This window comes from Streptococcus cristatus (assembly GCF_003943815.1).
Taxonomy (GTDB): domain Bacteria; phylum Bacillota; class Bacilli; order Lactobacillales; family Streptococcaceae; genus Streptococcus; species Streptococcus cristatus_F.
The window spans coordinates 1-56,567 of the sequence record NZ_RJNA01000014.1 but is presented as its reverse complement, the minus strand read 5'-3'; the positions used below and the strand labels follow the sequence as shown (position 1 = coordinate 56,567).

53 protein-coding genes, 1 pseudogene and 1 riboswitch are annotated in these 56,567 nt (G+C 42.2%); of the genes and pseudogenes, 48 read left to right on the top strand and 6 right to left on the bottom strand.

Translation table 11 applies throughout. From position 1 onward, the window contains the following. The first annotated feature begins 583 nt into the window (after positions 1-583). From relB to D8872_RS08935, 5 genes are all read left to right on the top strand, one after another. Positions 584-805, top strand: a complete 222-nt coding sequence (gene relB, locus D8872_RS08960) for a type II toxin-antitoxin system RelB family anti-toxin (RefSeq protein ID WP_016397755.1) — start codon at positions 584-586, stop codon at positions 803-805. A gap of 307 nt (positions 806-1,112) precedes the next feature. Continuing rightward, a complete protein-coding gene (locus D8872_RS08950; protein ID WP_000450956.1) occupies positions 1,113-1,382 on the top strand; it encodes a DUF3173 family protein in 270 nt (89 codons plus the stop codon). Next, on the top strand, positions 1,354-2,541 hold the full coding sequence (locus D8872_RS08945; RefSeq protein WP_037612959.1) for a tyrosine-type recombinase/integrase: 1,188 nt from the start codon (positions 1,354-1,356) through the stop codon (positions 2,539-2,541). The genes D8872_RS08950 and D8872_RS08945 overlap by 29 nt, the downstream gene beginning before the upstream one ends. Before the next feature lie 317 nt (positions 2,542-2,858). Further along, a complete protein-coding gene (locus D8872_RS08940; protein WP_125390693.1) occupies positions 2,859-4,595 on the top strand; it encodes an ABC transporter ATP-binding protein in 1,737 nt (578 codons plus the stop codon). Positions 4,596-4,604: 9 nt separating this feature from the next. After that, a complete protein-coding gene (locus D8872_RS08935; protein ID WP_125390692.1) occupies positions 4,605-6,377 on the top strand; it encodes an ABC transporter ATP-binding protein in 1,773 nt (590 codons plus the stop codon). A gap of 90 nt (positions 6,378-6,467) precedes the next feature. Here D8872_RS08935 and D8872_RS08930 read toward each other — a convergent pair whose 3' ends face one another. Continuing rightward, positions 6,468-7,151 carry a B3/B4 domain-containing protein gene (locus tag D8872_RS08930; RefSeq protein WP_125390691.1) on the bottom strand — a complete coding sequence of 228 codons (684 nt, stop codon included), beginning with the start codon at positions 7,149-7,151 and terminating at the stop codon, positions 6,468-6,470. Positions 7,152-7,206: 55 nt separating this feature from the next. Continuing rightward, the gene (locus D8872_RS08925) at positions 7,207-8,220 is read right to left on the bottom strand and encodes a YdcF family protein (protein ID WP_125390690.1); all 1,014 of its coding nucleotides are present in this window, start codon (positions 8,218-8,220) and stop codon (positions 7,207-7,209) included. Between the two features lie 229 nt (positions 8,221-8,449). On the opposite strand from D8872_RS08925, the gene brnQ reads away from it, so the two are divergent. From brnQ to sdbB, 12 genes are all read left to right on the top strand, one after another. Then, positions 8,450-9,781 carry a branched-chain amino acid transport system II carrier protein gene (gene brnQ / locus D8872_RS08920; RefSeq protein WP_125390689.1) on the top strand — a complete coding sequence of 444 codons (1,332 nt, stop codon included), beginning with the start codon at positions 8,450-8,452 and terminating at the stop codon, positions 9,779-9,781. Between the two features lie 239 nt (positions 9,782-10,020). Further along, complete coding sequence (locus D8872_RS08915) at positions 10,021-13,497, top strand: SSURE domain-containing protein (protein ID WP_125390688.1); 3,477 nt, start codon at positions 10,021-10,023, stop codon at positions 13,495-13,497. Between the two features lie 80 nt (positions 13,498-13,577). Beyond that, positions 13,578-14,276: a response regulator transcription factor gene (locus tag D8872_RS08910; RefSeq protein WP_125390687.1), complete on the top strand. Its 699-nt coding sequence runs from the start codon at positions 13,578-13,580 to the stop codon at positions 14,274-14,276. After that, entirely contained in the window at positions 14,273-15,307 is a 1,035-nt protein-coding gene (locus D8872_RS08905) for a HAMP domain-containing sensor histidine kinase (protein ID WP_125390686.1), read from the top strand. The genes D8872_RS08910 and D8872_RS08905 overlap by 4 nt, the downstream gene beginning before the upstream one ends. 143 nt (positions 15,308-15,450) lie before the next feature. Then, positions 15,451-16,161, top strand: coding sequence for a thiol-disulfide oxidoreductase-associated membrane protein CcdA2 (ccdA2, locus tag D8872_RS08900; protein ID WP_125390685.1), 711 nt, complete (start codon positions 15,451-15,453; stop codon positions 16,159-16,161). 27 nt (positions 16,162-16,188) lie between these two features. After that, the gene (locus tag D8872_RS08895; RefSeq protein WP_125390684.1) at positions 16,189-16,509 is read left to right on the top strand and encodes a hypothetical protein; all 321 of its coding nucleotides are present in this window, start codon (positions 16,189-16,191) and stop codon (positions 16,507-16,509) included. A 68-nt stretch (positions 16,510-16,577) separates the two neighbouring features. Beyond that, a complete protein-coding gene (locus D8872_RS08890) occupies positions 16,578-17,141 on the top strand; it encodes a redoxin family protein (RefSeq protein WP_125390683.1) in 564 nt (187 codons plus the stop codon). A 15-nt stretch (positions 17,142-17,156) separates the two neighbouring features. After that, positions 17,157-18,275 (top strand): peptide-methionine (R)-S-oxide reductase MsrB, encoded by a 1,119-nt coding sequence (gene msrB, locus D8872_RS08885; protein WP_125390682.1) that lies wholly within the window; start codon positions 17,157-17,159, stop codon positions 18,273-18,275. Between the two features lie 59 nt (positions 18,276-18,334). After that, positions 18,335-19,069: a response regulator transcription factor gene (locus D8872_RS08880; protein WP_125390681.1), complete on the top strand. Its 735-nt coding sequence runs from the start codon at positions 18,335-18,337 to the stop codon at positions 19,067-19,069. Then, a complete protein-coding gene (locus D8872_RS08875; protein WP_125390680.1) occupies positions 19,066-20,769 on the top strand; it encodes a cache domain-containing sensor histidine kinase in 1,704 nt (567 codons plus the stop codon). Before D8872_RS08880 ends, D8872_RS08875 begins: the two co-directional genes overlap by 4 nt. 186 nt (positions 20,770-20,955) lie before the next feature. Then, positions 20,956-21,663 (top strand): thiol-disulfide oxidoreductase-associated membrane protein CcdA2, encoded by a 708-nt coding sequence (gene ccdA2 / locus D8872_RS08870; protein WP_125390679.1) that lies wholly within the window; start codon positions 20,956-20,958, stop codon positions 21,661-21,663. A 12-nt stretch (positions 21,664-21,675) separates the two neighbouring features. Further along, the gene (gene sdbB, locus D8872_RS08865; protein WP_125390678.1) at positions 21,676-22,227 is read left to right on the top strand and encodes a thiol-disulfide oxidoreductase-associated lipoprotein SdbB; all 552 of its coding nucleotides are present in this window, start codon (positions 21,676-21,678) and stop codon (positions 22,225-22,227) included. A 43-nt stretch (positions 22,228-22,270) separates the two neighbouring features. Here sdbB and D8872_RS08860 read toward each other — a convergent pair whose 3' ends face one another. Genes D8872_RS08860 through D8872_RS08850 form a run of 3 tightly spaced genes read right to left on the bottom strand, consistent with a single transcriptional unit; the run spans position 22,271 to position 25,083 of the window. Then, a complete protein-coding gene (locus D8872_RS08860) occupies positions 22,271-23,503 on the bottom strand; it encodes an NAD(P)H-dependent oxidoreductase (protein ID WP_125390677.1) in 1,233 nt (410 codons plus the stop codon). 22 nt (positions 23,504-23,525) lie between these two features. After that, positions 23,526-24,134: an NADPH-dependent FMN reductase gene (locus D8872_RS08855; protein WP_125372965.1), complete on the bottom strand. Its 609-nt coding sequence runs from the start codon at positions 24,132-24,134 to the stop codon at positions 23,526-23,528. A 19-nt stretch (positions 24,135-24,153) separates the two neighbouring features. Next, entirely contained in the window at positions 24,154-25,083 is a 930-nt protein-coding gene (locus D8872_RS08850; protein ID WP_185761410.1) for an FAD:protein FMN transferase, read from the bottom strand. A gap of 230 nt (positions 25,084-25,313) precedes the next feature. Between D8872_RS08850 and nox the strand changes: the two genes are divergently transcribed. From nox to D8872_RS08785, 12 genes are all read left to right on the top strand, one after another. Beyond that, a complete protein-coding gene (gene nox, locus D8872_RS08845; RefSeq protein ID WP_000036764.1) occupies positions 25,314-26,693 on the top strand; it encodes a H2O-forming NADH oxidase in 1,380 nt (459 codons plus the stop codon). Positions 26,694-26,898: 205 nt separating this feature from the next. Beyond that, positions 26,899-27,717: a PrsW family intramembrane metalloprotease gene (locus tag D8872_RS08840; RefSeq protein ID WP_125390675.1), complete on the top strand. Its 819-nt coding sequence runs from the start codon at positions 26,899-26,901 to the stop codon at positions 27,715-27,717. Between the two features lie 182 nt (positions 27,718-27,899). Beyond that, complete coding sequence (locus D8872_RS08835) at positions 27,900-29,453, top strand: H(+)/Cl(-) exchange transporter ClcA (protein ID WP_125390674.1); 1,554 nt, start codon at positions 27,900-27,902, stop codon at positions 29,451-29,453. A gap of 126 nt (positions 29,454-29,579) precedes the next feature. Further along, positions 29,580-30,452, top strand: coding sequence for an iron uptake system protein EfeO (efeO, locus tag D8872_RS08830; protein WP_005589812.1), 873 nt, complete (start codon positions 29,580-29,582; stop codon positions 30,450-30,452). A gap of 4 nt (positions 30,453-30,456) precedes the next feature. Next, positions 30,457-31,665 carry an iron uptake transporter deferrochelatase/peroxidase subunit gene (gene efeB, locus D8872_RS08825; protein WP_125390673.1) on the top strand — a complete coding sequence of 403 codons (1,209 nt, stop codon included), beginning with the start codon at positions 30,457-30,459 and terminating at the stop codon, positions 31,663-31,665. Continuing rightward, positions 31,643-33,343 carry an FTR1 family iron permease gene (locus D8872_RS08820; RefSeq protein WP_125390672.1) on the top strand — a complete coding sequence of 567 codons (1,701 nt, stop codon included), beginning with the start codon at positions 31,643-31,645 and terminating at the stop codon, positions 33,341-33,343. The genes efeB and D8872_RS08820 overlap by 23 nt, the downstream gene beginning before the upstream one ends. Continuing rightward, positions 33,333-34,040, top strand: coding sequence for a twin-arginine translocase subunit TatC (gene tatC, locus D8872_RS08815; protein ID WP_125390671.1), 708 nt, complete (start codon positions 33,333-33,335; stop codon positions 34,038-34,040). The genes D8872_RS08820 and tatC overlap by 11 nt, the downstream gene beginning before the upstream one ends. Further along, positions 34,040-34,225: a twin-arginine translocase TatA/TatE family subunit gene (locus D8872_RS08810; protein ID WP_125388235.1), complete on the top strand. Its 186-nt coding sequence runs from the start codon at positions 34,040-34,042 to the stop codon at positions 34,223-34,225. The genes tatC and D8872_RS08810 overlap by 1 nt, the downstream gene beginning before the upstream one ends. A gap of 170 nt (positions 34,226-34,395) precedes the next feature. After that, positions 34,396-35,379, top strand: coding sequence for a GMP reductase (gene guaC / locus D8872_RS08805; protein WP_125390670.1), 984 nt, complete (start codon positions 34,396-34,398; stop codon positions 35,377-35,379). Further along, a riboswitch (purine riboswitch) is annotated at positions 35,374-35,471 on the top strand. (Overlaps the previous gene by 6 nt.) A 101-nt stretch (positions 35,472-35,572) precedes the next feature. Then, on the top strand, positions 35,573-36,154 hold the full coding sequence (locus D8872_RS08800) for a xanthine phosphoribosyltransferase (RefSeq protein WP_125390669.1): 582 nt from the start codon (positions 35,573-35,575) through the stop codon (positions 36,152-36,154). Between the two features lies 1 nt (position 36,155). After that, complete coding sequence (locus D8872_RS08795) at positions 36,156-37,421, top strand: nucleobase:cation symporter-2 family protein (RefSeq protein ID WP_005592204.1); 1,266 nt, start codon at positions 36,156-36,158, stop codon at positions 37,419-37,421. 241 nt (positions 37,422-37,662) lie between these two features. Continuing rightward, positions 37,663-39,003 (top strand): MATE family efflux transporter, encoded by a 1,341-nt coding sequence (locus D8872_RS08785; protein ID WP_005589821.1) that lies wholly within the window; start codon positions 37,663-37,665, stop codon positions 39,001-39,003. A 54-nt stretch (positions 39,004-39,057) separates the two neighbouring features. On the opposite strand, the pseudogene D8872_RS08780 reads toward D8872_RS08785, so the two are convergent. Next, positions 39,058-39,246: pseudogene (locus tag D8872_RS08780) on the bottom strand (4-oxalocrotonate tautomerase); the annotation flags it as partial. A gap of 160 nt (positions 39,247-39,406) precedes the next feature. On the opposite strand from D8872_RS08780, the gene D8872_RS08775 reads away from it, so the two are divergent. The 19 genes from D8872_RS08775 to D8872_RS08685 all read left to right on the top strand — a co-directional run. Then, on the top strand, positions 39,407-39,979 hold the full coding sequence (locus tag D8872_RS08775) for a thymidine kinase (protein WP_005589825.1): 573 nt from the start codon (positions 39,407-39,409) through the stop codon (positions 39,977-39,979). 35 nt (positions 39,980-40,014) lie between these two features. Beyond that, a complete protein-coding gene (prfA, locus tag D8872_RS08770) occupies positions 40,015-41,094 on the top strand; it encodes a peptide chain release factor 1 (protein ID WP_005589827.1) in 1,080 nt (359 codons plus the stop codon). Then, a complete protein-coding gene (gene prmC, locus D8872_RS08765) occupies positions 41,094-41,924 on the top strand; it encodes a peptide chain release factor N(5)-glutamine methyltransferase (RefSeq protein ID WP_125390668.1) in 831 nt (276 codons plus the stop codon). Before prfA ends, prmC begins: the two co-directional genes overlap by 1 nt. After that, a complete protein-coding gene (locus D8872_RS08760) occupies positions 41,917-42,507 on the top strand; it encodes an L-threonylcarbamoyladenylate synthase (RefSeq protein WP_125390667.1) in 591 nt (196 codons plus the stop codon). The genes prmC and D8872_RS08760 overlap by 8 nt, the downstream gene beginning before the upstream one ends. 47 nt (positions 42,508-42,554) lie before the next feature. Beyond that, on the top strand, positions 42,555-43,817 hold the full coding sequence (gene glyA / locus D8872_RS08755; protein WP_125390666.1) for a serine hydroxymethyltransferase: 1,263 nt from the start codon (positions 42,555-42,557) through the stop codon (positions 43,815-43,817). Position 43,818: 1 nt separating this feature from the next. Continuing rightward, the gene (locus tag D8872_RS08750; RefSeq protein WP_125390665.1) at positions 43,819-44,793 is read left to right on the top strand and encodes a nucleoid-associated protein; all 975 of its coding nucleotides are present in this window, start codon (positions 43,819-43,821) and stop codon (positions 44,791-44,793) included. Continuing rightward, complete coding sequence (locus tag D8872_RS08745; protein ID WP_125390664.1) at positions 44,793-45,395, top strand: lysozyme family protein; 603 nt, start codon at positions 44,793-44,795, stop codon at positions 45,393-45,395. The genes D8872_RS08750 and D8872_RS08745 overlap by 1 nt, the downstream gene beginning before the upstream one ends. Positions 45,396-45,481: 86 nt before the next feature. Beyond that, on the top strand, positions 45,482-46,315 hold the full coding sequence (locus tag D8872_RS08740) for an alpha/beta fold hydrolase (RefSeq protein ID WP_125390663.1): 834 nt from the start codon (positions 45,482-45,484) through the stop codon (positions 46,313-46,315). Between the two features lie 29 nt (positions 46,316-46,344). After that, positions 46,345-46,842, top strand: coding sequence for a free L-methionine (R)-S-oxide reductase MsrC (gene msrC / locus D8872_RS08735; protein ID WP_125390662.1), 498 nt, complete (start codon positions 46,345-46,347; stop codon positions 46,840-46,842). Continuing rightward, positions 46,842-48,506 (top strand): DNA polymerase III subunit gamma/tau, encoded by a 1,665-nt coding sequence (dnaX, locus tag D8872_RS08730; protein WP_125390661.1) that lies wholly within the window; start codon positions 46,842-46,844, stop codon positions 48,504-48,506. The genes msrC and dnaX overlap by 1 nt, the downstream gene beginning before the upstream one ends. A gap of 38 nt (positions 48,507-48,544) precedes the next feature. After that, positions 48,545-48,736, top strand: coding sequence for a DUF3272 family protein (locus D8872_RS08725; protein ID WP_125390660.1), 192 nt, complete (start codon positions 48,545-48,547; stop codon positions 48,734-48,736). A 212-nt stretch (positions 48,737-48,948) separates the two neighbouring features. After that, positions 48,949-50,232, top strand: a complete 1,284-nt coding sequence (gene aroA, locus D8872_RS08720; protein ID WP_125390659.1) for a 3-phosphoshikimate 1-carboxyvinyltransferase — start codon at positions 48,949-48,951, stop codon at positions 50,230-50,232. Further along, positions 50,225-50,701 carry a shikimate kinase gene (locus tag D8872_RS08715; RefSeq protein WP_125390658.1) on the top strand — a complete coding sequence of 159 codons (477 nt, stop codon included), beginning with the start codon at positions 50,225-50,227 and terminating at the stop codon, positions 50,699-50,701. The genes aroA and D8872_RS08715 overlap by 8 nt, the downstream gene beginning before the upstream one ends. After that, positions 50,698-51,546 (top strand): prephenate dehydratase, encoded by an 849-nt coding sequence (pheA, locus tag D8872_RS08710; protein ID WP_125390657.1) that lies wholly within the window; start codon positions 50,698-50,700, stop codon positions 51,544-51,546. The genes D8872_RS08715 and pheA overlap by 4 nt, the downstream gene beginning before the upstream one ends. Next, positions 51,543-52,892 carry an LCP family protein gene (locus D8872_RS08705; RefSeq protein WP_125390656.1) on the top strand — a complete coding sequence of 450 codons (1,350 nt, stop codon included), beginning with the start codon at positions 51,543-51,545 and terminating at the stop codon, positions 52,890-52,892. Before pheA ends, D8872_RS08705 begins: the two co-directional genes overlap by 4 nt. Positions 52,893-53,074: 182 nt before the next feature. Next, a complete protein-coding gene (rlmD, locus tag D8872_RS08700) occupies positions 53,075-54,445 on the top strand; it encodes a 23S rRNA (uracil(1939)-C(5))-methyltransferase RlmD (protein ID WP_125390655.1) in 1,371 nt (456 codons plus the stop codon). Between the two features lie 508 nt (positions 54,446-54,953). Beyond that, positions 54,954-55,187, top strand: coding sequence for a site-specific recombinase resolvase (locus tag D8872_RS11245; RefSeq protein WP_446677433.1), 234 nt, complete (start codon positions 54,954-54,956; stop codon positions 55,185-55,187). Positions 55,188-55,283: 96 nt separating this feature from the next. Next, positions 55,284-55,883 (top strand): hypothetical protein, encoded by a 600-nt coding sequence (locus D8872_RS08690; RefSeq protein WP_015604753.1) that lies wholly within the window; start codon positions 55,284-55,286, stop codon positions 55,881-55,883. Positions 55,884-56,088: 205 nt separating this feature from the next. Continuing rightward, on the top strand, positions 56,089-56,567 hold a 479-nt coding region (locus tag D8872_RS08685), incomplete at its 3' end, for a hypothetical protein (RefSeq protein WP_125390654.1).

Below are 56,567 nucleotides of genomic sequence, written 5' to 3'. Positions count from 1 at the left end.
GTTTTATAAGAATACAATCAAGATATCATTATGCTATTTTTTTAGTTCAGTTAAAATATTGAGAAGTATTACTTTTATTTAAAAAGCATCATAAAGGACTCCAATTAATTACTAATGATTTTTCTAATTTAATTTTGTGGTTATTGACAAATAAAGTCTAGTTAATTGCTTTGAAATCCATGGATTGGTTTATATACATCTGTTAATGCAACGGATAATTTTATTGATAAGTAGGGAGTGGCTATTATTCAACTTTTAGGTTCTGAAAGTAAGAGATTCATCTTAGAAATATCATGTTGAGCATTTTTCAATTTGCTGGTTAGTAGTAATCTGGACATCATTAATCCCTTCCTTAACAAAATTATGTGACTTTTGTTACCGGATTACTGCTGATTTTTTAATAGCTTATNACATTTTTAGACGGTTAATAGATTTTGACCGTCTTTCTTAATATTGTCTTACCTATAATAGATATGCTTATGAGATATGTTTAATAGATTAATTTTAGTTCAAAATGTCCAGTTAGGACACTTTGAATGATTTCTTAGTTTTATATATTATACTTTTCTCAGGAGAAAGCTAGATGTACAGACGTTTGAGAGATTTGAGGGAAGATCACGATTTGACCCAAAAACAAATAGCTAAAATACTTTCGTTTACAAACTCAGCTTATGCTAAAATTGAACGGGGTGAGCATACGTTAACAGCAGATGTATTGGTAACTCTCTCAAACTTTTACGATGTCAGTACAGACTACCTATTGGGATTGACAGATTTTCCTGATAAAATTCGCTTTAGAAAATAATCTCCTCAATTTCATAGAGTGTGAAAATGAGGAGATTATTTTATTTGGTTCTTTGACAATTAAATAGTCCAAAATGGTACTTTCCTCATTTGTGGAGCAGTTTTGAATGGCTCGCCATGATAAGAGCGATATAAAAACCATCAATAAAATAGAGCGATACTTTATATGCCATGATACAAATGATATACAATGATACTTCTGACCGTTCAGGCTGCCACCGTAAAAGAGCAGCAAGTGAAATTCTTATGATGACTTCATCAGTCATGCCATGGAGGTGAAAAAATCTAAGAAAGGAAGTAGTAAAATCATGGAAACAGTAAACTATAAAGATTTAGTTGCGATTGGTTTTCCAGAGCACACATCGAGGAATATTATTAGACAAGCAAAAAAGATTGCTGTAAAAAAGTTTGAAGAAGCTAGAAAAAATGATAAGAATGCGGTACAATTAGGATGTTCACCTTTCGATAATAAAAGGTTAGGCATTGCTCCTAAAAATATTGTAGAAAATTTAATTGGTATTTCTTTTTCAGATATAGAAGGTGAGAAAAATGGTTATATCAAAGACAAAGAAATATAAAGGTGTATACAAAGATTCAAAAGGAAAAATATATTTTCAAATTGAATTAGGAGTTGATCCAATAACTGGGAAAAGAATTCAAAAGAAAGGAAGGAAAAATCAACAGGGACTACCGTTTAATTCTTTTAAGGAAGCATATGAAGAGATACTTCGTTTAAAACATGAATTTGTGAACTCTACTATTAATAATAGTTTTCTAACTTTTAGAGAGTTTATGGAAGAGATTTATTTAAAATATTATCAACAAAAAGTTCAATTTGTAACTTATCAGACCGCTTTACCACATCATCAGTTATTTATTAAGCAATTTGGTAGTAAAAAATTATCAGATATTAGTACTATTGACTGTGAAAGATTTCGCTTAGCTATTATAGACAAGTATTCTAGTAACTATGCTAAAAATATGTGGTCTAGATTTAAAGCATGTCTGGGCTATGCAGAAAGATTGGGTTATATTGATAGAGTTCCTTTTAAAGGATTAGATAATCCTAGAGGAAAGCACCCTGATACAAAATTTTGGACATTTGATGAATTTAAGAAGGTAATAAACTCTTTTGATATTAGTGAGTATGAGGGACTCCATAATTACATGACGATCTGGCTATATTTTATGACTGGCTTAAGAGTTAGTGAGGGTATTGCTCTTAAATGGGAAGATATTGATTTTGAACGTAAATGGATTCATGTTCATTCGACAATTGAGAAAGACAAAAACGGTGTATGGTATGCTAAACAACAAACAAAGACAGTAGCAGGGAATCGTAAAATTGATTTAGATGATTTTACGATTACAATACTTAAAAAATGGCGAGAAGTTCAAATCAAGAATGATGATAAAGATTATGTAATATCACGTTTTGGTGCCCCCTTGTGTAAGTCTACAATTTCTAGGATAATAAAAAGGCATGCTAAGATTACTGGTGTACCAGAAATTACAGGTAAAGGTTTAAGACATAGCCATGCCTCTTATCTTATAAATGTGTTACATAAGGATACTTTATACGTTTCATATCGATTAGGACATGCTGATAAGTCAACCACGTTGAATACATATAGTCATTGGTATTATTCAGGTGATTCAACAATTTCAGAAGAGATTACAAGCAGTTTAGATAATCTTGGATTATCAATTTACCTACCAAATTCCTGCCAGAGTTGAAAATTGAGGAATTAACCCACTAATACTGGGAGAAAATAGGATTTGCAAATTGTTACTCTTAAGTAATATAGTATCCAATTTTAAAAAAGCCAAGTCTTTTGACTTGGCTTTTTTGTAATTATTTAAGTTTTAACAAATCGGAGTAAGTAATGCTTTTTAAAATAAAATATAAACTCGAAGAAAAGATATGCTGATAAGTCTTTACGCTCTTTCATATTTCTGCTATAATATTTTTAATAAGGCGTGCATTTGCGCGCTCTTTTCTGTCTAAAAGTACTCTTCAGTGCTTTTTTATTGTTATATAAAATGGAGGGATTATGCTTTACATTTGGTCTTATTTGAAACGCTACCCCAAGTGGTTGGTGCTAGACTTTGTGTCGGCCATCTTTTTTGTAGTGGTCAATCTAGGTCTGCCAACGGTTTTGGCGCGCATGATTGACGAAGGGATTAACCAAGGCGATCAGGAACGCCTGTATTTCTGGGGCTTTATCATGCTGCTGGTTATTATCCTTGGGATTTTGGGGCGGATCGTCCTTTCCTATGCTGCTGGAAAATTAACGACCAGCATGGTGCGAGATATGCGGAATGATCTCTATGACAAGCTGCAGGAGTATTCCCATCATGAGTATGAGCAGATTGGCGTTTCTTCGCTGGTAACGCGGATTACCAGTGATGCCTTTGTCCTCATGCAGTTTGCTGAGCAAACGCTCAAGATGGGAGCTATCACGCCTATCATGATGTTGTCGTCTATCCTCATGATTTTCCTGACCAGTCCGTCCATGGCTTGGATTGTAGCGATTTCAGTGCCTTTTTTGGCAATCGTAGTTTGGTATGTTGCGGTCAAGACGCGTCCCCTGTCTGAAAAGCAGCAGAAGACGCTGGACAAGATCAACCAGTATGCTCGGGAAAATCTAACCGGTCTGCGGGTCATTCGAGCCTTTGCCCGTGAGGAATTTCAGGAAGAGCGCTTTGCTAATGAGAATGAAATCTATGCGGAGAATTCCAACCGTCTCTTTAAGCTGACGGGTTTGACGGAGCCTCTCTTTGTGCAGATTATCATTGCTATGATTGTGGCCATTGTCTGGTTTGCTCTTAAGCCACTGGGCAGCGGCGAGCTGAAAATCGGGGATTTGGTGGCCTTTATCGAATACAGTTTCCATGCCCTTCTGTCCTTCCTGCTCCTGTCCAGTCTCTTTACCATGTATCCACGGACGGCGGTTTCTAGTGAGCGTCTGAAGGAAGTCATGGATATGCCGATTTCCATCGATCCAAATGAGAATGGGATCACGGAAACTTCGACTCGTGGCTATCTGGAATTTGACAATGTAACCTTTGCCTATCCAGGTGAGACGGAAAATCCTGTCCTCCATAATATTTCTTTTAAGGCCAAGCCGGGGGAAACGATCGCCTTTATCGGCTCAACAGGCTCTGGTAAATCTTCCTTGGTTCAGCTGATTCCGCGTTTCTATGATGTGACCTTGGGCAAAATTTTGGTGGATGGTGTGGATGTCCGCGCCTATAATCTAAAGGCCCTCCGTCAGAAGATTGGCTTTATTCCGCAGAAAGCTCTGCTATTTACCGGGACGATCGCTGAAAATATCCGCTATGGTAAGGAAGATGCTAGCTCTGAGGAGCTCAATCAAGCAGCGGATGTGGCTCAAGCTCGCGACTTTATCGAGAGCAGAGAAGAGCGCTACGAGACGCATTTGGCTGAAGGCGGCAGCAATCTATCTGGTGGTCAAAAGCAGCGTCTATCCATTGCGCGTGCGGTCGTCAAGGAGCCAGACATTTATATCTTTGATGATTCCTTCTCGGCTCTGGATTACAAAACGGATGCGACTTTGCGCCGCCGACTTAAGGAAGTGACGCAGGATGCAACGGTTCTCATTGTGGCTCAGCGGGTCGGAACTATTATGGACGCGGATCAAATCATTGTCTTAGACAAGGGTGAGATCGTGGGTCGAGGCCGGCATGAGGAACTGATGGAAAATAATGCTATCTATCGCGAAATTGCCAATTCCCAGCTCAATAGCCAATCACTAACAGAAGAATAGGAGGAAGAGATGAAAGAAAATAGTTTTGTCCGTTTATGGGGCTATCTAAAAGTCTATAAAGCCGCCGTGCTTCTTGCAGTCTTCCTCAAGATTGTCAGTGTGGTCATGAGTGTCCTAGAGCCTTTTGTCCTAGGGCTTGCCATCACTGAGCTGACGCAAAATCTGCTGGATATGGCCAAGGGACTACCCGGTGCAGCCATCAATAGCAGCTACGTGGCTTGGATTATGCTGCTTTACTTTATTCGTGCCCTCTTTTATGAGATTGGTGCCTATTTCTCTAACTATTTCATGACCAATGCAGTGCAGAGCACCGTTCGCGATATGCGCAATGAGCTCAGTCGTAAAATCAATCGAATTCCTGTTTCGTATTTTGATAAGCACCAGTTCGGTGATTTGATTGGACGCTTTACCAGCGATGTAGAGACTGTCTCAAATGCTCTCCAACAAAGCTTTTTGCAGGTGGTCAATGCCGTCATGACCCTTATTTTGGTCATCGGGATGGTTCTTTATCTGAATATCCAGCTGGCCTTGATCGTTATTGTCAGCATTCCTCTGACCTATTTGGGAGCGAGATTCATCCTCAAAAAATCCCAGCCTTACTTTAAGCAGCAGGCGGATGTTTTGGGTGCTATGAATGGCTTCGTCCAGGAAAATCTGTCAGGTTTCAATGTTCTAAAGCTTTATGGTCGGGAAGAGACTTCGGCTGAGGATTTTCGAGCTATTACTCAAAATTTGCAGGAAGTCGGATTTAAAGCCAGCTTTATCTCAGGGCTTATGATGCCCGTTCTTAATGCGATTTCTGATTTGACTTATCTCATCGTCGCTCTGGTAGGCGGTTTGCAGGTTATTGCTGGTCAGCTGACTATCGGGAATATGCAGGCCTTTGTCCAGTACGTCTGGCAGGTCAATCAACCCATCCAAAACCTCACCCAGCTGGCTGGTCAGCTCCAGAGTGCCAAGTCTTCGCTGGATCGGATTTTCCAGATTTTGGATGAGCCAGATGAAGTCATGGATAATACTATCCAGCTAGACAAGGACTTGACTGGTCAAGTCAGCTTCAAAGATGTAGACTTCCAATATGTGGCAGACAAGCCGCTGATTCGCAACTTTAATCTGGAAGTCCAGCCGGGTGAAATGGTGGCTATTGTCGGGCCGACTGGAGCTGGTAAGACGACCCTGATCAACCTTCTCATGCGTTTCTACGATGTGACCAAGGGCTCTATCAGCGTAGACGGCCACGATATTCGTCAGCTATCCCGTCAAGACTATCGTAAGCAATTTGGTATGGTTCTGCAGGACGCTTGGCTTTATGAAGGAACTATCAAGGAAAATCTTCGCTTTGGTAACCTTGAAGCTACCGATGAGGAGATTGTGGAAGCAGCCAAATCAGCCAACGTGGACCACTTTATCCGTACCTTGCCAGGTGGCTACAATATGGAAATGAATCAGGAGTCTAGCAATATTTCGCTAGGTCAAAAGCAACTCCTGACGATTGCACGGGCTCTCTTGGCAGATCCTAAGATTCTGATTTTAGATGAGGCGACTTCCTCAGTTGACACTCGTTTGGAGCTCTTGATTCAGAAAGCCATGAAAACTCTTATGCAGGGGCGGACGAGCTTTGTCATTGCGCACCGTTTGTCTACTATCCAAGAAGCAGACAAGATTTTGGTGCTCAAGGATGGACAAATCATTGAGCAGGGCAATCACAAGTCGCTGCTGGCCGACAAGGGATTCTATCATGACTTGTATATGAGCCAATTTTCAGACAAGAAAGAAGCCTAGACATACAAAAAAGGAAGCTCGCTTGAGTTTCCTTTTTGATTTATAATTTGATGGAGTTTTACTTCAAAAGCTTGTCGATTGGAAAGTTGCTTAAAGATCCTCTACTTGAACGACATAGGTTTCAAATTCGAGATTTGGCATGGCTGCTGCTAAATCCTGGTGAATGCGTTCAAGGGCTTCTAGTCGCATTTGGACAGACGTATGGGCATTTCCTTGGATAATGAAAATGGCATTCTTGGTGCTATCATCAAATTTATAAAGGTCGCTGTCACGAACGTCAAGCCAGGCAAGGATGCCTTTTTCATCTCGGTAGACATAGTCAGTAGGAGCTACGTGCTTTTCCTTGGATAAGATAGGGAGGAAAATATCGTCCTTCTGACTGACAGTAAATTCAATCTCATCACCGATTTTATCAAGGTCGTGCCCGCCAATAGCTAGAAGAGAATGCAAGGATTCCACGTTATAAATATCAATGATGCTGTTGATCCTTGGAATGGAGCCTCGGTGTTGGATATTGCGGATCAGAGCTGGTACAGTTGGCGGATTCTTTTTAACACTGCGCCCCACTTTCTGTAGCAAATCACAGTAGCCTTGGATGGTCGGATGGTCAATGATCTCTGCTAGATTGCAATTCAAAGCCCAGTTTTCTGCTTTCTTCTGTTTTTGGAGAAAGGCTTGAGATAAAGGTGCTTGAGGATCAACGTTTCTAGCAATAGCAAGGACCACACTCCTAATTCCAAGTTCTGCTAAACTTTTATCAATGGTAAATTTCATCTTAGACGGACCTCCATTTTTTTCTTACCTTCATTATACCTTTTTCTAGGGCTTTTTACAATGAAAAATATGTGTGGAATAAGGAGAAAAGGAAGGGAAGCAGTAGAATTCCGATGATAAACGCATGCCATTTCCAGTAGATACGGATCAAGCCAGCGGTTTCTCGGATCCATGCAGAAGGAAGGAAATAGAAGGCCGTGCGAGAACCAATGCTGCGGCCTTTGAGACCAACTTGTTTCATATAGATGCCAGCACGTAGTGCATGGAAAGAATTTGTGACAAGGACAACCCGATCCTGCTCCAGTCCATGTGCTAGCATAAGCAGTTTACTGAATATGAGATTTTCAAGCGTAGTGCGAGATTTATTTTCGAGGAAAATACTGTCAGCTGGGACTCCTTTATCTATCAAATATCCTGTCATGGCCTCTGCTTCGGAAATCCACTCGTCGTCTCCCTGACCGCCAGAGACAATGATGACTGGCTTCTGATTAAATTTTTCATAGATGGCTAGGCCTTTATCTAATCGTTGAGCCAGTAGGGGAGGCACCTTGTCTCCAAACAATCCTGCACCGAGGATAATGATCGTCTGAGGCTCTTTCTTAACTGGAAAGAGATTTAAAAAGAATGCGTAGATGATATAGGAAAGATAGAGAAAGGTACCGTAAAAGAGCAGCAAATCAGCGAGGGAAATCAAAATTGCAAGAAATGACCGTGGAGCGAGAAAATGCAGTAAACTAAGCCCTATGATTGCTAGACCGTAGAGAAGCGATAGTAGATTGGCTAGTCTGAGCCCCTCTAGCTGTAGCATTTGGCGACCATTAAAAATCAAATAAGCAGTAGAAGCAAAAATACTAAAGGGGACTGCTAAAAGCAGGATATAAAAGCTAATAATAGCTGGTTTATAACCAATAAATCGCTCAAGGCTAACAATCGTAAGCCCAGCTAAAACAATTCCCATCATCATAAGAGTGAAGGTCAGGAGATAGGCGTTGAATAAACTTCTAGGTTCCCGATAGACTAAAAAAGTAAATATAGCAGCAGGGATAAGCCAGACTAGATGAAGTACCATAATAAAACCTCGCAAATGAACTTATAACTAGTATAGCATAAGTCCATCTAATAAAAAAGGAATCACTAACATGATATAAATCGAAATTAAATAAAAAAATTCGTAATAAATCGTATTATGTTTAGCGGTTTTCTTAGGGTTGAGAAAAGGCAATTTTTATTTCAAAATTCTTGCAATGAGTGGTGTTTATCGGTATAATGGAAAAATCTTAAAAAGACTGGAGATGACGATGATAAAAAAAGGATCCCTGACCGGTTTACTTTTGTTTGGAATGTTTTTCGGAGCCGGTAACCTGATTTTCCCACCTCAATTGGGTTTGGAATCTGGTCAAAATTTCTGGCCAGCTATTGGAGGCTTTGTCCTATCGGGCGTCGGTATTGCTATTCTAACCTTGATTATAGGTACTTTGAATCCCAAGGGCTATATTGATGAAATTTCGAAAAAGATTGCCCCTTGGTTTGCGGTTGCTTACTTGGTAGCCCTCTATCTTTCAATTGGTCCCTTCTTTGCCATTCCTCGGACGGCGACCACTGCCTTTTCTGTCGGGATTGAGCCCATGTTGCCTGCAGGTTCTCATACTATTTGGCTTTTCGGCTTCACGCTGATCTATTTTGCTTTGGCCTATCTGATTGCCCTCAATCCCTCAAAAATCCTTGATAGTATCGGTCGTTATCTAACACCAATTTTTGCCCTCTTGATTGTAGTTTTAGTTGTGTTAGGCGCTGCCAAATATGGTTCCACTGCCCCTCAAGGAGCAACAGGGGGATATGCTGCTTCAGCTTTCGGGGCAGGCTTTCTTCAAGGCTACAATACTCTGGATGCCTTGGCTTCAGTTGCTTTTAGTGTGGTTGCTGTGACGACACTCAACCAACTCGGTTTCAAGAATAAAAAAGAATATATTTCTACTATTTGGATCGTGGGTATCCTTGTGGCGCTGGGCTTTAGCGTTCTTTATATCGGTTTGGCCTTCCTTGGAAATCACTTCCCACTTGATCTAGCGAATTTACCGAAAGGTGCAAACGTAGGGGCTTCTGTTTTATCTTCTGCAACTCAGGCTATCTTTGGTCCAATGGCTCAAATTTTCCTAGCAATTATGGTAACGGTGACCTGTTTTACAACAACAGCTGGACTCATCGTCTCAACTGGCGAATTTTTCCACAATACCTTCCCGAAAGTATCTTATAAGGTTTATGCGACCATTTTTACGCTAGTTGGTTTCGCTATTGCAAATCTTGGTTTGAATGCTATTATCCAGTATTCAGTTCCAGTTTTGGAAATTCTTTATCCTATTACAATCACAATTGTCATGATTGTCATGGTCAATCGCTTTTTACCACTTTCTAAACCAGGAATGCAGTTGACCATAGCAGTGGTGACGCTGATTGCTTTTGCTAGCATTTTGGGACGACAATTCCAGCTAACTGCCATTCTCAATCTGGTTAATGCTCTACCATTTGCTCAAGCTTCTCTGCCTTGGTTGCTACCGGCTCTGGTTGGCATCCTGCTTTCTCTCCTTTTGCCAAACAAGCAAAAAAGTGAAGTATTTGAATTTGAAGCATAAGAAGAAAATTCACCACAGTGTGGTGGATTTTTTTGACTCATTGTCAATTGTAGTAGGTGATTTAAGTTTAAGACTGGGAATGTTTGGTGAAGAAACTCAAGTTGTTTCTTATGAATAATAAGACAATATAAGGATTTTATAAGATAGATTTAAGAAAAATTTTAACTCTTTCTTATCCCCATTTAATCTTAGGAGATTATACTAAAGTCATCAAAAAAACAAACCTAAAGGAGAATCTTATGAAATTCAATCCAAATCAAAAGTATACTCGCTGGTCAATCCGCCGTTTAAGCGTAGGTGTGGCTTCCGTCGTAGTTGCCAGTGGTTTCTTTTTGCTAGTTGGTCAACCGAACACTGTACACGCAGATGTTCTCACTTCAACCCCTGCTCAAGTTCTTCAAGTAGATTCATCATCAGTAGAAAAGAATGAGTTGCCAGAGACAGTTCTGAAAGAAGCTGTAGATTCAGCTCTTACTGCAAATCAGACGACTCCAACTCCAAAGGAAGTAGTCGATGAGACTAATTCTACAGACAAGTCTAGCTCAGATCCTAATGAAGAAGCTGCAAAACCAAAAGAAGAAGAGGTTATGCCAGAAGTTAGCAAACCCAAAGAAGAAGTTAAGCCAGTGGCAACTCCTGATGTAGTTTCAAAACAGGACACTGAAGCGACTACTCCTCAATCAGTAACGACTCAAGATGAAGTTAAAAAAGGAGTTGAAGAAAATACTAAGGACTCAGTAGACGTCCCAGCTAGCTACTTAGAAAAAGCGAACGTTCCTGGTCCATTCTTGGCTGGTGTCAATCAAGTCATTCCGTATGAAGCTTTCGGTGGAGATGGTATGTTGACGCGTCTCTTGCTCAAATCTTCTGACAAGGCTCCTTGGTCAGATAATGGAACAGCGAACAATCCAGCTCTCTTGCCACTTGAAGGCTTAGCNAAAGGTCAATACTTCTACGAAGTGGATTTGAATGGCAATACTACAGGTAAAGACGGACAAGCCCTTCTCGACCAACTTCGCACTAATGGAACAAATGCTTACCAAGCGATTGTAAAAGTCTATGGTGCTAAAGATGGAAAAGCAGATTTAACCAATCTCGTAGCTACAAAAAATGTAACTGTTAACCTGAACGGCCTTGTTTCAAAAGAAGCAGTCAAAGACTCAGTCACTAAAAATATTAAAGACCATATCGACGTTCCAGCCAGCTACCTAGAAAAAGCAAATGTTCCTGGTCCATTCTTGGCTGGTGTCAACCAAGTCATCCCGTATGAAGCTTTCGGTGGCGACGGCATGTTGACGCGCCTCTTGCTCAAATCTTCTGACAAGGCTCCTTGGTCAGATAATGGAACAGCTAAAAATCCAGCTCTCTTGCCACTTGAAGGCTTAGCGAAAGGTCAATACTTCTACGAAGTGGATTTGAATGGCAATACTACAGGAAAAGACGGACAAGCCCTTCTTGACCAACTTCGTACTAACGGAACTCGCACTTACCAAGCTACTGTCAAGGTCTATGGTGCCAAAGACGGCAAACCAGGTTTAAGCAATCTTGTTGCGACAAAAAATGTTACGGTTGACATGAATGGCCTTATTTCAAAAGAAGCAGTCAAAGATTCAGTCACTAAAAATATTAAAGACCATATCGACGTTCCAGCCAGCTACCTAGAAAAAGCAAATGTTCCTGGTCCATTCTTGGCGGGTGTTAACCAAGTCATCCCTTATGAAGCTTTCGGTGGAGATGGCATGTTGACGCGTCTCTTGCTCAAATCTTCTGACAAGGCTCCTTGGTCCGACAATGGTACAGCTAACAATCCAGCCCTCTTGCCACTTGAAGGCTTAGCGAAGGGTCAATACTTCTACGAAGTGGATTTGAACGGCAATACTACCGGTAAAGACGGGCAAGCCCTTCTCGATCAACTTCGCACTAACGGAACTCGCACTTACCAAGCTACTGTCAAGGTCTATGGTGCTAAAGATGGAAAAGCAGATTTAAGCAATCTTGTTGCGACAAAAAATGTGACGGTTGACATGAATGGCCTTATTTCAAAAGAAGCAGTCAAAGATTCAGTCACTAAAAATATTAAAGACCATATCGACGTTCCAGCCAGCTACCTAGAAAAAGCAAATGTTCCTGGTCCATTCTTGGCTGGTGTCAACCAAGTCATTCCGTATGAAGCTTTCGGTGGAGATGGTATGTTGACGCGTCTCTTGCTCAAATCTTCTGACAAGGCACCTTGGTCAGATAATGGAACAGCTAACAATCCAGCCCTCTTGCCGCTTGAAGGCTTGGCCAAAGGTCAATACTTCTATGAAGTAGACTTGAACGGCAACACTACGGGTAAAGATGGGCAAGCCCTTCTCGACCAACTTCGCTCTAATGGAACATATGCTTACCAAGCGACTGTCAAAGTCTATGGTGCCAAAGACGGCAAGCCAGATTTAAGCAATCTTGTTGCGACAAAAAATGTGACGGTTGACATGAACGGCCTTGTTTCAAAAGAAGCAGTCAAAGATTCAGTCACCAAAAATATTAAAGACCATATCGACGTTCCAGCCAGCTACCTAGAAAAAGCGAACGTTCCCGGTCCATTCTTGGCTGGTGTTAATCAAGTCATTCCGTATGAAGCTTTCGGTGGAGATGGTATGTTGACGCGTCTCTTGCTCAAATCTTCTGATAAGGCACCTTGGTCAGATAATGGAACAGCCAACAATCCAGCCCTCTTACCGCTTGAAGGCTTGACCAAAGGTCAATACTTCTACGAAGTAGATTTGAATGGCAACACGATAGGTAAAGACGGACAAGCCCTTCTCGACCAACTTCGTTCTAATGGCACTCACAGTTACCAAGCTACTGTCAAAGTTTATGGTGCCAAAGATGGTAAACCAGATTTAAGCAATCTTGTTGCGACAAAAAATGTGACGGTTGACATGAATGGCCTTATTTCAAAAGAAGCAGTCAAAGATTCAGTCACTAAAAATATCAAAGACCATATCGACGTTCCAGCCAGCTACCTAGAAAAAGCAAATGTTCCTGGTCCATTCTTGGCGGGTGTTAACCAAGTCATCCCGTATGAAGCTTTCGGTGGCGACGGCATGTTGACGCGCCTCTTGCTCAAATCTTCTGATAAGGCACCTTGGTCAGACAATGGAACAGCTAAAAATCCAGCTCTCTTGCCACTTGAAGGCTTAGCGAAGGGTCAATACTTCTACGAAGTGGATTTGAACGGCAATACTACAGGTAAAGACGGGCAAGCCCTTCTCGACCAGCTTCGTGCTAATGGAACATATGCTTACCAAGCAACTGTCAAAGTCTATGGTGCTAAAGATGGCAAACCAGATTTGACAAATCTTATCGCGACTCGTCAAGTAACGATTCAGCTTCGTGGAAAAGAAATGGCTACAATACCATCTCAAGAAGGTCAAATGAATATGAAACCTTCTACAACACCATCTCAAGAAGGTCAGATGAATAAGAAGCCTTCTGCAACAGATTCTATGAGTACAGCTGAGGGTACGAAGGAAGTAGATCATCGCATGACTGATGTGAAGGGGGAACACCCAACTTCTAAGCCGATGGCAGATACGATGAAAAAAAATGATAAGCCTACGTTACCAAAAACTGGTGAGGCTCAAACAGCTACAGCTACCATTGGTTTCTTAGGACTAGCTTTGGCAGGAATTCTTAGCCTTCTAGGTTTGAAAGAAAAACAAAAAGATTAAGGTTCAAATCATTTAAAAATTACTAAAAATAGTGTTATACTAAAGCCAGTATAACACTGTTTTTATCAGGAGATTGGCAAATGGGAAAGACAATTTTACTCGTTGATGATGAGATGGATATTCTAGATATTCAAAAGCGCTATCTTATGCAGGATGGCTACCATGTTTTAGTGGCTCGAGATGGCGTGGAGGGGTTAGATCTTTTCCGAAAGAAATCTGTTGACTTGATCATCACGGACATCATGATGCCGAATATGGACGGTTATGACTTTATCCGTGAGGTTCAGTATATAGCACCTGATCAGCCTTTTCTTTTTACAACGGCTAAGACTAGCGATCAAGACAAAATTTACGGTTTGAGCTTAGGAGCAGATGATTTTATAGCCAAACCTTTTAGTCCGCGTGAGCTGGTGCTAAGAGTCAATAATATTTTGCGTCGACTTCATCGTGGAGGCGAGATCGAACAAATTGAGCTCGGCGATTTGGTGATGAATCATGTGGTTCATGAGGCTCGCATCGGGGAGCATTTTTTGGAATTAACAGTGAAGTCCTTTGAACTGCTCTGGATTTTAGCTAGTAATCCTGAGAGAGTTTTTTCAAAGACGGAGCTTTACGAGAAGGTGTGGCAGGAAGACTTCGTAGATGATACCAATACCCTTAATGTTCATATCCATGCTCTGAGACAGGAATTGACCAAGTATGCCAGTTCAGACACTCCTGCCATCAAAACTGTCTGGGGTCTGGGGTATAAAATGGAAGGAGCACGAGGTATAAAATGAAATTAAAAAGTTACATTCTGGTGGGGTATCTGATTTCTAGCCTACTAACGATTTTACTAGTTTTCTGGGCAGTCCAGCGAATGTTGATTGTAAAAAGCGAGATTTATTTCCTAGTTGGAATGACCTTGATTGCTAGTTTTATAGGAGCGGCAGTCAGTCTCTTTCTTTTATCGCCAGTATTTTCTTCCCTTTGGCATCTGAAAAAACAGGCTCAGAATATAGCTGACAAGGATTTTAGTACAGAGATTGACGCCAAGGGCCCTATCGAATTTCAAGAGTTAGGTCAGGCTTTTAACGATATGTCGCATAATTTGCAAGAAACGTTTGAATCGCTTGATGAAAGTGAACGAGAAAAAGGAATGATGATTGCCCAGCTTTCTCACGATATTAAAACTCCCATTACCTCTATTCAGGCGACTGTGGAGGGGATTTTAGATGGAGTGATCGAAGAAGAGGAGCAGATTCATTACTTGACCACGATTAGCCGTCAGACAGAGCGCTTGAATAAATTGGTGGAAGAATTGGATGTTTTGACTCTTAATGCCCAGCCTCGAATAGAATCGGATGGAGAAGCCGAAATAGTCTTTCTAGACCAGCTATTGATTGAGGTCATGAGTGAATTTCAACTATTAATTGAGCAGGAGGAGCGAGACATCTACATTCAAGTGTCCCCTGAGTCAGCGAAAATTAAGAGCCATTACGATAAACTTTCCCGTATCTTGGTCAACTTGCTAAATAATGCCTTTAAGTACTCAGACTCTGGAACTAAAATTGAGGTCGTGGCTCAATTAACTGAGCAGATCTTGACAATAAGTGTGAAAGATGAAGGACAGGGTATTGCTCCTGAGGATTTGGATAAGATTTTCAAACGCCTTTATCGTGTGGAAACATCTCGTAATATGAAGACAGGCGGGCATGGTCTGGGTCTTGCTATTGCACGTGAGTTGGCTCATCAGCTGGGTGGGGAAATAACGGTCGAAAGCCAGTGTGGCCTAGGAAGCACTTTTACATTTACTCTCAACTTAACATAAATCCACAGCAATTGGTGAACGTTTTCAATTCTTGATTTAGCAAAGATAAAATCAAATTCAAGTTTTTTCAAATCGATCTCCCTATTTTTAGGGGGATTTTTATTTTATACTATAGTCAGAAAAATGATTGAGAGGTTTTTGAAATGGCAGCAAGCTTTTTGTTCTTTATTTCTGTTTTTCTGGCGGGGATTCTTTCCTTTTTCTCCCCTTGTATCTTACCGCTTATGCCGGTTTATGTAGGAATTCTGCTGGATTCGGATCAGCCGAAAACGGTTCGGTTTATGGGAAAAGACATTTCCTGGTATGGTCTAGCTAAGACGCTCTGCTTTATAGCTGGCTTATCAACTGTATTCTTAGTTTTGGGCTATGGAGCTGGCGCTCTAGGACAAGTCCTCTATGCCCCTTGGTTTCGCTACGTTCTGGGCGGTATTGTCATTCTACTGGGAATTCACCAGATGGGAATCATTAATATCCAGCAACTGCAAAAGCAAAAGAGCATCCAACTTAAAAAGAATAGTAAAAGAAGTGATTTTCTTAACGCTTTTCTCTTGGGTATCACCTTTAGCTTTGGTTGGACGCCCTGTGTGGGACCTGTTCTGAGCTCTGTTTTAGCAATTGCTGCTTCTGGCGGTAACGGCGCTCTCCAGGGAGGCTTGCTTATGTTGGTTTATACACTTGGCTTAGCCCTTCCTTTTCTAGCCATGGCTTTGGCTTCCGGCTGGGTATTACAGCGCTTTGCGAAACTCAAACCTTATATGGGAACGCTTAAGAAAATCGGCGGTGCACTCATCATTCTTATGGGAATTCTACTTATGCTCGGAAATCTAAACGCTTTAGCGTCACTATTTGGATAAATATTATATAATTAAAGGAGAAATATCATGAAAAAAATCGCTACCCTTACAATGGCTACTCTTAGTATCTTTGCCTTGGCTGCTTGCTCCAGTCAAAAGTCAAATTCAGATATGAAAAAGATGGATGACAGCAGTATGATGAAGAAAGACGATATGAAAAAAGATGACATGAAGAAGGAGAATATGAAAGACTCTAGCATGTCTGATGACAAGATGAAAAAGGATGAGATGAAGGACTCTTCTATGATGTCCGACAGTAAGTCTGACATGAAAGATGATATGAAATCTAGCGACTCAAGTATGAAGGATGACATGAAAGATTCATCAGAGATGTCATCTGATAAATAAAATTATCAATAAGGGTGGAAGTCGTCAGTTTTGTCGGCTTTCTCCTTATTTTGAAAGGAAAGAAAATAATGAAGAAACTATCGATTTTGACTGCCAGTCTGCTTTGTGTCGGCTTATTGGGAGCTTGCTCAAATCAGCAAATGAATTCGGGAGGTTCTAAAAATGATAAAAGTTCCATGACTAGTAAGACAGATTCAAATCAAGCTACAAAGATGGCCAAGGATTTTAGTCTGCAAGGTGTGGACGGAAAGACTTACAAGCTATCTGATTTCAAAGGCAAGAAAGTCTATCTAAAATTTTGGGCTTCTTGGTGCTCTATCTGTCTATCCACCCTTGGAGATACCAATGATTTGGCTAAGGAGCAATCAGGAAAAGATTATGTTGTCCTGTCGGTAGTGTCTCCGACTTTTAACGGAGAAAAGTCTGCTGATGATTTCAAGGAATGGTACAAGTCTTTGGATTACAAGAACATGCCAGTTCTTATGGATACTAAGGGGGAATTACTGAAAGAATACGGTATTCGATCCTACCCATCTGCTCTCTTTATCAATAGTGATGGCTCACTTGCTAAAACTCATGTGGGCTACATGAGTAAGGAAGATATTGAGGAAACACTAAAGGAAATCAAGTAGAAAGGAGTAATGAGCATGGAAGGCAAATGGAAGATTTTTCTGGTTTTGGTTGGCTTGCTTGCCTGTTTTGGTCTATTTTTCCTAATTAAGGGCTCCGCGTCTATTAGCCCATCTCAGGCCAATATTGAGCAAATTAAGAAAGCCTCTATGAGCAAGACAGAAGTGACCAAACAAAAGAAAGAAGATGTTAAGGAAGAGGACAAGCGGGAGATTTATCTGGCTGGTGGCTGTTTTTGGGGAGTAGAAGAGTACTTTTCTCGCGTGCCAGGTGTACTGGATGCTGAGTCCGGCTATGCAAATGGTAAGGGTGACACGACCAAATATGAATTAGTTTCCCAAACTGGTCACGCTGAGACGGTAAAAATTACCTATAACGTAAAAAAAATATCTCTCAAAGAAATCTTACTACATTATTTCCGCATTATTGATCCAACTTCCAAAAACAAGCAGGGAAATGATCAGGGCACCCAGTATCGGACAGGTGTCTATTATAAGGACGAAGCTGATCTTGATACCATCAATCAAGTTTTTGATGAAGTAGCTAAGAAATATGACAAGCCTTTGGCTGTTGAAAAAGAGTCTCTGAAAAACTTTATCAAGGCAGAAGATTATCATCAGGATTACCTAAAAAAGAATCCTAATGGATATTGCCATATCGATGTCAATCAAGCTGCTTATCCTGTTATCGAAGCTAGTCGCTATCCTAAGCCTAGCGATGAAGAGATTAAGGCTAAGCTTTCGCCAGAAGAATACGCAGTTACGCAAAAGAATGACACAGAGCGCGCCTTTTCTAACCGCTATTGGGATAAGTTCGAAGCGGGTATCTACGTAGATGTGGTGACGGGAGAGCCTCTTTTTTCATCAAAGGATAAGTTTGACTCTGGCTGCGGTTGGCCAAGTTTCACCCGTCCTATCAGTCCAGATGTAGCGACTTACAAGGAAGACAAGAGTTTCAACATGACTCGGACGGAAGTTCGCAGTCGGGTTGGAAATTCGCATCTGGGCCATGTTTTCACTGACGGCCCTAAGGACAAGGGCGGCTTGCGCTATTGCATCAATAGTCTGTCAATTAAGTTCATTCCAAAAGCTGAGATGGAAGAGAAGGGCTACGGTTATCTTTTGGATTATGTTTAAGAGCATTTTGATTGAAAATTTGCTATAATAAATCCAGTATAAATAAGGAGTTGAATCTTGTGTATTCAATTATGATTGTAGAGGATGAGTATCTGGTAAGACAGGGGATTGCGTCCTTGGTAGACTATGAACAGTTTGGTATGCAAGTTATTGCTCAGGCTGAAAATGGAAGAGAAGCTTGGCAGAAATTTCAGGAAAATCCTGCTGACATCCTGCTAACCGATATCAATATGCCACAGATGAACGGTCTCGAACTGGCCAAGCTAGTTAGAGACCAGGCTCCTAAGTGCCATATCGTTTTTCTGACGGGATATGATGACTTTGACTATGCTCGGTCGGCCATTAAGCTAGGTGCAGATGACTATCTGCTAAAGCCTTTTTCCAAGGATGATGTTGAGAAAATGTTGGCCAAGCTGCAGACTAAGCTTGATAAGGAGCGTAAAAAGGCCCAGATTCAAAACTTGGTCGATCAGGGGCAGCGCTCTGAGATGGAAGAGGCTATTCATACGCGTCTAGCTGATTCGGAATTAAGTCTGAAAAGTTTGGCCTTTCAGCTGGGCTTTAGTCCCTCCTATCTCAGCGTTCTCATCAAAAAAGAACTAGGATTGCCCTTTCAAGATTATCTGATTCAAGAGCGAATCAAAAAAGCTAAACTCTTACTCCTGACTACAGATTTGAAGATTTATGAAATAGCAGAGCAGGTAGGTTTTGAAGATATGAACTATTTTTCTCAGCGCTTCAAGCAGGTGGTTGGGCTGACACCTCGGCAGTTTAAAAAAGGAGAGGAGAAATGAAACGCTATCCGCTTCTTATCCAGTTGATTGTTTATATTTTTCTGCTGGTTCTTTTACTCTTGGGGGTTGTTGGGAGTCTCTACTATCAGACTAGCTCGCAGACTATTCGGCAGCTGACAGAGCGGACGACGCGCAATAGCATGGAGCAAAGCGGGCAGTTCATTGCTTCCTATTTGCAGAAATTAAAACAAACCACCTCTACATTGAGCAAGGAAGAAACGATTCGTAAGTTTGCTCAGAATCAAGAAAGCAGCGAAACCTCAGTACGGGCTTTGATGAAAACCATCATTGAGACAGATCCAGATTTGGTGTCGGCAGTATTGGTTACTAAGGACGGGCGCGTGGTCTCGACAGATACTCAAATCAGCATGCAGACATCCTCTGATATGATGAATGAAAAATGGTATCAGGAAGCTGTTCATACCAAAGTCATGCCTGTCTTGACTCCTGCTCGCAAAGAGTCTCTGTCATCTGAGAAGGAGAAGTGGGTTGTTTCCGTCACTCAGGAAGTAGTGGATGAAGCAGGACAGAATCTCGGGGTTTTGCGTCTGGATATCGGCTATAAGAGTCTCAAAGCCTATTTGGATCGGCTTCAGCTGGGGAAGAAAGGCTTTAGCTTTATTGTCAATAGCCAGCATGAATTTGTCTATCATCCCAAGAAAAGTGTTTATTCATCCAGTCAGGAAATGAAAGCTATGCAGCCCTATATCTCGGTCAAGGACGGTTACGCAGACCAGAAACAGGCTTTTGTCTACCAGATTGATATTGCGGACAGCGACTGGACTCTAATTGGCGTTGCCTCTTTAGAGCAATTGCAGATGCTTCAGTCGCAGATGCTTTATTCTTTTGTAGGAATGGGTGTTTTAGCACTCCTGCTTTGCTTGACTGGTATTTGGTTTGTCCTACGGTTGTGGATTAAACCTCTGCAGAATCTACAAGCTGTTATTCTGAAGATTGGAGCAGGTGACTCAAACCTTCGGGCAGAAGCAAAGGGTTCTCCAGAGTTGGTTGACTTGGCTCAGCAGTTTAATAAAATGCTGGACCAAATTGAACAACTAATGGAAGCTGTCAAGACTGAAGAACAAAATGTCCGTCGCTATGAGCTCCGAGCTCTCTCAGCTCAAATCAACCCCCATTTCCTTTATAATACCTTGGATACTATTGTCTGGATGGCTGAGTTTAACGACAGCAAGCGTGTTGTTGAGGTAACAAAATCACTCGCTCAGTATTTCCGCTTGGCGCTCAATCAAGGACACGAACAGATTTCTCTTAGAGATGAGATTGATCACGTTCGTCAATATCTCTTTATCCAGAAGCAGCGCTATGGTGACAAGCTCCAATATGAGATTGAAGAGGATGAATCTCTAGCTGATTATAAACTGCCCAAGCTGGTGCTTCAGCCTTTGGTTGAAAATGCCATCTACCATGGCATCAAGGAAATTGACCGACAGGGCATGATTCGCGTGACTGCGGCAGCAGAAGAGGGGCAACTGATACTGTCTATCTATGATAACGGCCGCGGTTTTGAACTCCGCGATTCTACGGACATGACTCTCCCTCGCTTAGGCGGTGTCGGTCTGAAAAATGTCGATCAACGCTTGAGATTGCAGTTCGGAGACGACTACCATATGGAAATCCAGTCCGAACCAGATAAATTCACCCAGATCAGTCTTTACTTGCCGCTAGACTCAGATGATTAAGTTCGCTATCCTTCAGTACTCAAGCCGGAAAATTTCCGGCTTTTTTCTTGTTTAGGAGCAAAATAGTGTTTTTACAGACGGCTTCTCCGATAAATGATACAAGAATGAGGATAGTGTAGCAAAATGTGGAAAAATTTAAATCGTTTGTTATAATAATATTGAAAACACATCTTAAAGGAGGTTGGGATGGAGTCTGGTTTATTTTTTGTTTCGGTCTTTTTGGCTGGAATTCTCTCGTTTTTCTCACCCTGTATCTTTCCCTTGTTACCAGTCTACATAGGGATATTGCTGGATGAAGAAGAGCCTAGAGAAGTCAAGTTTTTAGGCAGAAAGATCGCTTGGACTGGTCTGATCAAGACCCTGTGTTTCATTGCTGGAATTTCTTTAGTTTTCTTTCTACTAGGCTTCGGTGCAGGATTCCTAGGCAGAGTGATTTACGATGAGAAATTCCGTTATCTGATGGGGATTATCATCATTTTGCTCGGAATTCACCAGATGGAGCTGATCAATATCAGGCAGTTACAATTCCAGAAAAATGTGGAATTTAAGAAAGACAGTCGTCGGAATGATTTTCTTTCAGCCTTTTTGCTTGGTATTAGTTTCAGTTTTGGTTGGACACCTTGCATTGGACCTGTCCTTAGTTCGGTTCTGGCTCTAGCTGCCTCTGGAGGAAATGGAGCTATCCAAGGAGCGCTCTTAACACTGGTTTATACTTTGGGAATGGCCTTGCCATTTCTCATCTTAGCTTTAGCTTCTAGCTTCGTTATGCGGTATTTTTCAAAAATCAAACCCTATATGGGGCTAATGAAAAAAATTGGAGGAGCCTTAATTATTTTTATGGGAATCCTTCTCATGCTCGGGCAGTTAAATGCTTTATCAGGAATTTTTGGATAAAAGGAGAAAAAGATGAAAAAAATTCTTTTGATCGTTGTTGCTTCAATAGCTTTTCTGACACTATCAGCTTGTTCATCTGACGAAAAGGGGATGGATAGTCAAAGCCAGTCCAGTACAAGTGTCCAATCGCTGGTTGCAGTTGGCCAGGAGGCACCGGACTTCACTCTTCAGTCGATGGATGGAAAAACTGTCAAGCTTTCTGATTACCGTGGAAAAAAAGTCTATCTGAAGTTCTGGGCTTCTTGGTGCGGACCTTGTAAGCGAAGCATGCCAGAATTGGTCGAGTTAGCTGGTAAAAAAGACCGTGATTTTGAAATATTGTCTATTGTAGCACCGGGTCTCCAAGGAGAGAAGTCTGTTGAGGACTTCCCAAAATGGTATCAAGAACAAGGATATAAGGACGTGCCCGTTCTATTTGACACGTCTGGTGCAATCTTCCAAGCCTATCAGGTTCGCAGTATTCCAACTGAAATCCTCATTGATAGCCAAGGAAAAATTGGGAAGATTCAATTTGGAGCAATCAGCAACGAAGAAGCAGAAAAGGCCTTCAAGGAAATAAAATAAAAAAGAATGGATGTGAAAATCCATTCTTTTCATTTTGTTCTGATTAAGCACTAGCGCCAGATGTTGCATCGGCATCTCCACTGCCGTGACCACCGCCAGTATCTGAAGCACCAGAAGTGGCATCGGCTGCTGCAGCTGCAGGAGCAAAAGGACCACTTCCTCCAACCAAGCGTTGACCAGTTGTTTTTAGATACCAATCTAGCCAAGGTTGGAAGTTGAAGACGATTTCGTTGATACCAGCGTAGGATCCATCAGGATAGTACATTGCTTGGTAGTTGTGGGTATTGATAACACCTACTGGTGAGCCCGGCACGATTGTACGAACGTACTCTTGATCACCGTTACGAAGAACACCAACTACCCATTCCACGTTCTTCATGCGAGCAGCAGGAAGAGAGTTGTGTAGAGTTGAGAGACGGCCACCTGATTGAGATGGGACACGTTTGGCAAACATAGTGTCTGGATCTTGATGAGCGTTGTTATAGTAAAGGAACTGGTTGTTATCATCTGCGTAAGTCAACTCAAACGGCATAGCCTTTAAGAACATGTCGATTTGGTTAACAGTCAGGATACCATGGTCAAGCTTGACATACGTATCGCCAGAAACAGCACCAACAGCTTTTGCAGCTTTTTCTACCCATTCTGGATCGTCAGGGTCAACTTCTGTGATGGTTGTTGCGATTGGGTTCGTGACATCTAAGTCTTCAGGAGCAATTGGTTTAGGTTTTTTCAATTTTGAGACTACCTCAACATATTTAACAAAGTTATCTAAGCAAGATTCAAGGAATTTAACAGTTCCTTCGTTTGTGATGTTGCCTTCATTATCAAAGGCTTCTTTCGCTTTACCAAGAAGGAATTCATTTCCTGGTAACGTATAAGCATTGACACCTGGAGCATCCAAGATTTTACGCAAATGCACTTGGGCACGAGACGTTCCTTGGTCGTAGTAGGAAGCTCCCACAATCATGACAGGCTTGCTTTCAAATGGGTGAACTTCATAAGAGAGCCATTCAAGGACGCTCTTGAGAGCTGCTGTAATGGTATGGTTGTGCTCAGGAGTAGCAATGATGACACCATCAGCGCGCGTGATGCGGTTGTACAAAAGGCGTAGCTGGAAGGATTCGTCCCATTTTTCATCTTGATTAAAGAGTGGAACTTCATCAATTTCCAAAACTTCTAATTCAAATTTCAGTTTAAATTGTTTTCTGATAAATTCTAGTAATTTACGGTTGTATGATTGGTCTGCATTTGAGCCGACAAGTCCAACAAATTTCATGTGATTCTTTCCCTTCTAGTTCTTACAATTTTTCCCAGTCAAAGTTTTCAGCTTCTTGATGAAGAAGTGCTTGGGCGCTTGATAACTTTTCTGTAATTTTAACAAACAAACGGAAGTCATCAAAAAGAGCGTCTAATTTTTGAATGGTTTCGAGGTCAATCAAGTCACCATTTTTATCAAAGGCTTGAAGTGAGTGAGAAAGTAGGAATTCAGAACCTGGCATAACAGAAGCCTTGAGTTCTGGTGAATCCAGAATTTGACGGAGTTGTAGTTGGGCACGAGATGACCCTAGAGTTCCATAAGAGGCTCCTGTAATCATCACTGGTTTACCAAGTAATGGATAGATACCGTAAGACAACCAAGCTAAGGCACTCATAAGAACAGCGGGAATAGAGTGATCATATTCAGGCGTTCCGATGATGACACCATCAGCAGCTTCGATTTTCGCAGCGATTTCTTTAACGATCTCTGGAACTTGCATATCAGATGGTTTGTTGAAAATAGGAATTTCTTTGATTTCAATCAACTCGATTTCTGCTTTATCAGCGAAATGCTTTTGCATGTACTGAAGGAGTTGGCGGTTGGTTGATTTTTTTGAGTTTGTACCAACTAGACCGATAAATTTTAACATAGTAGGTTCCTTTCTGGATTTAGGATAAGATTTCTGGGCTGAGACCAGATGAATAAAAAATTTGATGATTTTCTGTAATAACGAAGGCTTCGATTCCATTTTCTTGCTCGACTTTCTCTAAGATGGAAGTAGGAGTTTCCCCAAATAAACGGGTTGTCCATATTTCACCATCGACTGATTTTGATGAAACAATCGTGAGACTAGCTAGCTGATTGTTGATCGGATAACCTGTGATGCGGTCAAAAATATGATGATAGACCCTGCCGTCAACTTGCAGTTTTCTTTCATATATCCCTGAGGTCACGACAGACTGATCCTGAATGGACAGAAGAGCTAGGTTGTTTCCCCGTGGCAGACTTGGATTTTGAATGCCAATGCGCCAGCAACGATTATTTTTTTCATTTAGACCAATGGTTAAGATATTTCCACCAAGATTGATGAGGGCAGAAGTAACACCTTGTCCCTGCAAGAACGCAGCGATTTTATCTGCGATATAGCCTTTGGCAAGGGCGCCTAAGTCGATTTTCATGCCTTCCATTGTCAAAAAAACACTGGAGGCGGTTGCATCTAACTCGATACACTCAGGGTCAGTGAGTGCCAGCGCTTGCTTGATTTCTTTGGGACTGGGAACTTTCGCATCCGCAAAGCCTATCCGCCAAGTTTGGACCAAGGGACCCAAGGTAATATTGAGATGACTGTCTGGAGCGAGACTATGCTTTTTTCCCAACTCAATCAATTCAAACAAATCAGGATGGACACAAACGGGATGTTTACCAGCAGCGTGATTGATTTGCATGAGCTCAGAGCTATCATCATTTGCACTAAAGCGTTTTTCATACAATCTTAGGATAGAAAATACCTGGTCTAAAAGACTGTCGGCATTTTCATGGAGAATCGAAATAGTGATAGTCGATCCCATTAAATGGATGGATCTAGAAATAAGATCCACTTTTATCACAACCTTCCCTATTAAATTTCTTAATCTTCTCTATTAGTATAACAGAAAGATACCGTTTTCACAATTGTAAATATATAATATTTTCAGAAAAATTGAAATTTTTTGTCTAAAATCAAAGTTATTTGCCAAATTTTAAAATAATTCTGAGCATATATCTTGTAAACGCTAACAGATACATGGTATACTAGTTTGGTAAATTAAATTTAAAGGTGGATTATACTATGAGTAAAATCGTTGTAGTTGGTGCTAACCACGCTGGTACAGCTTGTATTAATACGATGTTGGACAACTTTGGTCATGAAAATGAAATTGTGGTATTTGACCAAAACTCAAATATTTCATTCCTTGGTTGTGGAATGGCACTTTGGATCGGGGAACAAATCGATGGTCCAGAAGGACTCTTCTATTCTGATAAAGAAAAATTGGAAGCTAAAGGCGCTAAAGTTTACATGAACTCACCAGTGCTTTCAATTGATTATGACAATAAAGTTGTGACTGCAGAAGTTGAAGGTAAAGAACACAAAGAGTCTTATGATAAATTGATCTTTGCAACTGGTTCAACTCCAATCTTGCCTCCAATTGAAGGCGTTGAAATCGTTAAGGGGAACCGCGAATTTAAAGCGACTCTTGAAAACGTCCAATTCGTTAAATTGTACCAAAATGCTGAAGAAGTTATTGAAAAACTTGAGGACAAGAGCAAACACCTTGAACGTATCGCCGTTGTTGGTGGTGGTTACATCGGTGTAGAACTTGCCGAAGCCTTCGAGCGTCTTGGAAAAGAAGTGGTTCTTGTTGACATCGTAGACACTGTCTTGAACGGCTACTACGACAAAGACTTCACTCAAATGATGGCGAAGAACTTGGAAGACCACAACATCCGCTTGGCTCTTGGACAAACAGTTAAAGCAATCCAAGGTGATGGAAAAGTTGAGCGCTTGGTAACAGACAAAGAAACATTTGATGTGGACATGGTTGTTCTTGCAGTTGGTTTCCGTCCAAACACAGCTCTTGCTGACGGTAAGATTGAACTCTTCCGCAACGGTGCCTTCCTTGTAGACAAGAAACAAGAAACATCTATCCCAGGTGTCTACGCTGTTGGTGACTGTGCAACTGTTTATGACAATGCTCGTAAAGACACTAGTTACATCGCTCTTGCATCTAACGCTGTACGTACGGGTATCGTGGGTGCTTACAACGCTTGTGGACATGAATTGGAAGGAATCGGAGTTCAAGGATCAAATGGTATCTCTATCTACGGTCTTCACATGGTTTCAACTGGTTTGACTCTTGAAAAAGCCAAAGCTGCTGGCTATAACGCAACTGAAACTGGCTTTAACGATCTTCAAAAACCAGAATTTATCAAACACGACAACCACGAAGTTGCTATCAAGATTGTCTTTGATAAAGACAGCCGCGAAATCCTTGGTGCACAAATGGTGTCTCGTGATTCTGCAATTAGCATGGGAATCCACATGTTCTCACTTGCTATCCAAGAGCATGTGACAATTGATAAGTTGGCCTTGACAGACCTCTTCTTCTTGCCACACTTTAACAAACCATACAACTACATCACAATGGCTGCACTTACAGCTGAAAAATAATCAATGAAAGTCCCGATGAGGGACTTTTTTGTTACTTGTTTTATCAAGTTGAATTGTCAATACGATACAGAACGATGCATATATATATTATGTGTTTATCAACTAGTACAATAATTAATAATCATTCTAATGAGTCTTAAAATTAGTTCTATTTTAGATTTTTTTGTTATACTAAGATGAAAATAAAATTTTAGAAAGTTGTTATATGAAGAAAAATATTGTTCTTTTCATTTTTCTCCTTCTGAGCGCGATTGGCTTGGAATACGAGACGCAAGTTTATACTACTGGTAGTATGTCAGGTACTGGTTATGGAATTGTCGGACTGTCAGCCCTTTTGGCCCTACTCTATATCATCCCAGCTCTGCTTTTGATTCGCAGTTTGGGTAAAAAATGGCAGACGCCTGCATTTAGCCTAGGTGTAGCTCTGCTGGGTGGTCTTTTCATTTCTGGCTGGACTTCTGGCTTGGCCAACACTTATATCCACGAGTGGGTCAGCACGAGCTTCCCAAATACAGTGATTAGTTATCTGGAGAATGCCCTCGCAGCTCCGCTGGTTGAAGAGCCGCTTAAGCTTTTGGCAGTTGCTTTCGCTGTCTATCTAGTGCCAGTCAAAAAACTTAAAGGCTTTTTACTATTGGGAATTACGGCTGGCATAGGTTTTCAGATTAGTGAGGACTTTTCTTATATCCTTTCCGACCTACCTGAAGGATTTTCCTTCACTATCTCTGGTATTTTGGGTCGTATCACTGGTGGGGTAGCTTCTCACTGGCTCTATACTGCTTTGACCACTATCGGATTAGCTCTGATGTTCCGATTTGCTAAGACTCAAAAAACTTATTTTAAAGCTGGCCTATTTTACTTCTTATCAGCTTTTGTTCTCCACTTCTTCTGGAACTCTCCATTGACTTCTATTGAAACGGATATCCCAGTCATCGTTCCTGTCATGACCGCTGTGGCTGTCTTCATTTTCTACCAAGCTTACCGAACATCTGGCAAGATTGATCAGGAAGACTTGTCAATCTAAACACGAAACGACCTTCAAGGTCGTTTTTTGATGTCCAAACTGCATTTTTGGAATTCTTTTAAATCTGATAAAGTTGATGTTAAAAAATTTATATCCAAAAGCAAAACCTTCATCACTATTGCCTTGTTTCTTGTCCCCATGTTGTGCTAAAATGTTGCTATAAGATCTTTTGGAGAGAGAGTATGATCAAACAAAAAGAACAGATTTCTGATACGAGAAAAGAATTTAATTTTATGTCCAGCTCCATCATTTCCCAAGTATCTAGGGGGATTCTGGTGGGGATTTTTGCTGGACTAGTAGTGGGGGCATTTCGTTTTTTGATTGAGAAAAGTTTTCACTTGATTCAGGCGGCTTATGTGAGGGGCAGGAGCGAGTGGATTTGGCTGGTAGCCTTGCTTTTCTTGTATGCTTTTATTGTCTTTATAAATGCTAGATTGGTCGCTACGGAAAAGGATATAAAGGGTTCAGGGATTCCACAAGTTGAGGCTGAGTTGAAAGGCTTGATGTCACTTTCTTGGTGGAGCATTCTCTGGAAAAAATTCTTAGTTGGTATTTTAGCGATTTCCAGTGGCTTGATGCTGGGACGTGAGGGACCGAGTATTCAGCTAGGAGCGATGAGTGGCAAAGGCATATCTAAGTGGCTGAACTTGAGTCCAGTAGAGGAGCGGACCTTGATTGCTAGTGGTGCAGCTGCGGGCTTGGCTGCGGCTTTTAATGCGCCAATTGCAGGTTTGCTTTTTGTTGTTGAGGAAGTGTACCATCATTTTTCCCGCTTCTTTTGGGTTTCAACCTTGGCTGCAAGTTTAGTGGCAAATTTTATTTCGCTGTCTATATTTGGCCTGACTCCCGTTTTGGATATGCCGGATAATATTCCTTTCATGGGGCTGAATCAGTACTGGATCTATATCTTGATGGGCCTGTTTTTAGGATTGGCTGGCTTTCTCTATGAAAAAGCAGTCCTCAATATACATCTGGTTTATGAAGCCCTAGGCAAATTTTTTAGAATACCAAAAGCTTACTATCCGATTTTTGCCTTTGTTTTAATCATTCCGATTGGCTATTTTCTGCCTCATTTGCTGGGCGGCGGGAATCAGCTGATTTTGTCTTTGACGAGTGCTCATTACACAGTTGGAACATTGATTCTCTTTTTCTTACTCCGTTTTGTATGGAGCATGATCAGTTATGGTAGCGGCCTTCCTGGTGGCATTTTTCTGCCCATTCTGGCTTTGGGTTCTTTGCTAGGTGCAGCAATTGGAGCCCTTTGTGTGGAGGTTGGCTTTATCACGCCAGAACAATTTCCAATCTTTATCATCTTGGGAATGAGTGGGTATTTTGGTGCTATTTCCAAAGCTCCGCTGACAGCTATGATTCTCGTGACGGAGATGGTGGGAGATATTCGAAACCTCATGCCACTGGGTTTGGTCACTCTGATGGCCTATATTGCTATGGATCTGCTGAAGGGAGCGCCTGTCTATGAAGCCATGCTTGAAAAAATGCTGCCAGATCGGATTGAAGATGACGGTGAGACGACCCTGATTGAAATTCCTGTTTCAGAAAAAATCGCAGGGCGACAAGTGCATGAGTTGGAGCTACCGCATGGTGTTTTAATCACGATGAATATCCATAAGGGTAAGACTCAGACGGTCAATGGAGCCAGTCGTCTCTACCTAGGAGATACGATTTATGTAGTCGTTAAGAAGTCAGAAATTGGCAAAATTAAGGATATCTTGCTTTGAAATGCTCATTTTTTACTCAGAAAGGAAAGTTTCATTATAATTATCTGACAATTTATTGAAATATGAGAAATAAATTGTTATAATTTATATGAATTTGCCCCTTTTAGGGAAAATAAAGGAGTCAAGATGAAAAAACTTGGAATTGTCTTATTGTCAACAGCTATTTTACTGACTGGCTGTGCTGCTAATCAAAAATCGAATACAAGTGCCAGCAGTTCGGAAGCTAAAACAAGTCTATCGGCCTCTGACCAGAAAGCTTTGGATAAGGCAACAGCAGAGTATAAAGCCTTTGTACAGAAAGAAATTGATCAATTATTGACGGATACGGAGAAATTCAGAGATACGCTCAAAGAAGGCAAGCTTGATGAAGCTAAGAAAATGTATCCGCTAATTCGCATGAGCTACGAGCGTTCAGAGCCGATTGCCGAAAGCTTCGGAGAGTCTGATGTGAAAATTGACTTCCGCTTAGCTGACTATGTGGATGAAAACAAGACCGAAGAAGGCTGGTCAGGCTTCCACCGGATTGAAAAAATTCTGTGGGAAAGTAATACAACGACTGGTACAGAGAAATATGCAGACCAGTTGGTCAATGACATCAAAGAATTAAAGGCTAAAATCGCGACTGTTGAGGTTACACCAGACATTATGCTGACTGGTGCAGTCGATCTCCTTAACGAAGTGGCGACCAGCAAGATTACCGGTGAAGAAGAAATCTTTTCACATACGGATTTGTATGATTTCCGTGCCAATATCCAAGGGGCAGAAAAGATTTTCGAACTCTTTAAACCTTTGATTGAGAAGAAAGATGAAAAACTGGTAAAAAGTATAGAAACTGAGTTCAAGAATGTTAATAGTTTGCTGGACAAGCACATGACGGATTCTAAGAATTATAAACTTTATACCGAATTGAGCAAGGAAGATACTAAAGAGCTAGGAGAAGCTGTCACAAAACTAGGCGAGCCTCTCTCTCAAATGGGTATCATCCTAGATGGGAAGTAAGAAGATGACCAAGGACGAAAAATGGTTTAATAAAAAAATGGATCGTCGGGAATTTCTTAAAAAAGCAGGGATTGGAGGCGCAGGCTTAGCACTTGGTGTCTCCAGTGCATCTGCTTTTTTCGCTAATCAAGCGAAAGAAGACAAAAAATTAGCTGACGGTGATGAAGAAATCAGTTTTTACGGTGAGCATCAAGCTGGCATCACAACAGCCATGCAAAAGAATATCTATTTTGTCATTCTGGACTTGCATACGACGGATAAAGAGACCATTATCCAGATGTTCAAGGACTGGACCGCTTACAGTGAAAAGTTGGTCAATGGGGAGCTAGTCAAAAAAGATGGCTCTAATGCCCTCTTGCCACCTACGGATACTGGAGAAACAGTCGGGCTCAACCCTTATCGACTGACCTTGACCTTTGGCATCTCCGCCTCTTTCCTGAAAAAAATGGACTTGGAGAATAAAAAGCCCAAGGAATTTCGCGACCTGCCTCCTTTCCCTAAGGAACAACTAAAAGAGAAATATACTGGTGGGGATATTGTCATTCAAGCTTGCGCAGATGACGAGCAGGTGGCTTTTCATGCCGTTCGCAATCTAGTTCGTAAAGCGCGAAATGCTGTCACCATGAAATGGAGTCAGGCTGGTTTTGCTGCTATAGGTGATCGTATGTCTACTCCCCGTAATCTATTTGGTTTTAAAGATGGCACGGCCAATGTCACCAAAGAAAAAGATTTTGACAAGGTGGTTTGGTGTGACAGCAAGGACTGGATGAAGGGGGGCTCTTATATGGCTGTCCGTCGCATCCAGATGTTTCTTGAGACTTGGGACCGGACCAATTTGCAAGAGCAAGAAAATACCTTTGGTCGTTATAAGGAGAGCGGAGCGCCCTTTGGCAAGAAGAATGAATTCGACGAGGTAGACTTGGACTTGCTTCCAGTTGATGCACATGTGCGGCTGGCTAAAGAAGTGGACAAGCCTCTCTATCGTCGTTCCTATTCTTATTCAGATGGTATTGATGAAACAACGGGTCAATTTGATACAGGCCTCCTTTTTATCTCTTTCCAAAAGGATCCTGACAGCTTTATCAAGGTGCAGACCAATCTTGGAGCACAGGATAAGATGAATGAATATATCACCCATGTGGGCAGTGGCTTGTTTGCTTGCTTCGGCGGTGTCAAAGAAGGAGAATATCTTGGTCAGAAATTATTTGAATAAGATCCTGTTTTTACTTTTGGCGCTCGTACTCCTAGCTCAGCCTGTATCGGCTGAGGATTCTTATAGCAGTCTCTTTATCAAGATTACGGATGCCAGCACAGCCGTTCAAAAAGGCGACCAAGCTAGTGCCAAAGAATTGCTGGAGGAAATCCAGACTGACTTTGCGGCTTTAAGCAACCATGACTCAGCTGCAGGGAAAGAAGTCAGCAAGGCATTGACTATCTCGGGCGATGTGACAGAGGACAAGCTGACCAAGGTTTCAGCTGCTCTTTTGGCTTTTGAAAAGGAGCAGAATCCTGTTGATCTTGAGGCGGAAAAAAACAAGCTGGTCAATAAATTAGAATCAAAATTTCAAGCTCTTCAAGCAGCGATTAAGAGCAAGGATCTTGAAAAGATTCGTGAAGCCTATAAAAAAATGAATTCGACTTGGACCGCCAATGAAGGAGTGGTGCGGGATCATAGCACGGCTCATTATGGTAAGGTGGAAACTGCTATTTCATTTTTACGGAGTGCCATCGAGACAGAGCCAACAGATTTTGAAGCTATTCAAACTTCCTATGAAGACTTGAGAGTAGCGATTGATAGCTTTGTCAAGGGAGAAGAGGCGTCTGCTAGCAGTGAGAATCTTACACTGGCAGATGGTATTGGCCTGCTAAAAAAAGCTCTGCTTGCTTTCCAAAAAGGAGACGAAAAGCAGGGCAAGGCTGCGATGAAGAAATTTATCACGATTTGGCCAAGCGTTGAAGGAGATGTCAGCACTAAAAATCCTTCCCTCTATACCAAAGTAGAAAGTCAGTCGCCTGTCATCATGGTGAAGGGTAAGGACAAGGAGTATCAAGACCAGCTAGAGTCTTTGATTAGTGAGCTAGAACAGATTGATACCAGCGGATCTTATACTTTCTTTGATGCCATGCTGATTTTGTTGCGCGAGGGCGTTGAGGCTCTCTTGATTGTGATGGCACTTGTCACGACGCTCAAGGCCTCCAAGATGAAAAAAGGTCTCAAATGGGTTTATACTGGTGCTGGCTTGGGCGTACTAGCCAGTGCGGCCATTGCTATTTTGCTGCAAACTCTTTTTCCAGCCGTCGCCTCTGGCTCCAATCGTGAAATCATTGAGGGAGCAGTAGGGATTTTTGCGGTTATCATGATGATTTTGGTCGGCATTTGGCTCCACAGTAAGTCCTCTGTCAAGAAATGGAATGACTTCATGGAAAGTCAGATGCAGGCAGTGACAGCTAGTGGTAGTTTTATTTCCATGTTTGCCCTGAGCTTTCTCGCTGTTTTCCGTGAGGGGGCGGAGACTATCTTGTTCTACGCAGGAATTTTACCGCGCATTACTGCTCTAGATTTCTTTTTAGGACTGGGACTTGCTATCTTGGTTTTAGTCTTGCTTGCAATTCTAATGACCAAGGCCAGCAGTTTGATTCGCCCTCATCTGATTTTCTTTGGTCTGACCTGGCTGATTTATGCCTTGGCCTTTAAGATGTTAGGTGTCAGCATTCATGCCCTGCAATTAACAGCTATTTTTCCTAGTCACTTGCTGTCTCATCTTCCAACCATTGATTGGCTGGGAATTTATCCGAGCCTAGAAGTAGTACTAAGTCAAGCCATCTTTCTTGTAGTTGTTCTTTATGTGACATTTAAGAATCGGCAAAAGGAGCGAGCAGATGCCAAGTAAGGAACAGACGATTGTTGAGCACTTGGCGGAATTTAGATGGCGCTTCCTTGCTGTCTTAATCTGGTTCGGTTTGATTTTTCTGCTCAGTCTACTTTTTGCAGCGGATATTTACAAATGGCTGACCGCTTCCTTTGAGCAGAAGCTGATTGTATTGGGACCAGACGACATCCTTTGGATTTATATTAGCTTGGCTATCCTTGTGGCTTTCTCATTGACCCTGCCTTTTATGGTCTATCAGCTTTGGGAATTTATCCGCCCTGCTATGAGAAATAGTGAGGCAAAGGCAATTTTTGCTTACATACCAGCTACATTTTTCAGTTTTGTCTTGGGCTTGGCCTTTGGTTTTTACTTTGTCAGCCCCGCTATTTTGCAAGTTTTGCTTTCTTTAGGAGATGGTTTGTTTGCCGTCCAGATGACAGCGCAGAACTATCTGTCCTTTCTGTTTCACACGACCATTCCGATTGCTTGTTTGTTTGAATTGCCTGTCATTGTGGCCTTTCTGACATCAATCGGTTTGCTCAAACCGCAATTTTTGATAAAATATAGACGCTATGCCTATTTCGTTTTATTGGTATTAGCAGTTGTTTTGACGCCGGCTGATTTCATCAGTGACTTGTCAATGACAGTGCCACTGATTTTTCTGTATGAAGTTAGTATCCTACTGAGTAAAATGATTGAGAAAAGGAGAACATCGTAATGGGAATTTTAAAAGACATCGGACTACCAGGACTTATCGTTATCGTCCTAGGTGCCTTACTGATTTTTGGACCAAAACGTCTGCCAGAGCTGGGGCAGTCGATTGGAAAAATGTTTTCAGAGTTTAAAAAGGCAGTCGATGGAGGAGCAGAAGACTCCGACTCAGAAAAAGATAAGAAAGATTAAAACACGGGCAACCGTGTTTTTCTTAATTTCCGAACTTTATCAATAATATACTTGAAATATTTTACAAAATCTGTACTTTGTGATATACTTTTTCTGGAAACGTCTGGATAGATGTAGCGATGCTGAAGAGCATAGGTAGGTCATTTTTTAGTATTGATAAGGAGTTTTCTATGCTCAATGATTTTCAGGTTTTTGACTATGAAGATATTCAACTAATTCCAGCGAAATGTATTGTGAAAAGTCGCTCAGAGGCTGATACCAGTGTAAAATTCGGTAAACATAGGTTTCGGATGCCAGTCGTTCCGTCCAATATGCAGACGATTATTGACGAATCTGTCGCTGAGGAGCTTGCTCGAGGGGGCTATTTTTACATTATGCACCGTTTCGATGAGGAAGGTCGCAAACCATTCGTCAAACGAATGCATGAGCAAGGCCTGATTGCATCGATCTCCGTCGGTGTGAAAGACTATGAGTATGACTTCGTTAGTGGCCTTAAAGATGATGCACCTGAATACATTACCATTGATATTGCACACGGGCACTCAGACAGTGTAATTCAGATGATCCAGCACATCAAGAAAGAATTGCCCGAGACATTTGTCATTGCGGGCAATGTTGGAACTCCGGAAGCCGTACGGGAGCTGGAAAATGCTGGCGCAGATGCAACCAAAGTTGGCATTGGACCAGGAAAAGTTTGCATAACCAAAGTCAAGACTGGATTTGGTACGGGCGGCTGGCAGTTGTCTGCTCTTCGTTGGTGTTCAAAGGTTGCCCGCAAGCCTATTATTGCGGACGGAGGGATTCGGACGCATGGTGATATTGCCAAATCAATCCGTTTCGGAGCCAGCATGGTCATGATTGGTTCGCTCTTTGCAGGCCACATTGAAAGCCCAGGTGAAACCATCGAGGTAGACGGCGATAAGTTTAAAGAATACTATGGTTCTGCATCCGAGTATCAAAAAGGTGCTTATAAAAATGTCGAAGGCAAGAAGATTTTGCTGCCGGCTAAGGGCCACTTGCAAGACACATTAACTGAAATGGAGCAGGATTTGCAGAGCTCGATTTCCTATGCGGGGGGGCGTGATTTGCATAGCTTGACTCGCGTGGACTATGTCATCGTCAAAAATTCCATTTGGAATGGCGATGCCCATTAATTAAATAGAATAACTTATTTATCTTGCTAATGATTGGGGCAAGGTCTCTACAAGATGCCAAACATCTAACAATAAGTGAGTCTAATGATTTTCTGGTACTTTTAGTGCCAGATGATTTGTCATTAAAAGAAAGGACTTGCTTATCGTGGCAGGTCCTTTCATCATTGAACCAAGATATGTTAAGAGGAGATACATGAAAAAATTAGAAGAAAGAATTTTGAGGGATGGCAACGTTTTGGGAGAAAATATTCTCAAAGTTGACTCTTTCCTGACCCATCAGGTCGATTTTTCGCTTATGAAAGAAATCGGGCAGGTTTTTGCTGAGCATTTCAGAGATGCAGGTATTACAAAGGTTGTGACGATTGAGGCGTCTGGGATCGCACCAGCTGTCTACACGGCAGAAGCTTTGGGTGTGCCAATGATTTTTGCCAAAAAGTCTAAGAACATCACCATGACTGAAGGGATTTTAACGGCAGAGGTATATTCCTTTACCAAGCAGATCACTTCGACTGTCTCCATCGCTAGTAAGTTTTTGGAGTCAAGTGACAAGGTCCTGGTCGTTGATGATTTCTTGGCAAATGGCCAAGCAGCCAAAGGCCTGATTAAAATCATTGAAGAAGCTGGCGCTGAGGTAGCAGCTGTTGGAATCGTGATTGAGAAATCTTTCCAAGATGGTCGCAGCTTGCTAGAATCGCAAGGACAAACAGTTCTTTCTTTGGCTCGAATTGACCGATTTGAAAATGGAAAAGTTGTATTTAGAGAGGCAGATCTATAAGATGAACTATAATGAAGAAAAACATTCACAGGCAGCCATTTTAGGTTTGCAGCATTTGTTGGCTATGTACTCAGGCTCCATTCTGGTACCGATTATGATTGCTGGGGCTTTAGGATACTCGGCTGAGCAGTTGACCTATCTGATTTCGACTGATATTTTTATGTGTGGTGTTGCTACTCTCTTGCAACTTCAATTAAATAAATATTTTGGTATCGGCCTGCCGGTCGTACTGGGCGTGGCCTTCCAGTCCGTTGCTCCCTTGATTATCATTGGGCAGAGTCACGGTAGTGGTGCCATGTTTGGTGCTTTGATTGCATCAGGGATTTATGTTGTTTTGATCGCTGGGATTTTCTCAAAAATCGCTAATCTGTTTCCATCAGTTGTGACTGGTTCGGTCATTACGACCATTGGGTTGACCTTGATTCCAGTGGCCATTGGCAATATGGGAAATAATGTAGACAAGCCGACCGCCCAAAGTCTGATTCTAGCAGCTGTGACGGTGCTGATTATTCTTTTGATTAACATTTTTACCAAAGGTTTTATCAAATCCATCTCTATTTTGATTGGGTTGATTGTCGGTACGGGCATTGCTGGAGCCATGGGCTTGGTGGATTTGACGCCCGTTGCGCAGGCTCCGCTGGTCCATGTGCCAACCCCTTTCTATTTCGGAGCACCAAAGTTTGAATTTTCTTCTATCGTAATGATGTGTATCATCGCAACGGTCTCTCTAGTAGAGTCAACGGGTGTATACTTAGCGCTTTCTGACATTACGAAAGATAAAATTGACAGCACCCGCCTACGAAATGGTTATCGAGCAGAAGGACTTGCGGTCCTGCTGGGTGGTGTCTTCAATACTTTCCCTTACACAGGATTTTCTCAGAATGTTGGCTTGGTCAAATTATCTGGTATCAAGACGCGGTTGCCGATTTACTATGCGGCTGGCTTCCTGATTCTCCTCGGCCTTTTGCCAAAATTCGGAGCCTTGGCACAAATTATCCCAAGTCCAGTTCTTGGTGGTGCCATGCTAGTTATGTTTGGTTTTGTGTCTGTTCAGGGGATGCAAATCTTAGCGCGTGTTGACTTTGAGCACAGCGAGCATAATTTCCTCATTGCAGCTATTTCTATCTCAGCAGGTGTCGGACTCAATGGTAGCAGTCTTTTCAACAGCTTACCGACCAGCCTTCAGATGTTCTTCTCAAACGGAATTGTCATGGCTAGTCTGATTGCCATTGTCCTAAACGCGATCTTAAATCGCAAAAATAAATAAGAAAGAGAGTGGGACAGAAATCGGTAATTCGTTAAAATTCGATTTCGTCGTCCCACCTCCGCACAGTTGAGTAGGGCTGTAAAAGCTGATGAAATCAGCGTAGTAGAGCCCACTCAACCACTGCGTCTTGCTCGACAATCCAAAGACAATTGAGAGGCTAGGACTTTTGTCCCAGCCTCTTTTGACTATTCAGCTGGCTTGTAGTATAGTTAAAAAAGAAGATTAAAAAAAGGACTTCAACATGTATCAGACTTATCATTTGAAACAACGCCTAAGCTTGTTTGTCTCAATTTTTCTTCCCATCCTGATTTATCAGCTGGCAAATTTCTCGGCTTCCTTTGTTGACACGACCATGACGGGCCAATACGATACCTTGCATCTGGCAGGTGTCTCTATGGCGACCAGTCTGTGGGGTTCATTTTTCTCTTTTCTAACAGGGATTGTGTCTGCTTTGGTACCGATCATCGGTCATCATTTGGGACAGGGGAAAGATGAAAAAATTGCATCAGATTTTTATCAGTTCATCTATCTTTCTTTGGCTTTATCGCTGATTTTATTTGCGCTGGTATTTGTGGGTGCTCCTTTGGTTTTGCAGCGTCTAGGCTTAGACCCTTTGGTAAAAGATGTGGCCCAGCATTATCTTTGGTACTTGTCCATCGGTATCATTCCCTTCTTGCTCTTTAGCGTCATTCGCTCTCTCTTGGACGCTTTGGGGCTGACTCGGCTTTCTATGTATTTGATGCTTTTGCTCCTACCTTTGAATGCTAGCTTTAATTATGTGTTGATTTATGGAGCTTTTGGTTTTCCGGAAATGGGCGGAGCTGGTGCGGGACTAGGCACTTCTTTAGCTTATTGGGTTTTATTACTTATATCATTATTATTAGCCATCAAACATCCTAAAGTTCGCCAATACCAACTCTGGAAAATTCGTCCCTTGAGTAAAGCTGGTTTGGCTGAAGGTTTTCGCTTAGGCTTGCCAATAGGAGGGACAGTCTTTGCCGAAGTTGTCATCTTTTCAATCGTCGGACTAGTGATGTCAAAATTTTCTTCTTTGATTATTGCTAGCCATCAGGCTGCCATGAATTTTTCAAACTTAATGTATGCTTTTCCTATGAGTATCTCTACAGCTATGGCCATTATCGTCTCTTATGAGCTGGGGGCTGAAAGACTTGACGATGTGAAAAAGTATTGCACTTTGGGGAGAATTGTAGCATCTGGGTTTGCGGTCTTTACTTTGATTTTTCTCTATATTTTCCGAGACAAGGTTGCCAGTCTTTATGGCTCTGATCCAGAGTTTATTCGTCTGACCTCAATCTTTCTGACCTTTAGCCTCTTTTTCCAATTGGCTGATACGATTGCCGCTCCTTTGCAAGGAATTTTGCGAGGTTATAAGGATACTCAGGCACCATTTTACTTAGGCTTGCTAGCTTACTGGGGCGTTTCCTTGCCCCTGGGCTTGTTTTTAGATCAGGCTACGGACTTGGGACCGTATGGTTACTGGATTGGACTGATTGCGAGTTTGGTCGTGAGTGCAATCCTCTACCAACTGCGATTGAATTATATCCAAAAGAAGCGACGCTGAGCGTTTTCATCATAAAATCAAAAAAGCTGAGTTATTATCTCAGCCCTTTTGATTTTATTTTGTTCGCATTTCACCTTGAGGGAAGTAAGTGCCTTCTGGCATGTCGTTGATGATGACATGGACAGCAGACTGAGGTGCGCCAGTATTTCTGACAACGGCTTCGGTGACTTCCTTAGCCAAAGCTTTCTTTTGTTCCAAGCTGCGGCCTTCAAATAAATCAATTCTTACAAATGGCATATGATTTCTCCTTTTCTTTTGCTAATCTTATTTTATCACAAATTAGGTTTTAAAGAATAGTGAATTGTGGTAAAATAATAGGAAGTACGGTCGGTCTTTCCAGCAGAGTTTGTGGACAGTGCTGAAAGTCCTAGAAAGACAATACTTAGAGAGAATGTAAGAATAAATGGCTCAGTTATATTATAAATATGGCACAATGAATTCGGGCAAGACCATTGAAATTTTGAAAGTGGCCCACAACTACGAAGAGCAGGGCAAAAGCGTAGTAATCATGACCTCAGCTGTCGATACACGTGATGGCTTTGGCGTTGTTTCCAGCCGTATCGGCATGAAGCGAGCTGCGATGGCAATCGAGGACCAGACAGATATTTTTGGCTATATTCAAAGCCTGCCTGAAAAGCCTTACTGCGTTTTGATTGATGAGGCTCAGTTTTTGAAACGTCATCATGTCTATGATTTGGCTAGGGTGGTGGATGAGCTGGATGTTCCAGTCATGGCTTTTGGTCTGAAAAATGACTTTCGCAATGAACTCTTTGAAGGTTCCAAGCATCTCTTGCTCCTGGCTGATAAGATTGACGAAATCAAGACTATTTGCCAATATTGCTCTAAAAAAGCAACTATGGTTTTGCGGACGGATAATGGGAAACCTGTCTATGATGGCGAACAGATTAAAATCGGTGGCCATGAGACCTATATTTCTGTTTGCCGCAAGCATTATTTCAATCCACCCATTAAGTAGAATGAATTAGAAAATCAAGGAGATAGATTACAAAGATGAATATTTATGACCAGTTACAGGCAGTGGAAGACCGCTATGAAGAGCTTGGAGAATTGCTCAGTGACCCTGATGTGGTCTCAGACACCAAGCGTTTCATGGAACTTTCAAAGGAAGAGGCTTCTACTCGTGATACGGTAACAGCTTACCGTGAGTACAAACAAGTCCTTCAAAACATCGTTGATGCCGAAGAGATGATTAAGGAATCTGGCGGAGATGCGGACTTGGAAGAAATGGCCAAGCAAGAACTCAAAGATGCCAAGGCTGAAAAAGAAGAATACGAAGAAAAACTGAAAATTTTGCTCCTTCCAAAAGATCCAAACGACGACAAGAACATCATCCTTGAAATCCGTGGAGCAGCTGGTGGAGATGAAGCGGCGCTTTTTGCTGGAGATTTGCTGACGATGTATCAGAAGTATGCGGAAGCCCAAGGCTGGCGTTTTGAAGTCATGGAAGCCTCAATGAACGGTGTCGGTGGTTTCAAAGAAGTAGTGGCCATGGTTTCAGGGCAATCTGTTTACTCTAAACTCAAGTATGAATCAGGTGCTCACCGCGTGCAACGGGTCCCTGTGACAGAAAGTCAAGGCCGTGTTCATACTTCAACAGCCACAGTTCTGGTCATGCCAGAAATCGAAGAAGTAGAATACGATATTGATCCAAAAGACCTTCGTGTGGACATCTACCACGCATCTGGTGCTGGTGGACAGAACGTCAACAAGGTTGCGACTGCCGTTCGTATCGTTCACTTACCAACCAATATCAAGGTGGAGATGCAGGAAGAACGTACCCAGCAGAAGAACCGTGAGAAGGCGATGAAAATTATCCGTGCGCGTGTGGCTGACCACTTTGCGCAAATTGCCCAAGACGAGCAAGACGCGGAGCGTAAGTCAACCATTGGTACTGGTGACCGTTCAGAACGGATTCGTACTTATAACTTCCCACAAAACCGTGTCACAGACCACCGTATCGGCTTGACCCTGCAAAAGCTAGATACCATCTTGTCTGGTAAATTGGATGAAGTTGTAGATGCCTTGGTGCTCTATGACCAAACGCAAAAACTAGAAGAGCTGAATAAATAATGACCCTAGCTCAATATTTAGCTGAGCTAGAGCAGGAGCTGGTAGTAGCGGGAGAAGAAGCGGAAAGCCTGTCTTTCGTTTATCGAGCTCTCAATGAGCTCTCCTTTACCGATTTTGTTCTCAAGCTTCAGGCAGAGGTTAATCAGGAAGATCGTGACCAGCTGAAAGCAATTCATGAGCAGCTGCTCGCTCATAAGCCAGCCCAGTATATCATTGGGAGCAGTGACTTTCACGGCTTGACTCTCAAGGTTGATGAGCGAGTTCTGATTCCAAGGCCTGAGACAGAGGAACTGGTGGAGCTGATTTTGTCGGAGAATCCTGAAAAATCCTTGTCAGTCTTGGATATCGGAACGGGTAGCGGAGCCATCGCTCTTGCGCTGGCAAATAGCCGTCCAGATTGGCAGATTACTGCTTCTGACCTCTCAGAAGATGCTCTTGCCTTGGCGGCAGAAAACGCCCAGTCCTGTGGGCTTGATCTTGCCTTTGTCCAATCCGATTGCATGGAAGCGATTAGCGGGACATTTGACATCATCGTGTCCAACCCACCCTATATTTCAGAAGCAGATAAGGATGAAGTTGGACTTAATGTTTTGACCTCAGAGCCTCATATGGCCCTCTTTGCGGAGGAAGATGGCTATGCCGTCTATCGGAAAATAGCAGAGCAGGCAGGAGACTATCTGACAGAAAAAGGAAAAATTTATCTGGAAATTGGTTACAAGCAAGGAGATGGCGTCAGGGAATTGCTGAAAAAATCTTTTCCCCAAAAACGAATCCGAGTCTTGAAAGATCAATTTGGCAAGGATAGAATGGTGGCGGTTGACAATGGATAAGATAGAAAAGACTCTGGCAGCAGGCGGAGCAGTTGTCCTGCCCACCGAAACTGTTTATGGCCTCTTTGCTCAAGCTTTGAACGAAGAGGCGGTTGAGCGAGTTTATGAATTAAAAAGAAGACCTCGTGACAAAGCTCTCAATCTCAATGTGGCTAGCTTGGAAGAAGTTTACCGTTTTTCTAAGAACCAGCCCAGCTATCTAGAAAAACTCTATCAAGCCTTTCTACCTGGGCCACTGACTATTATCCTCCAAGCCAATGACCGAGTGCCTGCTTGGATTAACTCTGGTATGGCAACCGTGGGCTTTCGGGTTCCTAAGCATCCAGTTACGCTGGACTTGATTCGCAAGTATGGACCCTTGATCGGTCCATCTGCCAATCTTTCTGGAAAAGCTAGTGGAACTTCTTTCCAGCAGATCATGCTGGATTTTCAAGAGCAAGTTTCGGGAGTGGAAGATGATGCCGCTTTGACAGGTCAGGATTCAACCATTCTGGACTTGTCTGGAGAAAAGGCGTGTATTTTGCGCCAAGGAGCCATTACCCGCGAGGACATTCTCGCCCAAGTAAGTGATATAACATTTTAACTTTTAGGAGCCTAGCGCCCTATTTTCTCAAAAGAAGGAGATACCTTATGATTTTTGACCAAGAAGATTACAAAACATTTGACAAAGAACTCTGGGATGCCATTGCCAATGAGGAAGAGCGTCAGCAACATAATATCGAGCTGATCGCTTCAGAAAACGTCGTTTCTAAAGCTGTTATGGCCGCTCAAGGTTCTATTTTGACCAATAAATACGCTGAGGGTTACCCAGGTCGTCGTTACTATGGCGGGACAGATGTAGTTGATGTAGTGGAGAGTTTGGCCATTGAGCGTGCCAAGGAAATCTTTGGTGCCAAGTTTGCCAATGTGCAACCTCACTCAGGCAGTCAGGCCAATTGTGCAGCTTATATGGCTTTGATTGAGCCAGGCGACACTGTGATGGGCATGGATTTGTCTGCTGGTGGTCACTTGACTCACGGTGCTCCAGTAAGCTTCTCTGGCCAAACTTACAATTTTGTATCCTATAGTGTTGACCCCGAAACAGAATTACTGGACTTTGATGCCATCCTCCAGCAAGCCAAGGAAGTACAGCCTAAGCTGATTGTGGCAGGTGCTTCAGCCTACTCTCATATCATCGACTTTTCAAAATTCCGCGAAATTGCTGATGCAGTCGGTGCCAAGCTTATGGTCGATATGGCTCACATCGCTGGCTTGGTTGCTGCTGGTCTCCATCCAAGTCCTGTGCCTTATGCGGACATCACCACCACGACGACCCACAAGACCTTACGTGGTCCTCGCGGTGGATTGATTTTGACAAATGATGAAGACCTAGCTAAGAAAATTAACTCAGCTATCTTTCCGGGCATTCAAGGCGGACCACTGGAGCATGTAATTGCAGCCAAAGCAGTTGCCTTTAAAGAAGTGCTGGATCCAGCTTTCAAGGTTTATGCTCAGCAGATTTTGGATAATGCCCAAGCCATGGCCCAAGTCTTCCGTCAGCATGATAAGTTCCGTGTGATTTCTGACGGTACTGAAAATCACCTGTTCTTGGTGGATGTTACTAAGGTTGTAGAAAATGGGAAAGTCGCTCAAAATCTCTTGGATGAGGTCAACATTACGCTCAATAAAAACTCCATTCCTTACGAAACTTTGTCACCATTTAAAACCAGTGGCATTCGTATTGGTACAGCAGCTATTGCAGCTCGAGGCTTTGGTGTCACAGAAAGTATCAAGGTAGCTGAGCTCATTATCAAGGCTCTGGAAAACGCTGAAAACGAAGCGGTGCTGAACCAAGTTCGGGCGGAAGTTCGCGAATTGACGGACGCTTTTCCGCTCTATGAAGGTTTGAACTAAGATGGACATTTATGTAAAGAAGGCCATCATTCATCAATTTAGCCCAGCTGATACCGAACTGCTGCTGGCGGATAAGTTTCTTAATATCACTCCCAAGATTGAAGAATACTTGCGTAAGAAAATCGAGCGAGTTTATTCTGACGAGGCTAAAACAGGCATTTTCGAACCTGATAATGTCTTTTTAGCCCAGCTTTCGGACGACTTATTGGAAACATCCGTGACGGTGGCCAAGCTTTGGCAGGAAGAGTTTTCGGTCAGTGAAAACCAGAAAACCAATGATTTAATTTTCGTCCAGTTTGACAAGGAAGGCGTGGAGCACTTTGCTTTTCTGCGGATTGCTCTGCGGGAAACTCTGACCCACTTGGGTGGTGAGGTAGACAATCCTATCAAGCTGACGCAGAACAATCTCCCTGGCTTTGGTACGGGTGCGGACGAGGCTTTGGTCATCAATCTCCAGTCTCGCAAGTACCATCTGATTGAAAAGCGCATCAAGTACAATGGCGCCTTTCTCAACTATTTTTCTGACAATCTCTTGCAGGTCAGTCCTAAGATTTCACCAAAAAAATCTATCAAAACTCTGGAAAAAACGGCTCAAAAGATTGCTGAGAATTTTAACACAGACGATTTTCAGTTCCAGTCCAAGGTCAAATCCAGTATTTTCAAAAATCTGGAAGAAAATGACGAATTATCTCCTGAAAAGCTGGCAGACGAGCTGTTTGACAGCAATCTGACAGCCCGACTTACCTTTATTGACCAAGTTAAGGAAACTATACCAGAGCCAATTAAGTTTGATGAGATTGACAGCAGTCGCCAGAAAAAGAAATTCGAAAATCAAAAATTATCCCTCTCTAATGGAATAGAGCTGATCGTTCCCAATAATGTCTATCAGGATGCTGAATCTGTGGAATTTATCCAGAACGACAACGGGACCTACTCTATTCTCATCAAAAATATCGAGGATATACAAAGTAAATAATGTTTAAATTTATCAGAAGATTGATTTTGCTCATCATTCTGGCTGCTATCGCGATAAAAGGCTATCAGGTCCATCGTGATGTTAAGCAGGTTATGACCTATCAAAGCTTGGTTAGAGAAGTGCTGGACGAGCAGGACACAGCGGCTAATGAAGAGCTAGTCCTAGCCATGATCTACACGGAAACCAAGGGAAGAAACAACGACCTCATGCAGTCTAGTGAGAGTGCAACAGGCGAAATCAATTCGATTACAGACAATAAAGAAAGTGTCCGGCAAGGTATTCAGACTCTATCGGACAATCTAGAGCTGGCCAGCGAGAAAAAGGTAGATGTTTGGACAGCGGTTCAGGCCTACAATTTTGGTCAGGCCTATATCGACTATGTGGCGCAAAATGGCGGCGAGAATACGCTCGAGCTTGCAAAAAAATACTCAAAAGAAGTAGTTGCACCGAGTCTTGGCAATGTGACTGGAAAAACCTATTCATACTATAATCTACTTTCCATTTTTTACGGACCTAAGCTTTATATTAATGGTGGAAATTACTACTATTCACGTCAGGTACGACTAAATATGTACCTTATCCGCTTTATAGGTTGGCTGTAAATAGATGATTTGAGTATAGCTTGCCTTTCTATAGGAATAAATTGAGATAAACTATACTAAACCAATTAGAATGTGAGTGTAGAACTTTGATTGAAAAGACATATGAAACACCAAGTGGAATAATTCATTACTGGACAAATGATGCTGTTGAATCATCCCAAAGTGCTCTTATCTTTTTGCCTGGGCTAACGGCTGACCATAGGTTATTTGAAAAACAAATAGAATATTTTAAAGGTACATATAGAGTCTTGGTTTGGGACGCACCTGGACACGCTTCATCTTATCCATTTCGTCTCGATTTTAGCTTGTTTGATATGGCAAAATGGTTAGATGGAATATTTCTCAAAGAGGGAATTGAAAAGCCAATCATAATTGGTCAGTCAATGGGAGGATATGTAGGACAGGTTTATGCTCAACTTTTTCCTGAGAAATTAAAAGGCCTTGTTACGATTGATTCACCTTCCCTGCAAAGGAACTATTATACAGCTATGGAGTTGTGGCTCCTAAAAAATATGGAGGCAATTTATAGAATCTATCCATGGAAATCTCTTTTGAAATCTGGGCCTAAAAGCGTATCAACAACAGACTATGGAAGAAAACTGATGTATGATATGATCATGGTTTATGATGGCGATCAAAAAAGGTATGCTCGTCTTGCGGGATACGGATATAAGATATTTTCAGAAGCAGTAGAGAAGAAGCTTTCTTATGAAGTAAAATGTCCACAATTGGTTATATGTGGAAAAGAAGATCGTGCAGGGTCTTGTATACGATATTTGAAAGCCTATGAAAAAAATACTGGGAAGTTTGTTCAATGGATTGATAAGGCGGGACATAATTCAAATACCGACCAACCCGATATTGTAAATAGACTGATTGATGAATTTTTGGATAACAAAATTAAAGAAAAGCTTGGTTGAAAGACCGGCTTTTTGATATAATAGACTCTATGAACACAAAAGAAAAAATTTCAAATTATCAACTGTTATTGACTCAGCTAGAAGCCTTGTTGGAGGGCGAGACCAATGCTTTGGCCAATCTTTCTAATGCTAGCGCCCTGCTTAATCAAGCCCTGCCTCATTCGGTTTTTACTGGTTTCTATCTTTTTGATGGGAGCGAGCTGATTCTGGGACCTTTTCAGGGCGGTGTTTCCTGTGTTCACATTGCGCTAGGCAAGGGTGTTTGCGGGGAATCCGCTGAGAAAGAGCAGACGATTATCGTAGATGATGTGACCCAGCATGCCAATTATATCTCCTGTGATAGCCGGGCTAAGAGCGAAATTGTGGTGCCCATGGTAAAAGACGGCCGACTGCTTGGAGTGTTGGATTTGGACTCGGCCTTGACTGGGGATTATGATAAGGTAGATCAGGAATATCTGGAAAAGTTTGTCCAGATTTTGCTTGAAAAAACGACCTGGAATTTTGAAATGTTTGGAGAAAAAGCCTAATGTATCAAGCTTTATATCGAAAGTACCGCAGTCAGACCTTTGGTCAGCTGGTGGGTCAGCAGGTAGTGGCCACCACTCTGCGGCAGGCTGTGGAGCAAGGCAAAATCAGCCATGCCTATCTCTTTTCTGGTCCACGTGGAACAGGAAAAACCAGTGTTGCCAAGATTTTTGCCAAGGCTATGAACTGTCCGAATCAAAAGGACGGTGAGCCTTGCAATGACTGCTATATCTGTCAGGCCATCACTGAGGGAAGCCTTGAAGACGTCATCGAAATCGATGCGGCTTCTAATAATGGGGTAGATGAGATTCGTGATATTCGGGACAAGTCTACCTATGCGCCTAGTCTGGCCAAGCACAAGGTCTATATCATTGACGAGGTGCACATGCTCTCGACTGGGGCTTTTAATGCCTTGCTCAAGACCTTGGAAGAGCCAACGGAAAATGTGGTCTTTATCCTAGCGACGACAGAACTGCATAAGATTCCAGCGACCATTCTTTCCCGCGTCCAGCGTTTTGAGTTTAAGTCTATCAAGACTCAGGACATTATTGGTCATATTGAGTGGATTTTGGAGCAGGAAGGCATTGATTTTGAGAAGGAAGGTGTGCAGATTATTGCCCGTCGAGCTGAGGGCGGTATGCGAGACGCCTTGTCTATCCTCGATCAGGCTCTTAGCTTAACTCAGGAAAATCGTTTGACTACGGACATTGCTGAGGAAATCACAGGTTCTATCAGTTTGGGAGCCTTGGATGCCTATGTAGCAGCCTTGATTGCTCATGATGCAGTTGCGGCCTTGGATAATCTCAATCTGATTTTTGATAGTGGTAAAAATATGGCCCGTTTTGTGACGGACCTCCTGCAATATCTGCGTGACTTGCTCATTGTCAAAACTGGCGGGGAGAATACTCATGCCAGTGAGCTCTTTCTGGAAAATCTCAATACACCGCAGGACACTCTTTTTGCCATGATTGATATGGCGACTAGGAGTTTGGCAGATATCAAGAATAGCCTGCAGCCCAAGATTTATACAGAAATGATGACCATTCGACTGGCTGAGGAAAAAGCAAGCTCGGATCAGATTCCTGACAACTTGGTAGAGGAACTGTCTAATCTCAAGCAGGAAATCCAAGAGCTTAAGCAACAATTAGCCAATGTCGGCAGTCAGCCAGCTCCAGCAGCTAAGAAATCGGAGGCACGACCTCAAAAAGCCAAGACTTATCGCGTAGACCGCAATAAGGTCAATGCCATCTTGGAAGAGGCAGTGGAAAATCCTGAATTGGCTCGCAGCAATTTGACCAAGCTGCAAAATGCTTGGGGTGAAATTATCGAGAGTCTGGCAGGAGCGGACAAGGCTTTGCTCATTGGTTCGCAACCAGTCGCAGCCAATGAAAATCATGCTATTTTGGCTTTTGAGTCTCATTTCAATGCTGAGCAGACCATGAAAAGAGAAAATCTCAATACCATGTTTGGAAATCTGCTCAGCAATGCTGCTGGCTTTTCACCAGATATTCTGGCCATTTCACTAGAGGACTGGACTCAGATACGGGCAGAATTTTCAGCTAGAAGTCGTAGCAATAAAGCTGAAGTAGCCGAAAAGCAGGAAGAAAGTTTGATACCGGAAGGCTTTGATTTCCTAGCGGAAAAAATCACCGTGCAAGATGATTGAATTTAGATTTTTATGATTTTTCATGCTATAATGGAAGAATGAATAGACGACAATTTATAGTAATGGCGGCTTTTACAGCCCTAGAAACATATTTTTTTAATGAAGCAATCATATCTGAGAACTATCTGATGGCTATTTTCTGGGCTATCTTGATTGGTCGCAATCTGCAGATTAGCTATGTGATGGGTCGGATCATGGATGAGATTGACAAGCATTTAGGACACAAATAATGACTAAACCAGAGAATGACTAGAGTAAGAATCTAACACTCTCGTAGTTTTGATAAGGAATGAAGGGAGGCTGATAGACGATTGTCGCAGCCTCTTTTATCATGTAGGAAAGGCAAAAAAGACTAAGAAGTGGGAATGAATACAATAAATTTTTAGAAAATTGCTATTTTTATGATAAAATAGAAGTTAGTAGCAAATCGAAAGGGGCATCTATGAAGTTAAGAACAAAGGCAAAAGGTTTGAATGGTCGTATCCGTGTACCGGGCGACAAATCAATCAGTCACCGTTCGATTATGTTCGGGAGCTTGGCCAAGGGCCTTACAGTGGTTCACGATATTTTGCGAGGTGAAGATGTCCTTTCTACAATGCAGGTCTTTCGTGATTTAGGCGTCAAAATCGAAGATGACGGAAAGACTGTCAAAATCCACGGTGTTGGTTTTGATGGCCTCAAGGCGCCGTACAATAAATTAGACATGGGCAATTCAGGAACCTCCATCCGCTTGATCTCAGGTGTCTTGGCAGGTCAGGATTTTGCAGCAGAGATGTTTGGGGATGATAGTCTGTCCAAACGTCCGATGGATCGGGTAACCCTGCCTCTTAGTCAAATGGGGGTGGATATTTGGGGGCGGACAGAACGAGATTTACCGCCACTTCACATCCATGGCCGAAAAGATTTAAAGCCTATCCATTACCAGTTGCCAGTGGCTTCCGCTCAGGTCAAATCAGCCTTGATTTTTGCGGCCTTGCAGGCTCAAGGCGAGTCGGTCATCATTGAAAAGGAAATCACCCGTAACCATACAGAAGATATGATTGTTCAATTTGGTGGTCAAATTGAGGTCAAGGGCAAGGAAATCCGTGTACAGGGTGGTCAGACCTTTACAGGGCAAGAAGTGAGAGTGCCTGGTGATATTTCCAGTGCAGCCTTCTGGCTAGTTGCAGGCTTGATTCTGCCCCATTCCAAAATCGTTCTTGAAAATGTTGGAATCAATGAAACTCGGACGGGGATTCTTGATGTTATCAAGGCAATGGGCGGTAAGATGACCCTTTCTAATATAGATGAAGTGGCCAAATCTGCCACGATTACCGTTGAGACTTCTGAGCTGAAAGGAACGGAGATTGGCGGAAAAATTATTCCGCGCTTGATAGACGAGCTTCCGATTATTGCCCTTTTAGCCACCCAAGCTGAGGGCAGAACGGTGATCCGAGATGCCGAGGAGTTAAAAGTCAAAGAAACCGATCGAATTCAGGTTGTCGCAGACGTCTTAAATAGCATGGGAGCAGCCATTACCCCTACAGCAGATGGCATGATTATTGATGGGAAAACGCCTCTTCATGGTGCAACCATCAATACATTCGGTGACCATCGTATTGGAATGATGGCAGCGATTGCGGCTCTATTAGTTTCGGATGGTCAGGTGGAGCTGGAGCGGGCAGAGGCTATCAATACCAGCTATCCTAGCTTCTTCTCAGACTTGGAGGGCTTGGTGAATGGCTAAGATTTTACTTGGCTTCATGGGGGCTGGGAAATCAACGATTGCGAGAGCCTTGTCAGCAGATTTTCTGGATATGGACGAGCTGATTGTCCAAAAGATCGGCATGTCCATCCAAGAGTATTTTGCTCAATATGGTGAGCCAGCCTTTCGAAAAATTGAAGCTGAAGTCTTGGCTGAGTGTATCCAGCGGGATGTTGTGCTTTCTACAGGAGGTGGTGTCGTCTTGAACTCCCAAAATCGTGACTTATTGGCTCAAAATCCCCAAAATATTTATCTGAAAGCTGACTTTGAGACCCTCTTTCGTCGGATTGAGAAAGATCAGGAAAATCAGCGCCCCTTGTATCTGACCAAGAGCAAGGCAGATTTGCAGGAGATTTTTGAACAAAGGCAGGCTCTTTATGCGGCGGTCGCGACACAGACAATTGACGTGGTAGGAAAAACCCCACAAGAGATTATTGAGGAAATTCAATGAGAGTAGCTTTTTTAGGACCCAAGGGATCTTTTTCCCACCATGTTGCCCAAGAAGCCTTTCCCCAAGCAGACTTGGTGCCCTATCAAAACATCACAGAAGTGATGAAGGCCTATGAAGGGAAAGAGGTAGATTATTCGGTTGTTCCCGTGGAAAATTCGATTGAAGGAAGTGTCCATGAGACCTTGGATTATCTTTTCCATCAGGCTGAGATCCAAGCGGTAGCAGAGATTGTTCAGCCCATTAAGCAGCAGTTATTGGCGACCAGTTTGACCAAGCCTATTGAGAAAGTTTTTTCCCATCCTCAGGCGCTTGCTCAGGGAAAAGGCTATATTCGCCAGCATTATCCAGAAGCAGCGATTGAAATTACAGCTAGTACAGCCTATGCGGCTCGCTTTGTAGCAGAGCATCCTGACCAACCTTTTGCGGCTATTGCACCGCGGACTGCGGCAGTCGAGTATGGTCTGCAAGTGGTGGCCCAAGATATTCAGGAAATGGAGGAAAATTTTACTCGTTTCTGGATTTTAGGACAGACCACTCCCACTCTTAGGCTTGTAAAGCAAGAGGAAAAACAGAGTTTGGCTTTGACTTTGCCAGACAATCTGCCCGGTGCCCTGTATAAGGCCTTATCAACCTTTGCTTGGCGTGGCATTGACCTGACAAAGATTGAAAGCCGCCCTCTTAAAACAGCCCTAGGGGAATATTTCTTTATTATAGATATTGATAATGAACGGAAAGAATTAGTGGATTTTGCTTACCAAGAGCTTACTGCACTTGGCATTACCTTTAAAATTCTAGGCAGTTATCCCGTTTTTCAAATTCAGGATTATAGATTGGAGCAGAGATGAGAGAAACAGAAAATCTGAGTCGACACGAGCAGTTAAGGCTGGATTATCTCCATACAAACTATTACTATCTTAACGAACACGAAAAAGAGGAGTATAATTACCTCCGCCAAAAGTCGAAAGGACGGCCAGATACTGCGCAAGAGACATCTAGAAAGGCATCTGCAAAGGCAACTGTGCAGGCTTCTCCAGAGGATTCGAAGACGGACTCATCCGGTTTGTTACCCAAATACCCGGGTAAAGGCTCTCTTAGCAGAAGCCAAAAGAATTCCCGCAATTCTTTAAAGCAAGAAGCGAAAAAATCAACTCAGAAACCTCCGAGAACCTACAAAAAGATTCGTCCTAAGCGCGTGCTGATGTGGCTCCTTATTTTTGTGCTTTTGGTTGTTTCTGGCATGCTCTTTATGTTTTTCAAAGGCTTAAATACAGCGAGACCAGGAAATCTTAAAGCGGCTGATGTTGAGTACTTTGATGGCCATGATGCTCGAGATGGGATTAATATTCTTGTTTTAGGGACGGATGGCCGAATTGGAGAAAATTCAACGGAGACTCGGACCGATTCAATCATGGTCTTGAACGTTGGCAATAAAGACCATAAAATGAAGTTGGTCAGCTTTATGCGTGATACCTTGATTCATATTGACGGCGTCAGCAATTCCTATACGGAGCCAACAGATGATGATTATTATGATCAAAAATTGAACTCCGCCTATACTTTTGGTGAACAAGACAATCATCGTGGAGCTGAGGCAGTACGCCAAGCCTTGAAGGACAACTTCGATATTGACATTAAATACTATGCTCTAGTGGACTTTAATACCTTTGCGACTGCAATTGACACTCTCTTTCCAAATGGTGTATTCATGGATGCCAAATTTTCGACCATTGATGGCGAAAAAGTCACAGAAGTGGAAGTTCCAGATGATTTGAACATGAAGGATGGAGTGGTTCCTACTCAAACCATCAAGGTTGGTCGTCAGCACATGGATGGGCGGACGCTCTTAAACTATGCCCGCTTCCGTAAGGACGACGAGGGTGACTTTGGTCGTACACGTCGCCAGCAAGAAGTCTTGACTGCTATCATGCAGCAGATAAAAGACCCTACGAAGCTTTTTACAGGCTCTGAAGCATTAGGAAAAGTTTTTGCCTTGACCTCGACCAATGTACCTCAGAGTTTTATTTGGTCACAAGGCTTATCCTTGGTGCTTGATTCACGTAATGGGATAGAGCGCCTCACCATACCAGAACTGGGCGACTGGACAGATACCTATGATATGTATGGTGGACAAGGACTCTTGATTGATTTTGAAGCCTATAAAGAAAGATTGAAACAAATGGGCTTAAGATAGGACTCTTATGATATAATGGGAAGTGGCAGATTTTGTCTCTTCCCTTTCTTTTTGGAAAATAGCAGAGCAGAAATGTGAACATGTTTTCCAATAGGAAGAAAGAAATAAACAGTAGAAAATCCTGTGATTCCCTGCTTTAGTATCATTGCAGTTGAGCGCAGGATTGATTAGAAAGTAAAGAAATGTTAAAAAAGAACGATATTATTGAAGTAGAAATTGTAGATCTGAGTCATGAGGGAGCGGGTGTGGCCAAGGTAGACGGCCGCGTCTTTTTCATTGAAAATGCCCTGCCGAGTGAAGTGATCCGCATGCGCGTCCTCAAGGTCAATAAAAAAATCGGCTTCGGCCGAGTTGAGGAGTTTGTGAAAAAGTCCGACCAGCGCAATGAGCATGTCGATTTGGCCTATCTGCGGACTGGAATTGCTGATTTGGGACACTTGGCTTACCCAGCCCAGCTAGCTTTTAAAGGCAAGCAAGTGCAGGACTGTCTCTATAAAATTGCTGGCATTTCAGACGTGGAAGTGCTGGAGACACTGGGCATGGATCATCCACTGGCCTACCGTAATAAAGCTCAGGTGCCAGTCCGTCGTGTCAATGGTCAGCTGGAAACTGGATTTTTCCGGAAAAATTCCCATGACCTCCTGCCGATTGAGGACTTTTATATTCAGGATCCAGTTATCGACCAAGTCATCGTTTTTGTACGCGACTTGCTGCGCCGTTTCGATCTCAAGCCTTACGATGAGAAAGAGGGTACTGGTCTGATCCGCAATCTGGTTGTTCGCCGTGGCCATTATTCGGGTGAAATTATGGTCATTTTGGTGACCAGTCGGCCTAAGATCTTCCGAGTGGAGCAGTTAATAGAGCGTTTGACAGAAGCTTTCGCAGCTATCAAGTCCATCATGCAAAATATCAACGACCAGCCGGGAAATGCCATTTTCGGTCGGGAATTTCGAACACTCTACGGCCAAGACTTTATCACTGACAGCATGATGGGTAAGCAGTTCCAGATTGCTGCGCCAGCCTTTTACCAAGTCAATACTGAGATGGCGGAGAAGCTTTATCAGACGGCCTTTGACTTTGCTGATTTTAAAAAAGAGGATATTGTGCTGGATGCCTACTCGGGCATTGGCACCATTGGTCTGTCGCTGGCTGACCGAGTCCAGCAGGTCTATGGAGTCGAGGTCATTTCTGAGGCCGTAGAAAATAGTCAGCGAAACGCAGAACTCAATGGAATCAACAATGCCAGCTATGTTTGCGCCCCTGCAGAAAAAGCCATCCAAACTTGGCTGAATCAGGGAATCAAGGCGGATGTCATCCTAGTCGATCCGCCGCGCAAGGGCTTGACAGAAAGCTTTATCACTTCTAGTGTCAGCATGGAACCTCAGCGGATTGTCTATATCTCCTGCAATCCTGCCACTATGGCGCGTGATATCAAACTCTATCAAGAGCTGGGATATGAGCTGAAGAAAGTCCAGCCAGTTGACTTATTTCCTCAAACGCATCACGTTGAGGCGGTATCACTGCTTGTACGAGCTGATTTATCAGCGAAGTAGAAGTAGATGTTCCGTCTATGCGATAGCTGTCGTAGAGTAAGGAGTTTACGACGAAACGCTACGGGAACAGCGAACCGTCGAGTGTGTAGGATTGATGGTGAAATTGTAAAAACTTTGTAACGAAAGGGATAATGAAAAGCTTTGATTGCAATGCTTTTTCTTATGTGCTATGGAAGTATCGGAGTGAGAAAATTTTTGGAGTGAGTAGAAGTGATAGCTAGAAATTATCTAATCCTATTTCCATTTACTCTGTGAGTAGGTATTTGTTTTCATTGAAAAGGGGTTTTAGATGAAAGAAACATAACTAGCGGCCATGAATAAATTATTGAAATGCTTCTTTTACTACAAAGATTCTCTGTTCCGAATGTGTTTCAGTATTTGGTAGAAAAATTGGACTACAAGTCGAGGTAAACGGAAGGTTTGGCAGTGTAACAATCGATATAGGATCAAAGGCCAGATTGGATGTTTAAACAATCATATAGATGAAGAAATGCTTGAGAAAGCCTTTATGAAAGCAGTTGGACTGCTACAAGAACATAGATCTGATGTTGTAGCTAAGTGGCAAAAGCTTGAGCAAGGAACAAATCTTCTCCATAAGCACTATGCCAAGCAGATGTATCAGATACTAGATTTAGATAAATTTGATGGAGTTATCATGAATCAAGTTCTCGACCGCATCAGTATTTCAGAAGCTGGACATATTGTAGTAACTTTCCTTGAAGGAACTGAGGTAGATTTATAAGAGACTGTGACTGGGAAGTTGCAGTCTTTTTAGGGGTTTAATGGTATAATGAGATTATAAATGTGGATATTGTTTAAATTCTCTGGAGGACACATAATGTTGAATTTAGTAAAAGGTCACCAAGTTAGCTTGGTAGAAAAACTGTTTGAATCATTTACAAAGTTAACTGAACATAATTTGATGGCGAATGTACACGCAGAAAAAATATTAGAGGTTTTTCAACACTTTATTGCGATTCATGACGAGCCTTTGTTTTTTATTTTGGAATTGCCTGTCAGTATTGATAGAGAAAAAGTGATAGCAAAGAATATTATCAAGGAATCCCATAAGGATGTTTATTATATTGATGGTTGTTCAAGAGAGGAATGCCTAGCACTGTTGATTAGATACGGTGATTTGCTTGTTAATGATGGACTAAGTAAGTTTGGATTTGGTGGGCACCAAAGTCATGATGAGATTATGCTTGATAGCTATAATGTTTTGACAATTTATAGTAAAGAACTATCGAAGTTTAATGATTTTTTTGAACCTCATAATATTCAATTTGTAGAAGAACTAGTAACGGCTTGGGAAACTTTTTCTGAGACCTCACCAGGAATCTCCGAAAGCTATGAAAGTAATGGAAAAACTGTTTATGATTTGCCTATAGAATTAGCTGAATGGGGAATATATTTAACTGAAACTCGAACAGAATAGGTATAACTATAGATTAGAAAAAGAATATTTCAATTCCTCTAATACCCCCAATTCAACTTTAGTAAATTTCTAAAAGGAACAGAAGTAAATCTGTGTGTAACTGCAACAAGTAAGTTGCAGTTTTTTGTTTTGAATAATGATATAATAGGTTAAGAAAATAATGAAAACGCTATATATTTGAAAGTTGATTAGGAAAGTAGGAATTATGGAAACAATCGATATGATTATTAAATCATCAACTGAATTTTATAACGATTTAAAAGCTGATGAACATGACAGATATCGTTCATGGGAACATTGCTATTCACATTTTATGACAGCTCGAAAAGAGAATGATGTGAATCTTGATTACCTGAGTTTACAACTTGCATTTTATTTAGCAAGTTGGGGGATGTATCGAGGTTCTTCATTTCTATTACAAAAGGATTATAGAGTACACATCCCTGTTGTTAGTGAGATTTTAAGCAACAAATATGATTCTCTAGCAGGAATAGAATGTAAAAATTTTAGAAATGAAAGTAATCAAAAATTGCTAAAGGAAATTAATGAATTTATTGCTAATTATTATGATGGAATCAGGCGTGAAGTAAAAGGTTCAGCACTAAAAAATAACTTGTCAGAAACACTAATCACAAAGATACTGATGGGCACACTCGGTTGTGTTCCGGCATATGATAGATATTT

What these genes read in the sequence shown, in the direction of transcription:
- relB (WP_016397755.1), top strand. Translation starts at nt 584, where the DNA reads ATGTACAGACGTTTGAGAGATTTGAGGGAAGATCACGATTTGACCCAA.
- D8872_RS08950 (WP_000450956.1), top strand. Translation starts at nt 1,113, where the DNA reads ATGGAAACAGTAAACTATAAAGATTTAGTTGCGATTGGTTTTCCAGAG.
- D8872_RS08945 (WP_037612959.1), top strand. Translation starts at nt 1,354, where the DNA reads ATGGTTATATCAAAGACAAAGAAATATAAAGGTGTATACAAAGATTCA.
- D8872_RS08940 (WP_125390693.1), top strand. Translation starts at nt 2,859, where the DNA reads ATGCTTTACATTTGGTCTTATTTGAAACGCTACCCCAAGTGGTTGGTG.
- D8872_RS08935 (WP_125390692.1), top strand. Translation starts at nt 4,605, where the DNA reads ATGAAAGAAAATAGTTTTGTCCGTTTATGGGGCTATCTAAAAGTCTAT.
- D8872_RS08930 (WP_125390691.1), bottom strand. Translation starts at nt 7,151, where the DNA reads ATGAAATTTACCATTGATAAAAGTTTAGCAGAACTTGGAATTAGGAGT.
- D8872_RS08925 (WP_125390690.1), bottom strand. Translation starts at nt 8,220, where the DNA reads ATGGTACTTCATCTAGTCTGGCTTATCCCTGCTGCTATATTTACTTTT.
- brnQ (WP_125390689.1), top strand. Translation starts at nt 8,450, where the DNA reads ATGATAAAAAAAGGATCCCTGACCGGTTTACTTTTGTTTGGAATGTTT.
- D8872_RS08910 (WP_125390687.1), top strand. Translation starts at nt 13,578, where the DNA reads ATGGGAAAGACAATTTTACTCGTTGATGATGAGATGGATATTCTAGAT.
- D8872_RS08905 (WP_125390686.1), top strand. Translation starts at nt 14,273, where the DNA reads ATGAAATTAAAAAGTTACATTCTGGTGGGGTATCTGATTTCTAGCCTA.
- ccdA2 (WP_125390685.1), top strand. Translation starts at nt 15,451, where the DNA reads ATGGCAGCAAGCTTTTTGTTCTTTATTTCTGTTTTTCTGGCGGGGATT.
- D8872_RS08895 (WP_125390684.1), top strand. Translation starts at nt 16,189, where the DNA reads ATGAAAAAAATCGCTACCCTTACAATGGCTACTCTTAGTATCTTTGCC.
- D8872_RS08890 (WP_125390683.1), top strand. Translation starts at nt 16,578, where the DNA reads ATGAAGAAACTATCGATTTTGACTGCCAGTCTGCTTTGTGTCGGCTTA.
- msrB (WP_125390682.1), top strand. Translation starts at nt 17,157, where the DNA reads ATGGAAGGCAAATGGAAGATTTTTCTGGTTTTGGTTGGCTTGCTTGCC.
- D8872_RS08875 (WP_125390680.1), top strand. Translation starts at nt 19,066, where the DNA reads ATGAAACGCTATCCGCTTCTTATCCAGTTGATTGTTTATATTTTTCTG.
- ccdA2 (WP_125390679.1), top strand. Translation starts at nt 20,956, where the DNA reads ATGGAGTCTGGTTTATTTTTTGTTTCGGTCTTTTTGGCTGGAATTCTC.
- sdbB (WP_125390678.1), top strand. Translation starts at nt 21,676, where the DNA reads ATGAAAAAAATTCTTTTGATCGTTGTTGCTTCAATAGCTTTTCTGACA.
- D8872_RS08860 (WP_125390677.1), bottom strand. Translation starts at nt 23,503, where the DNA reads ATGAAATTTGTTGGACTTGTCGGCTCAAATGCAGACCAATCATACAAC.
- D8872_RS08855 (WP_125372965.1), bottom strand. Translation starts at nt 24,134, where the DNA reads ATGTTAAAATTTATCGGTCTAGTTGGTACAAACTCAAAAAAATCAACC.
- nox (WP_000036764.1), top strand. Translation starts at nt 25,314, where the DNA reads ATGAGTAAAATCGTTGTAGTTGGTGCTAACCACGCTGGTACAGCTTGT.
- D8872_RS08840 (WP_125390675.1), top strand. Translation starts at nt 26,899, where the DNA reads ATGAAGAAAAATATTGTTCTTTTCATTTTTCTCCTTCTGAGCGCGATT.
- D8872_RS08835 (WP_125390674.1), top strand. Translation starts at nt 27,900, where the DNA reads ATGATCAAACAAAAAGAACAGATTTCTGATACGAGAAAAGAATTTAAT.
- efeO (WP_005589812.1), top strand. Translation starts at nt 29,580, where the DNA reads ATGAAAAAACTTGGAATTGTCTTATTGTCAACAGCTATTTTACTGACT.
- efeB (WP_125390673.1), top strand. Translation starts at nt 30,457, where the DNA reads ATGACCAAGGACGAAAAATGGTTTAATAAAAAAATGGATCGTCGGGAA.
- tatC (WP_125390671.1), top strand. Translation starts at nt 33,333, where the DNA reads ATGCCAAGTAAGGAACAGACGATTGTTGAGCACTTGGCGGAATTTAGA.
- D8872_RS08810 (WP_125388235.1), top strand. Translation starts at nt 34,040, where the DNA reads ATGGGAATTTTAAAAGACATCGGACTACCAGGACTTATCGTTATCGTC.
- guaC (WP_125390670.1), top strand. Translation starts at nt 34,396, where the DNA reads ATGCTCAATGATTTTCAGGTTTTTGACTATGAAGATATTCAACTAATT.
- D8872_RS08800 (WP_125390669.1), top strand. Translation starts at nt 35,573, where the DNA reads ATGAAAAAATTAGAAGAAAGAATTTTGAGGGATGGCAACGTTTTGGGA.
- D8872_RS08795 (WP_005592204.1), top strand. Translation starts at nt 36,156, where the DNA reads ATGAACTATAATGAAGAAAAACATTCACAGGCAGCCATTTTAGGTTTG.
- D8872_RS08785 (WP_005589821.1), top strand. Translation starts at nt 37,663, where the DNA reads ATGTATCAGACTTATCATTTGAAACAACGCCTAAGCTTGTTTGTCTCA.
- D8872_RS08775 (WP_005589825.1), top strand. Translation starts at nt 39,407, where the DNA reads ATGGCTCAGTTATATTATAAATATGGCACAATGAATTCGGGCAAGACC.
- prfA (WP_005589827.1), top strand. Translation starts at nt 40,015, where the DNA reads ATGAATATTTATGACCAGTTACAGGCAGTGGAAGACCGCTATGAAGAG.
- prmC (WP_125390668.1), top strand. Translation starts at nt 41,094, where the DNA reads ATGACCCTAGCTCAATATTTAGCTGAGCTAGAGCAGGAGCTGGTAGTA.
- D8872_RS08760 (WP_125390667.1), top strand. Translation starts at nt 41,917, where the DNA reads ATGGATAAGATAGAAAAGACTCTGGCAGCAGGCGGAGCAGTTGTCCTG.
- glyA (WP_125390666.1), top strand. Translation starts at nt 42,555, where the DNA reads ATGATTTTTGACCAAGAAGATTACAAAACATTTGACAAAGAACTCTGG.
- D8872_RS08750 (WP_125390665.1), top strand. Translation starts at nt 43,819, where the DNA reads ATGGACATTTATGTAAAGAAGGCCATCATTCATCAATTTAGCCCAGCT.
- D8872_RS08745 (WP_125390664.1), top strand. Translation starts at nt 44,793, where the DNA reads ATGTTTAAATTTATCAGAAGATTGATTTTGCTCATCATTCTGGCTGCT.
- msrC (WP_125390662.1), top strand. Translation starts at nt 46,345, where the DNA reads ATGAACACAAAAGAAAAAATTTCAAATTATCAACTGTTATTGACTCAG.
- dnaX (WP_125390661.1), top strand. Translation starts at nt 46,842, where the DNA reads ATGTATCAAGCTTTATATCGAAAGTACCGCAGTCAGACCTTTGGTCAG.
- D8872_RS08725 (WP_125390660.1), top strand. Translation starts at nt 48,545, where the DNA reads ATGAATAGACGACAATTTATAGTAATGGCGGCTTTTACAGCCCTAGAA.
- aroA (WP_125390659.1), top strand. Translation starts at nt 48,949, where the DNA reads ATGAAGTTAAGAACAAAGGCAAAAGGTTTGAATGGTCGTATCCGTGTA.
- D8872_RS08715 (WP_125390658.1), top strand. Translation starts at nt 50,225, where the DNA reads ATGGCTAAGATTTTACTTGGCTTCATGGGGGCTGGGAAATCAACGATT.
- pheA (WP_125390657.1), top strand. Translation starts at nt 50,698, where the DNA reads ATGAGAGTAGCTTTTTTAGGACCCAAGGGATCTTTTTCCCACCATGTT.
- D8872_RS08705 (WP_125390656.1), top strand. Translation starts at nt 51,543, where the DNA reads ATGAGAGAAACAGAAAATCTGAGTCGACACGAGCAGTTAAGGCTGGAT.
- rlmD (WP_125390655.1), top strand. Translation starts at nt 53,075, where the DNA reads ATGTTAAAAAAGAACGATATTATTGAAGTAGAAATTGTAGATCTGAGT.
- D8872_RS11245 (WP_446677433.1), top strand. Translation starts at nt 54,954, where the DNA reads ATGAAAGCAGTTGGACTGCTACAAGAACATAGATCTGATGTTGTAGCT.
- D8872_RS08690 (WP_015604753.1), top strand. Translation starts at nt 55,284, where the DNA reads ATGTTGAATTTAGTAAAAGGTCACCAAGTTAGCTTGGTAGAAAAACTG.